This is a genomic window from Oscillatoria salina IIICB1, assembly GCF_020144665.1.
Lineage (GTDB): Bacteria > Cyanobacteriota > Cyanobacteriia > Cyanobacteriales > SIO1D9 > IIICB1.
Map to the genome: position 1 here is coordinate 1 of NZ_JAAHBQ010000025.1, position 57,671 is coordinate 57,671.

Here is a 57,671-nt window from a genome sequence, read left to right on the forward strand (position 1 = left end):
TTGTTCTGAGTTTTTAATCAGATTTTGTTGACAGCCAAACAATTAAAATCACCTCCTTCTGTTTGGAGAAATTTTACCACAAATATTTCCTTGGTACTACACTTCTAAAAAGTCGCCCTCCGCTCCGCTAAAGGGCGAGGCTTTAAACCCAGTTTTTCTGGTAATCAGCAAATAATTGTCCTCAAAAAGCGATTTTTTAGGTATTGTCAAATTGCGGCGATGCTGCTCTGATTAAAATGAGATTCTTCATAATGGTAGCATAAGCAAATTTTTATACAAAAGGTTATACTCTCCCTTAAAACATTATATCTTTAATTAAAGAAAAAGTAAACAAAAAATAATATCTTTAATTTTCGCCATTTCCAGACAGAAGGAAAAAGAGAAGCGATGAGGTAAAACCCAGCAACGCCAAACAGAGACAATGTTAAGTAGGCAAACAAGTAAAAATCATGCCAAACTACTGATAGAGGTAGACTGGCATTTTTTAGTGATAATGATAATATCGAGCAGACGAGAACTGCTAGCAGCAACCACAGGAGAAAACCACAGTGCTGTCCAAAGGCTTTGAAATAGAAATTTACACAGGAACACCATCTGGCGAAATAATTGGACTTAGCGATCGCATCGTCAGAGACTTAAACGGCTTCGTGCGAGAACCAGACACCCGTAACGTAGAATATACCACCGCACCCTGCCACTGCTACGATCGCCTACTGTGCGCCTTGCTGCGACCAAGACAAGAACTGAGAAAATACTTAAGTAAAATCGGAAATTATACCCTCATCCCAGGAAGTACCTTATCCCTAGGAGACAGCAAAAACTTTTATCGTTCCGACCCCAACAACCCTTATCATGACTACATCGAACAAACCTACCACACCAAAGTAGTCACCGCCAGCGTTCACATCAACATCGGCATTTCCGACCCCGAAACCCTGATCAAAGCTTGTCGTCTAATTAGAGTAGAAGCACCATTATACTTAGCCTTAAGCGCCTCATCTCCCTTCTTAGACAGCAAACCAACCGGATATCATTCTACCCGTTGGGCAGTCTTCCCGAAAACCCCCACCCACGTACCCCTCTTTGAAAATCACACCCACTTCATCCGTTGGACAAACGAACAGCTAGCATTAGGAACAATGAAAAACGTGCGCCATTTGTGGTCATCAGTTCGACCAAATGGATCGCGCCGCCCTTATAATCTCAACAGACTCGAACTAAGAATTTGCGACTTAGTAGTAGATCCGATCGCCTTATTAGCCATAACCGCTTTCCTCGAAGCGCGACTGCTGCAACTAATGAACGATCCTACACTCGATCCCTTAGAACAAAGTAGCATTTCTCCAGAAGACTTAGTAACCCTCACCGATGCCAACGAAGAAGCAGCCGCTAAATCTAGTCTCGATGCGTCGCTGCGACATTGGCAAGATGGTCGAGAAATTTTAGCAAGAGACTGGATAGAACAACTTTATCCTGAAGTCTGGCAAATAGCAAAAACAGGTGGTTTTAGCTGTTTTCTTTCCCCCGTGAAGAAAATTTTGCGTCAGGGAAATACAGCCCAGCAATGGTTAAAGCAGCAGGAAATGGGGTTAGACGTTGAGGAAGTTATTATCCAAGCAATTCAAGCTATCCACCAGCAGGAAATAGATTTAGAAGACAAGTTGTGTCAGATGTTGGTAGCTTAGACAGTGAGCACGTAGCCGCATGAAATAGTTACCAGTTATCAGTGAACAGTGAGCAGTTTGTCTTCTAATTTCCCCTTGTCTCCCAATCCCCAGTCCCCAGTCCCCAGTCCCCTTGAAACTGATTACAAAATTTAATCAATGGGAAAATTTCGAGTATGATTAGAAAAATCTATAGATAAACTGAAACTAAAAATTAGTAATTGACAATATATAACTATTGAATTATGGTTCGGGTTGTGTTGGTTGAGCCGCAAATACCGCCAAATACAGGAAATATTGCGCGGACTTGCGCGGCGACAGGAACAGAGTTACATTTAGTGGGACCGTTAGGATTTGAGATTAGCGATCGCTACCTGAAACGAGCAGGTTTAGATTATTGGCCTTATGTTAATTTACACTGTCACGAGAATTGGTTAGACTTCAAAGCTTTTCATCAGCGTCACGGTGGTAGGTTAATTGGTTTCAGCGTTAGGGGTAAAAACTGTTATGCGCAGTTTAAATTCCAAGCTGACGACTGGTTGTTATTTGGTAGTGAAACTACAGGTTTAGCTTCAGTCGTCTTGGAATTTTGTGACGAAACGCTGTATATTCCCATGACTCAACCAAAAGTACGCAGTTTAAATCTTTCTGTGAGTGCTGCTGTGGGTTTATTTGAAGCAAGACGACAGTTAGGTTATCTCAAATCAGTTGCTAATTCTTCACTAGATTGAATTTGCCTTGACGATCTTGTCTGTCTTTTACGGCGTCGAGCGCTATCTCAATTCCCGATTATTCAGTTGGTGAGTTGTTTGGCTATCAGCGCTCTATTTATATATAGATATATAAAAAAAAAGAGGATCGGAAAGTTAGAGCGGGAGAAAAAATCGGTTAATTAAGCTACAAATAAGCGGAAAATTGATAAGAAATTTCTATTAACAAACGAAAAAAAAATGCTCTCTCACTTCTAGAGAGAGATTTATTAAGTGAAAACCTTGACATCAAAAGGATTCTGACATCAAATGAGATAAAAGTTAGTTACCTAACAATCAGCAGGTATGACTGAAAACCTCAATCTAAACTAAAATCAGTAATAATACGGTTGCTACTAAGATAAGAACGGACTTAGAGTGCAATCTAGCGTATGCTGCTAGTAAAAAAAAATCGGTGCATCTCCTCAGCTTTCCACGCTTAGAGTGATGATTAGCAGAAGCGAGCGCGTACTAATAAGATTTAGTTATCTTCCGGAGGAAAGTAGAACCCGTTAGTATCTAAATTTCAGCGAGCGCGTAAATTACCGCAAACCTTGCTAGAACAGGGATTTAATCGATGCTTTCCGCTCAAAACTGAAAGTGGAAAAATTTCTAACTACCGATTGGGAGAATAAATTATTCAGACCAAAAGACTTGTCTAAATTGAAAAACCAAGGTAATCTTGCCTAGGTTACTTGATATATATTTACAGTCAACGATCCAAATCACTATGATAAAGTGAGTTGAGTCACTGACTAGCCAAAAGAGCATCGTCACTAACGGACAGTCAATTGCTCGTCACACACTAGGAGGTCGTTTTTGAAACGCGAAAATATTCAGAAGGCCAAACCTGTTACTTCCTGTCCAGTAAATTACTGTGAGGCACTAGCAAAACCAAGTGCAAAAGAGCATCTGGTCGCCCAAATAGCAGTCAACGAAGGACAGCGTCGCGCTAGGACTTCGGCAGCGATGATTGGGCTAGCTATCTCAATGGGCGCAACCGGGATATTGCTGCCGAAAGTCGGCGATGAAGCGATCGCTGCCGATGGAAGCCTCACAAACTTAAATCTCAGACAGGAAACTGCTGATACCAGCCCATCTCAGTCAGCTAGAGTAGCTATATCGCCATCTCCAAGCACGCAACTAGGCTCAGAAGCGATTCAGCCAACCGTACCAGTGGTAAAACACCAGGTGCAAAAAGGAGAAACCCTTTGGCAGGTGTCGCAGAACTACAAAGTGGAACCAGCAGCGATCGCGACTTCTAATCAAATTTCGTCAAACTCGAATTTGTCCACAAGTCAAAAGCTGGAAATCCCTGTGGAAAGCTTGTCTGGTTCTTCTGCTGGAGAGCCAACTCAAGTACAGCCAACTAAGGAAGTCTCAGCGTCGGAATCTTTACCAACAGGTGGAACGGTCGCGATTCCCGGACAAGAAAATGAGTTGTCGGAAAATAGACAACAAGTCGCTGTCAATAATTTAACTAGGCAGCAAGAGCGCTTAGATGACAGACTCAACCAACTGCAATTTGAAAAGCCGGAAAAAGGTGCGAAAGCGGAGGAAGAGTCACAAGGGACGGAAACTGCTAAGCCAATACAAGCAAGCAATTTAGCTCAAAGTATCGCGGCGACAGAATCTTCGGAACCAGTGCTGATTCCCGTTCCGACGCCAGGAAATAACGAAGCAAGCGTCTCGATACCAATCCAAGTTGAGTTACCAGAATCGACAGCTAGCGAAACACCAACAGCAGAAGAAAAAGTAGCTAAGCAAGAGCTCGATTCAGTATCTATTCCCGTAGAATCACCGGAAACTACAGCCAGAGAAAGTTCTCAACCACCAGAAACAGCTAATTCAAATAACTCCCAGAGTCCGGTTGTTAGTACAATCCCATCGCCGGAAAAACCGACAACTAAACCACAACAAAACGAAACTGAAAGTGTCACCATTCCAGAATTAGTTGTCGAACCACAACAAACGGCGGCAGTACAGTCATTTCGCCAGAACGAAGTAACTCCACCAGTAGTATTGGCAGGAGAACCAACAGTTTATCAAGTTCGACCAGGAGATACTCTCAACGCGATCGCTCGCCGTCATGGATTATCCGCCGCAGAACTAATTCAAGAAAACAATCTTACTAATCCTCACCTGATTAAGGTCGATCAGCAATTAAGAATTCCACGAGCTACCACTGCTCGCAATCAAGATCGAGAAAACGTTGCGATAATTCCGGGTCTGACTCCGATTCCAGACGAACCAAAAGCGAGATCGTCCCAATCGGCAAATAATTTCAGCACTATAGTACCCACTGAACCTCTATCTGATTCCTCTTCAACAGTAAGTAACCGACAACAAGGAAATAATCCTGCGGGAAATACAAATAATAGTTCTCCTTCTTTGGCTGCTCATCTGCCTTCTGTTGAGGTTCAAACATATTCAGAGTCTCATGCCTCGGTAGAAAAATTAAAGGCTGATATCCTGAGAATGCGTCAGGAATATCAAGCGCAACAACAAGTAGAGCCAGGAACCACAGCGGTTAATATATCTGTGGAGCCACCAGCTACTAATAACAATGTGGCTAGTTCGACTCAGGTTAATCCAGAGTGGCAAAGCGATCGCACTAACTCATCACAAGCTGAGTTAACTGCGAATGAAGGTTCTCGTACTACCTCACCAACTCAACCTGAATTAGTCTTTAACCAGGAACAACCTGAGCTAGTGGTTGACCAAAATGAACCTGAGCTAGTGACTGAGGTTGAACCAGAGGTAGCATCAGAAGAAAATATTCCCGAACAAACCGTTGCTAGTCGCGATCGAGAACTGGTAGCAGTTGCTCCCGCACCAGTAGAAGAATATAACCCCATGCTGCAAATCCCGGTGGGAGAAATGGTATCTCCAGATTTACCTCCTCTCTCTCCACCAGAAGAATATCTCCCAGATAGTCCCGCTCGCTTTAACGGTCATATTTGGCCCGCTAAAGGGGTACTGACTTCTGGCTACGGTATGCGTTGGGGACGAATGCACAAGGGTATCGATATTGCCGGACCTGTAGGTACTCCAATTGTCGCTTCTGCACCTGGTGAAGTGGTAACTGCTGGTTGGAATTCGGGCGGTTATGGCAACTTGGTAGAAGTTAAACACCCTGATGGCAGTTTGACTCGCTATGCTCATAACAGCAAAATTATTGTTCGTCGCGGTCAAAATGTAACTCAAGGTCAGCTAATTGCGGAAATGGGTAGCACTGGCTACAGCACTGGACCTCACTTACACTTTGAAGTCCATCCAAGCGGACGTGGGGCAGTTAACCCCATGGCTTTCTTGCCGAAACGAAATTAAGTTTCTACTGACTGAATTTTTGGGGAGCCATCCGGCTCCCTCGGTTTGAAAATTATTTTTTCTGCCTTGCCAAAAACCGGTTCAATTGTGTTAAGATAAAAAACGTGCAAAAAATATTGGCTCAGTAGCTCAGGGGTTAGAGCACGGGACTCATAAGCCTGGTGTCGTTGGTTCAAATCCGACCTGAGCCATTTTCGCTCTAAGCTAAATAATGGCGGAGGATCTCGGCGACAGACCAAGCTTGCGCGATCGCGCCTTGGGGTGCATGGGGCGGATCTCCATCAAAGATTTCGGAAACTGAACCCAGACAAGCTTGCTCCTCGAAGTGAGTCAGTAAAGGTTGCCAATCGAAGGGAAGGGGTTGTTCGGGATAAAATCGCTCCCAACTGCGGATAAAAGGTCCGATGAGCCAACTCCAGACAGTACCTTGATGGTAAGCGCGATCGCGCCATTCTGAAGAATTAAGGTAGGAACCCACATATTCCGGATCGCCTGGATCGAGGCTGCGTAAACCGTAAGGAGTTAATAAGCGCTCTCGTGCTAGATTTATCGCTTTTCGCCCTTGTTCCGGGTAAAAGCCACAGTGATGCAAGGATAAGGCAATAATTCCATTCGGACGAATCTGAGTATTCAAGCGATCGTCGGGCTCGATCGCGTCAGACAAATAACCGATCTGGGGATACCAAAACTTTTGCAACGAAGCCTTGACTTTTTTTGCTTGTTGTGTATAAGTAGAGATTTCTTTCTCCAAGCGTTCCGAATCAGTATCGCGTTCTCGAAGTAAGCGAGTCGCCCACTGATTTGCCCAGCATAAAGCCGAATACCACAAAGCATTAATTTCGACAGTTTTTCCTCGACGTGGCGTAATCGGTTCCCCATTCACGATCGCATCCATCCAAGTGAGAGCAACATTAGGCGCATCCCAAGTTAATAATCCGTCAGAGGCATCAACGTGAATATTGTAGCGAGTACCACTGCGAAAAGCTTTATAAATTTTCCGTACTACCGGATATTGTTCTTTAAGGAAAGCCCAATCTGCTGTAGCTTCCAAGTAGAGTCCGAGAATTTCGATCCACCACAGAGAAGCGTCAATGCTATTGTAAATGGGTTCGCCCTCGGCATCGGGAAAAGTATTGGGAATAATGCCATCTCGACAATAGCAACCAAAAGTTTTCAACAAACCTTTAGCAAGGCGATAGCGTTTGGTAGCTAAAGCTAATCCAGGAAGGGCGATTAAAGTATCTCTACCCCAATCATCAAACCAGGGATAACCAGCTATAATCGTCGGACTATCTAGTGAGGTGCGGTAAGCTACAAATCGATCGCTAGATTGTAGTAATCGTTGGGAAATTGAGTTATGTGAGTAATTACTGGGGAAAATTTGGCTGAGGCGTTTCTCTTCTGCTCGGAGAGTTTGAGAAAATATTTCTGGGGATAAAGGTGGTAGATTTTGCAGCCATCCGGTTCTCGCTTCGAGGATTAAGCTTTCTTGGGGTTGTAAGCCGATCTGTAAATAGCCTGGGCTGTAAAGGTCTTCTTTTGCGCCCTCACCGCGTCGATGTTCTTCTGGGTAGTAGTAATTCCAGTACCAGATGGGATCGGAATAATATTGACCTTTACTCCAGCGTAGCTGCCAGGGGGTTCCCGGATGGTTTTGGTGTAAGCTTTGGAGGACAATTTGTTGGGGAGCAATTAACTGGGAAAACTGGATTTCGCAAGAGGCTAATTGCTGGTGATGAAAATTGCGATCGCCAATTAAGGGACGCAACCACAAAATAGCTGGTTGGCTTCCTTGATAACGGTATTGAATGAGAATTCGGTTGCTAAATTCTGTTTCGCTGTCTGTCTCGCTTGTTGATAATCCATGAGGCATAACTAAACGTCGAGTTAGTTGCCAATTATCTTGACCCCAAATCCAAGTTGGGACGGGGTCAATCCCAAACGATCGCAGTAGTTGGTAACCTTCGGGATTAATCGCATAATCTTCTTGATTTTCGCCGGAAAGCCAGAAATTTGTCCCTAAAGCGATTACTTTACCTGCTACTTCTAAACTGGCATCCAGATGAGACAGTAACAGAGTACGCTTTCCGGGTGGGTCGAGCGCCGCAATTAACCAACCGTGGTACTTACGAGTCTTTGCCTCACATACAGTCCCGCTCGCGAAACTTCCCAATCCATTTGTCAGCAACCATTCTCTAGTATCTAAGCTATCCATAGCTGGTAAAAAGTTATCAAGTGGCTAAAGCTACTCAAAATCGTTATGAGTATGATATAGTTGTAACAGTTCGTAAAGTAATGGTTAAACCTGGTTCTAAGAGCCATTAGCATCCTAGTGCAAGAAACTGCTTGGGATGCAAAGGCAACTGGAAACAGTAAAACCAAACTATGTAGTTGAGCAAAAAGTATAAGGAGAACAAATGACTAACGAAGGATGCTTAAGAGTAGGTCAACAAGCTCCCGACTTTACAGCTACCGCCGTAGTCGATCAGGAGTTTAAAACAATTAAATTATCTGACTATCGCGGTAAGTATGTAGTGTTATTTTTCTATCCCCTCGACTTTACCTTCGTTTGCCCCACAGAAATCACAGCTTTTAGCGATCGCGCCAAAGAATTTGAAGAGGTCAACACTCAAATTCTTGGTGTTTCCGTAGACAGTGAATTTTCTCACCTAGCTTGGATTCAAACCGATCGCAAAAATGGTGGAGTCGGCGACTTAAACTATCCCTTAGTTTCTGACATCAAGAAAGAAATCAGCACCGCTTATAACGTTCTCGACCCAGAAGCAGGTGTTGCCCTGCGAGGACTTTTCCTCGTTGACAAAGATGGTATCCTCCAGCACTCTACCATCAATAATTTGTCCTTCGGTCGGAACGTTGACGAAACCTTGCGCACCCTCAAAGCAATTCAGTACGTGCAAGCGCACCCAGACGAAGTTTGTCCCCAAGGTTGGCAACCAGGTGACAAAACAATGGTTCCCGATCCTGTCAAGTCCAAAGTTTACTTTGCATCTGTCTAAAGATGGATTTCAGCAGTTGCCGTGGGCAACTGCTAAATTTATCAGCAATTTCTGGCAGATCTTGCCTTCAAGCCCCAACTTCCAAGCATAAGATTAATCAATCATTAATCAAAAATTAAATTGTGGATGCTGGGGCTAATCTGATAATTATATTTTCTAAGTAAATTAATCTGTAGTAGTTAACAAATAAAAATACTCATGCTAACTTCCACCGATTTGCGAGGCTTAATCAACGGTCGTTTTCTCCGCAATTTCATCCCAATTCCGGCAACCAGTCGTTTACAATTAGGAAGCAAAACTCCAGAAATTGTTTTACCAGATATTACTAACAATCGGGTTGTGAGATTATCAGAATATCAAGGTCAACAGCCTGTATTACTAGCGTTTACGCGCATTTTTACCGAAAAACAGTATTGCCCTCTTTGTTATCCTCACATTAAAGAATTAAGCGAGAATTACGAGCGGTTTACAGAACAAGGGGCAGAAGTTTTAATGATTACCAGCACCGACAAACAACAAACCCAGCAAGTAATTAAAGATTTAGGGATGAAAATGCCTTTATTAAGTAATCCTAGCTGTGATGTTTTCAGTACTTACGAGACAGGACAAGCATTAGGCGCCCCCTTACCAGCACAGTTTATCCTCGATCGCGAAGGCAGACTGCGTTTTAAACATTTATTTTCGTTTCTAGATGCTAATGCGGGCGTAGAAAAACTGTTAAAAGTGCTGGCAGATATCTAGATTGTCCTGTAGCTTTAAAATTAACTCCAAACAAGAAAATGCAATTAAAATAACCTTAGAAATTACCTCTTTGTTTGAGTAAAAAACAGCAATGGAAGAAACGATTAGGATTCGTGCAATTAACCGTCAGGATTGGGATAGAGTTCTCAAAGGTTTTGAAGCCCAAAATATGCAACAGGTTTTAGAAGTAGTGCGTTCAGACGGACAAAAAGCAGGCACAATTTGCGAATCTCAGGATGGTAAATGCTATGTGAATGGACATCCAGAAACAGACTATGCCTCTCTTCAAGCAGCCGCAACTGCATTGATGAAAGGCGAAGCAGAAAGTTAAGTTTAATTGATGAAGAATTTGGTACTCTACCAACCAAATTTTTCTTTAGATCCTAACTCTGTAGAGACGTTGCCGACAACGTCTCTACAGTAAATTAGGAGAATTTTTTTCGGGCTGGATGCTAGAGACTAACATGAGATAAGTGGCTGCGGGGGTTGTAACTGCGGGCTGCGCGGATTTTCTCATAGTATTCTCTTTCCGTAGGAGTGATATCTTTAGGAGTAGCGATCGCTATTTTTACCAATTGATCGCCTCTTCCTCCTTTAGGTTTAGACCAACCTTTACCACGCAATCGTAGCGATTGACCAGAACGAACCCCAGCCGGAACTCTAACAGTTACTTTACCATCCGGTGTCGGCACTTCAATCGCTGCCCCTAAGACTGCTTCGTCAGGAGAAATTGGCACTTCACAAACCAAATTATCTCCTTCAAACTGGAAGAAAGAGTGAGGGATAAGTTCCACATTCAAGTATAAATCGCGGCGAATACCCGTGTAGGGGTCAACTGCACCTTTACCCCGAACGCGAATGCGGCTACCTTGTTTAGCACCAGGAGGAATGCGAACCTCAATCGTTTCACTACCCAGACTAAGGCGTTTTTGTACCCCACGAAAAGCTTCGGAAAATGTCAAGCGAATTGTCGCTTCCGTATCCGTTACAGGTGCTTGTTGACTATAGCCACCAAAGCCTGTGGCAAAATCATTAAATCCAGAAGCACCATTTGAGGTGTTGTAGGAGGTATAAGTTCGGCTACGAGTACCACCACCCGGAGTAGAAAAGCGACCGAGTAACTCATTAATAAATTCGTCAAAACTGCCATATTGACTAAAATCAAAGCCGCCAAAGTCAGTATTAACCCCAGTTCCCGGCGACCAAGTTTGCTGTCCCGCTTGTTTCCAATATTGACCAAACTGGTCGTATTTTCGACGCTTTTCTGGGTCAGAAAGGACTTCGTAGGCTTCGCTGATTTCTTTAAAACGAGCTTCTGCTTTTTTGTCTCCAGGGTTACGGTCTGGGTGATATTTTAAAGCTAGTTTACGAAATTTCTTTTTAATTTCCTCACCACTGGCGGTTTTGTTAACCCCCAAAATGGTGTAATAGTCTTTGAAGTCAGTAGAAGCCATCTCGCGCCTTGCCTCCTCAATAGTAGTTGAATATTAGTTAATAAATTTAGTAGTTTGAAGCTTTTACCTCAAATTTAAGATATCAGAGTGGCTAAGTAGGTTGAGTTCGGTTCTTACGAGAGGCTCTCAGCGCAATATCCGTACCTAGAGGATTAAGTCTTAGTATCGAGCTACAAGAGTGAGTGAGGTATTCCGTATTTGACGCAGAAACCGCAAAAGGCTGATATTGCTGTAACTGTTTAGTTTTTTTTAATAATCATAGCTTAATTTAATTGTCAAGAAAAATTTTCCTCTTGAATTTAAGCCAAGAAAGGGAAGACTGTAGACAGTATCTTCCCCAAGAATTATTTTCTATTTTTAACTGGCGTAGAGTATCCAGTCACTAAATCACCGTGTCATCTGGAATCATCGCATTCTTGAGAACGACAACAATGCCATTTTTAATATAGAAACCCTCACTTTCGCGATCGGCTTCTTCCACGCGGTCTTTATTTAAAATCAAAACTTTGCGACCGATGCGAGCATTTTTATCGATAATCGCACGGCGAATTGTGCTACCTGCACCAATTCCTACTGGTACGTTGCCATTTTGTAAGCCGGACTGCCGTTCGGCAAAAGGCTCATAAAAATCAGCACCCATAAGTAAACTATCTTCGATTTTGCAATTAGCTTCAACCCGACTGCGTATGCCCAAAACTGAGTGACTAATTTGACATTCTTTGAGAATACATCCTTCACCAATAATTGATTCAGTGACGTTACAGTTTAACAGTTTGGTTGGAGGTAAATAACGGGGACGAGTATAGATCGGAGCAGTTTCATCATAGAAGCTAAACGGTGGCTGCGGTTGCATTGTTAATGCCAAGTTAGCATCATAGAAAGCTTCAATTGTCCCGATATCTTCCCAGTAATCCTTAAATAAGTATGCTTGAACGTTATATTTGTCAGCATAAGCAGGAATTACTTCTTTACCAAAATCTGTTTGTTCGGAATTTTCTTCCAGCAGTTTTTCCAAGACTTCTTTCTTGAAGACGTAGATACCCATTGAGGCGATGTAAGGTGTTTTTTTGGCTTGTTCGGGAGAGAGTCCCAAAACAGTAGTATCTACAGCCATTTCTTTGAGAGCGTCGCCTTTGGGTTTTTCGCTAAAGTCAATTACCCTGCCGTTATTGTCAATTTTGACCAAACCAAAGCTAGAAGCTCGTTTTTCATCAATTGGCACTAAAGAGAGAGTAATATCTGCTCCGGTATCGCGGTGATGTTGCACGAAGTGGCGGTAGTCCATGCGGTAAAGATGGTCGCCGGAGAGAATCAAATATTCGTCAATATCCCATTCTTTCATCAACCAAAGATATTGGCGTACCGCATCAGCAGTACCTTGAAACCATTCTGTATTGGCACTGGTTTTTTGGGCGGCTAAGACTTCAACGAAACCATCGATTAAGCCGGAAAAGTTGTAGGTGCGGGCAATATGGCGATTGAGAGATGCAGAGTTAAATTGGGTTAGGACATAGATTTTGTAAATTTCGGAGTTGATGCAATTACTTACGGGAATATCAATGAGACGATATTTTCCGGCAAGGGATACTGCTGGTTTTGCCCGTACTTTGGTTAAGGGATAAAGACGGGTTCCAGCGCCGCCTCCGAGAATAATGCTTAATACTTTTTTCACGAGAAAACCTCTCGACTGCCAGTGAACTCACAAGTTAAGTTTATGACTCTATGGGTACATCTGGGCAAGAAACTCTGGAGGTATTTTAGTTAAGGAGGGGAGGAGTGGTGGTTATTTGTGGGGTTGTTAGAGGTTGAAAATAAAGCTCAGATCGAGGTTTAATCCGGGTAAGACAGTTTCTCCGTCAAGGGTGGGTGGAGTTGCTGCTGTGGAAAAGGTTAGGGTTTCGACGGGCTGAGAAGGGCGATATATTTCAATTTGGGGTGTGAGAGGATCGATTAACCAACCGAGACGGCAACCGTTGGTGAGGTATTCTTGCATTTTGGTTTGTAGTTGGGGTAGCCGATCGCTCTCGGATCGCAGTTCGATGAGAAAATCAGGACATAGGGGTGGAAAGCGTTTTTTGTCTTGGGGAGATAAGGCTTCCCAGCGATCGCGTTTTACCCAGGATACATCAGGGGATCTTTTTGCGCCGTTGGGTAAGCGAAATATAGTTGAGGAGTCAAAAACGTAGCCGAGATTAGTTTGACGATTCCAGATAATGATATCGCCAATTAAGCTAGCATTTCTAATCCCACTTTCTCCACCTGTTGGGGACATGATAATTAATTCTCCTTCAGCCGATAGTTCCATCCGCCACTCTTCGTTAGCGACGCAAAGGTAATAAAATTGCTCGTCGGTAAGCGCGACGGTATCGGGTACGTTGAGGGTAACAGTTTCCATTGTTCAAATTTGGCTTTTGCGGTGATGAGATTATTGTAGGATTTTAGTCTTGTCGCTGGCGACTGGCATACTGGAAATTAGACGGTTAAGCGATCGCTACGCTCAATAATTTTGTTAAATAATTTTTCTTAAACTTAACAAGATAACCTTCGGTGAGTTTATTGATGCTTCCTCATCTATCCTAATTGCAATCGCTAATTTACATCATCCCTGCTGATTGTAATGCCATCTCCAACAAATTTTCTTGGGCGCTATCAGCTTTATCATCTGCGGGTGGCTTTCTTTGGATATAACTACCATCAGCTTGTAATTCCCAAGCTTGACGATTATCGGAAAGCATAACCCCTAAAATTTCTTGCAAATCTTTAGTAATTTCGGAATCTTCTATAGGAGTAACTGCTTCTACTCGACGATCTAAATTACGCGGCATCCAGTCGGCGCTACCGATATAAACTTCTTCATTACCACCGTTTTGAAAGTAATAAATCCGGGAATGTTCTAATAAACGACCAATAATACTAACTACCCGAATATTTTCACTAACTTTTTCAACTCCGGGACGCAAACAGCAAATTCCTCGAACAATTAAATCAATTTTTACACCTACTTGAGAGGCTTCATAAAGAGTAGCAATAATTTTCTGGTCTACTAAAGAATTCATTTTAGCAACAATGCGACCTTTACTGCCGTATTCCATCTCGCGGCGAATCATGGCGGTCATGCGATCGCGTAAACTTACAGGTGAGACTAACAGTTTGCGATAGGATCTTTGTCGTGAATAACCTGTTAAATAATTAAACAAGTCGGTTAAATCTGCACCTAAATCCTCGCGACAGCTTAAAATTCCTAAATCTGTATAAATTTTCGCTGTTTTGGGATTATAATTTCCGGTTCCGATATGAACATAGCGGCGAATTTCACTTCCTTCTTGACGCACAACTAAAGTTACTTTCGTATGGGTTTTTAAGCCAACTAAACCATAAACTACGTGAACGCCAGCTTGTTCTAAAGTTCGCGCCCAAACAATATTATTTTCTTCGTCAAAACGGGCTTTTAATTCAACTAAAACTGCTACTTGTTTACCATTTTCAGCAGCAGAAATTAAAGCTTTGACAATTGGTGAATCTCCCGATGTTCGATACAAGGTCATTTTGATAGCTAAAACATGGGGATCGTGGGCTGCTTGGGTGATAAAATGTTGTACTGTTCGCGAAAAAGAATGATAGGGATGATGAACGAGTAAATCTTTATGTCTGATGACTTCAAAAAAGTCTTCTCCCTGTTCTAATTCGGGTTTATTATTACTCAAACTAGCATCATTAAACCGTTGCAATCTTAAGGGAACAGCTTGAATTAAAGACGGGTATTTGAGTTGGGGAAGAGGTAAATCCATAAAGGACATTAAATCTCCTAAACCCAACAAACCATCAATGTCATAAACATCAATTTCTTCTAAACCCATTTCCCGCATTAACATCGAACGCACGTTTTCTGGTGTCGAACTTTGAATTTCCATGCGTACTGCGGAACCGCCGATTCTCCGTTTGCGTAATTCTTGTTCGATCGCTAACATTAAATCGTCAGCTTCATCTTCTTCTACAGCTAAATCAGCATTGCGAACGATCCGGAAAGCATAATATTCTTGAACATTCATTCCGGGAAATAAAGATTCTAAATTATGTGCAATTACTTGTTCTAAAGGAACTGCTGTCCAAATGGAAAAATTGCCTTTTGGTTGCTTGCGTAATTCTGGCGGGAGAGCTACAAAGCGAGGTAAAACTTTCGGGACTTTGATCCGAGCAAATAAGTCTTCTTCTCGGTTTGGTTCTTTGACAACTACTGCTAAATTAAGACTTAAATTAGAAATATAAGGAAACGGGTGCGAAGGGTCAACTGCTAAAGGTGTGAGAACCGGAAAAATCTGTTTTTCAAAAATGTCTTGTAAGTAACTACGTTGTTCGGAATTGAGGTCTACATAATTAATTAAATGTACTCCTGCTTCAGCTAATTTAGGTCTTAAAGCTTGCTCAAAATGTTCGTCTTGTTGTTGTACCATTGGACGCAAGCGAGAGGCGATCGCTTCGAGTTGTTCGGTGGGTGTGCGACCATCGGGAGTTAGTTTACTTACACCTGCGGCTACTTGCTGCTTTAAACCTGCAACTCTCACCATAAAAAATTCGTCCAAGTTAGAGCTAAAAATTGCCATAAATTTGAGTCGCTCTAACAGGGGGGTGCGATCGTCGAGAGCTTCATGCAAAACGCGATCGTTAAATTCCAGCCAACTAACTTCGCGGTTAAAGTAATATTCTGGATCGTTGAGATTTATCTCTGTCGCTGTAGTTGTTTTCGACTTTGCCATGATTTTCTGAAAGCTCTCGTCATCTAACCCTTTACCAGAAAGAATTTTACCATTTTCTTTACCGGGTAGGATTAATTATAATCAGAAAATCCGAGCAGGCAGCGATCGCTACAGATACTCTCTTCCAAATATGGATTTTTGGGGAGAATATGCTGGACTACTCAAGACACTAACTAGTAAGATTGAGTTCTTCAAAGATCAACTCATCTTAACTATCTTTTAATCAAGATAAATATTGCTACGGCTAAAACAAAATAACCAAAACCTTTTTCTAAATCTTTAGCCTGGATAAATTTAGTTAAATAGGCTCCCAATAAAATCCCTACACTAGCAACAGCACTAAAAGATATTAGTAAATTCCAATATATTTCTACATGACCAAAATATCCAGCAAATCCGGTAACTGCTTTCAGAGCTAAAATAATCAAAGATGTACCGATCGCTTCTTTCATGGGAGTATTTCCTAGTAATACTAGCGCTGGGATTACTAAAAAACCACCACCAATACCGACAAATCCGGTGAGCATTCCTACTCCTAAGCCTTCCACGGCGATAAATAGCCATTGATAGCGATCGCTGTGTTTTTTATCTTCATATTTTACTTCGCCCAACTTGTCAAATTTGTCGAGTTTCTTAGAGCTTTTGCGAATCATAGAAATAGATGCTATCAGCATCATTATTCCAAAGCAAATTAACTGAATATTTGGTGTAACAATCGGCAAAGATGCCACGCGAGCGCCTAAGTAAGCACCTAACATTGCCGTAGGAGAAAATAAGGCAGCAGTTCTCAAATTAACATTTTTTTGTCGCCAATGAGGAATGACTCCAACAAGGCTAACAGCACCAACAATAACTAACGTCATCGCAAAAGCTGATTTAGCTGGTATTTGCATCACATAAATTAATACTGGCGCTGCTAAAATCGAACCTCCACCACCTATTAAGCCTAGGCTAATGCCAATACAAGCTGCTAAAATGTGTCCGATAATCCAAGTCATTGTTTTGCTATTAACTCCGAAAATTTAGTTCGATTGCTTAAGCTGAAAATTAACTAAAAAATGCTCTTTAGAAATCAATATTTAATCGATACAACCCTAATTGATTAAGCTAATTTTTCAACATAATCCTCAATCAGTCATCAAAACCATTTTTGCGTTTTGTGGCTGAGATTTTTAGACAAAAAAATCCTCCTGAGAACGCCAATTTGTCCTCATGACTGAGATAGGATTGTCCGAACGGAAGAGGAAATAGGGAAAGTTGCTAAATGCTATCAAATGAGAGAAGTGATAATTTTTGACTTTATTTGCCAAAATTATCTAGCTTAAAATTGTTGGTTCCAAGGCATTTTTGCTAGCAATCTTGCCATTGCACAAATGTTGCTAATGCCTGCAAAAAGTAAACCAGAACCAACAAAGCCAGTTAAGAGGAGAAACCAGGGCGAAATTAATGACAGTAATGTGCCAGTTAAGATTAAACTTCCAGCAATAATTTGTACCTGGCGCATAATACTAATTGGGGCTTTTTTATTTATTTTTGTAAAATAACCCTGTTGCTTCCAAGCATTTAATCCTCCCTCTAAATGAGTTACTTCTTCAACGCCAGCCGCGAATAATTTTTGTGCTGCTTGTGAGGAACGATTTCCACTTTGGCAGTGCAAAACTAATTTTTTATTGTTAACTGGAATTGCTTGAGGCTCGAAAGTGGATAAGGGGATAAGAATTGAACCGGGGATGTGTTCGCGAGCGTGTTCGGAAGGTTCTCGAACATCAATTAAATTGACTCGATCGTTGTCTAGCAAAGTTTTGAGAGTAGCGGGATCGATGATTTTTAATCGGTCTTGGAGAATTTTTGCCATATCAATGTCGGGGAATGTTTACTCTGGAAAATCAATCAATAAATTGACAATCAAACCTAACAATTTTTGTTTCAATTTCAGTTACTGTCAGGAATTTAGGCAGCTACATTTCCACATTGTTGATTAGCTGGTACGGCTTCGGCTATTTTTTTAGGATCGGGAAGGTTAAGGTTATTCATTTGTTCGATAAAGCTAGCCCGATCTTTACCAACAAAGCGGGGATTTAATTGCTTTTCTTCGCCAATTGTAGAAACAGTATGTCCTCGGTAATCATGACCTGGATAGACTAAGGTTTCGTCTGGTAAGGTAAATAATTTTTGGGTAACATGGTCGTACATTAATCCGGAATTACCGCTTTGGAAATCGGTACGTCCACAACCACGAATAAATAAAGAGTCTCCAGTTAATACTCGGTCATTATTAATTAGGTAAGACATATGGCTGTCGGTATGTCCTAAAGTGGCGATCGCTTTAATCTCAATCTCTCCTAGTTGGTAAATTTCCTTGTCTTGAATAAAGCGGTTAGCGCAAGCTGCTTGGGCGTTTTCTGGGACGATTCCTTCGCAATCTGTGAGTGAGCGTAGTTTACCTGTTCCGGTAATATGATCGGCGTGAATGTGGGTTTCTAAGCAAGCTTTTAACTTTAACCCTAATTCTTGAATTAGTTTTAAGTCTCGCTCTACTTGCTCGATGACGGGATCGACTAAAATTGCTTCTTTGGTCTTTTCGTCGGCAATTAAATAAGTATAAGTGCTGGTTTCGTTGTCATATAATTGGCGGAAAAGCATATCTGTGGCTCCTTGTGGAAGATTGTTAATGGCTTTAGGGTATCTGCGATCGCCGGCTGGTTTTTAACTGTATGGTTATATAATAATATGAAACTTACAGATTTGACAAGACCAAGCAAAATTTTCTCAGAGAAAAAACTAGAGAGGATAACTTAAACGGGATAAAAGTCCTATAATGTAGCTTTTTCCCAGCTTTTTTTGATTAGACTGCTTTGTATTGAAATCTGATTGTCGTTGAATATACACCTAGTTTCAATTGCTTAACCTCTTAAGAGTTAATCCCCCCAGATTTATGAAATTTAGGGGGGAGAAAAAACTTAAGAAAAATGAGCCTAAATTTCATAAATGCTATTGTCAACTGACTGATTTATTAGTCTCTAGGTTCAATTTTTGCCATTCCCTCATGCCACCAGTAATATTAAAAACTTCTTCAAATCCTTCTTGAATGAGAAGCTTTGCCGCCACCGGACTCCGATGTGCTGTCAAACAAATAACCGCCAGGGGTTGTTCTTTAGATAAATCTCGAAACCATTGTGGTAAAAACCAGTTACGAAGCCCAGGAATTTTCCCGAACAAAATTCGCGGCAAACTAAGATTAACAGCATTAGGAGCGTGACTTGTGGCATACTCTAACTTACTGCGAACATCAATCAGCAAAGGTGGATTAGATAACTGCATAAATTCCAGGGGCGATAAATCGATCGCCTGAGATTTTAGTTCAGAAAAAGTAGATGTCATCAAAACCTCGTTTAATTGTTGCTTCACTAAATTCTAGCTACTTTGAGCCTGGAAATACTCTTGAACAAAGCTTGCTAAAGGACTGTTAGGTTTATTTTCTAATCCTAAAGCCTCCCATTGTTCGAGATATTGCTGTTCTGTCCAAGCTTGTTTTTCCGCGATAGTTAATAATGCCATCATTCCCGCTCGCAAACCAGATGCACATCGAATATAAATTGGTTGGGATGCAGAATCAACAGCTTGGATAAAGGTTTGCAATGTTTCTGGTTTTAAGTTTTTGGGGAAAACCGGGATACTGAGATAATCAAACCCAAGTTGAGTAACTTCTTCTGGATTAAGTTGGTTTCCTTCGGGAGGAGTACATAAATCAACAATTGTCCGGTAGCCTTGTTGGGCAATTTCGCTGAGTTTTTCGCGGGAATTAAGATTACCGATTGCTAGGGATTCGCTGACGCTTTGAAACATTTATTATCTCCTGTGAATTATCGAGCGATGTTTGGTTGTAAGGGTAATTGAAGATTAAGGATTGGCAGGGATTTAGTAACGTTTAGGTTGAGGTGGAACTTAGGCTTTAAACCCACCAAGGAGTTTTTCCGGTTCTGGGGTCAATTTCTGTCCAGGGAGAAATCCAAATCGCGTTTTCTCCCTGGACAGCAATCTGAACTAATTTGAGTGGTAAAGGTGCAGGTCCGCGTAAGACGGAACCATTAGCGTCATAAAGGGAACCATGACAGGGACATTGAAATTGTTGGTCGATTTCGTTCCAAGGAAAGGTGCAGCCTAAATGGGTGCAGTTGTTGACAATTCCTTTGCTGTCGAGGGTGCTATCTTGGGTTACGGTTAAGTAAGTGGGTTCGCCTGCTAATCCGGCGATTAAGGCACGGGTTCCTGGGGGTTCGGCTAAAATTTGAGAAGCGGGAATGGGATTTCCTAAGATATCTTTGGCGATCGTTGCTCCCCCTTCGCCAGTTTCTTTGGGGGGAATAAAGTATTTTGCTAGGGGATAAAGGATGCCTCCGGCAGTGGTGGCGACGACTGCTCCGGTGAGAAAGTTCAATAACTGCCGACGGGATAGAGAGGGACTTTCTAGGGGAAGGTTGTTTTCCATTTTTTTTCCTTGATTTTGAGTTAAACTTAGGTATTATTGGGGATTTTGCGATTTGTTGGTTCTGATACCTAGGAGGCGATAAATGCCACAAAATCCGATCGCGGCGCTGAAAATAAATAAAGCTGAAGCGATATCTAATCCGATTCCTAGGGCGGTGTCTCGATAAATATTTAAACCTGCGTAAAGCAGTGCTGCGGCTAAAATTAAACGCATGATTCGATCTAGGCTGCCAACATTCCTAAACATGATGATTCCTCTTGTTGATAGTTAAGAAAATTTTTCTGCCTCCGAAACTTCGCCGGATTGCACAATTGAGAGATGAAGGCTTGGCAATCTCGGAAACTGTTTCTCGGTGGAGGGTTTTTCGTGAACTTTTCTTAAGTATATTACTAAATAGTTAAATAGTCAAGCCAATATTTAACGGAATGAGTTGGAGAAAGCAGAGGAATTATCGAAGTCTTAGTCGAAACTTGCTCAAATCTGGCAGATTGCGCTGGATTGAGGTGGGTTTATGTGTTTTAGCGATCGCCCTCGAAGAGGAAGAAACCGTAACCCGATGCGATCGTGAAACGAGAAAAAATCTTCTTCGGTGAAAATACGCGAAAAGTTTTTTATGGAGGTAAGCGGATTTGAACCGCTGACTTCCTCAATGCCATTGAGGCGCTCTACCAACTGAGCTATACCCCCGCGTGCGCTTTTTTATCGCGCATTTGTCATTATCGCTTAAAATATATCCTTTTGTCAAGGTTTTAAAGTAAATTTTTAGTAAGGCAGTTGTGAAGTTTGGGTAAGATAACTCATACAGTTGCCCATGAGGAAGTAAACAACGAGCATTGCGGCGGCGGAGAGGGCGACTAAAGTGCCAGCCAGCATCAGAGAGAATTCTTGTTGATCGAAAGCCTCCTGCATCAGATGTAGGGACCAGGCGACTAAAGCTACGTCAAAAATTAGAATACCAATCAACATATTTTAAGAATCGTAACATTTGTTTCTATTCTAATACACATTACTATTCAGGTAGATGCCACATTTTTCGACTCGTGCATCTACCAGTTTTGTCTGTAGAAGGGAAATTACAGCGATCGCACTGGCACTTCTTTTTGACTCAGATAAGACTTAATTTCGGCAATGCTCAATTGCCCGTAATGTAGGAGGGAAGCCAAAAGTGCTGCCTCGGCTTTACCTGTAGTCAGTGCTTGATAAATGTGTTGAGTAGTTCCCGCACCTCCAGAAGCAATGACCGGAATTTCAACTTGTGAGGAGATCGCGCTAGTTAATTCTAGATCGTAACCTGCTTGAGTCCCGTCAGCATCCATACTGGTAACGAGAAGTTCCCCCGCGCCACGTTGCTCGACCTCTTTCGCCCATTTCAGAGCATCTAAACCAGTATTTTCTCTTCCACCGCGAACATAAACATCCCAGCCAGGATTACTTGGATTAGCTCGCCTTTTCGCGTCGATAGCCACCACAATACATTGTTGCCCAAAGCGATCGCTAGCACTATTGACAAAATCAGGATTTCGTACTGCTGCCGAATTGATACTAACTTTGTCTGCACCCGCTCTTAACAAATTTTTAATATTTTCTAAGTTTTGAATTCCTCCCCCCACAGTTAGAGGAATAAATACTTGTTCAGCAGTACGGTAAACTACATCAAGAATAATATCTCGGTCTTCGTGAGTGGCGGTGATATCGAGAAAGACCAACTCATCAGCACCCGCTTCATTATAAGCTCGTGCTAATTCCACTGGATCGCCAGCATCTTGAAGATTAACAAAATTGACTCCCTTGACAACTCGTCCAGCATTAACATCCAGACAAGGTAAAATTCGTTTGGCTAACATAACAGGTTAAAGATAAGAGGTTGATTTATGAAGATTGAAAGACTAAAAGATAACTAACAAGTCAATCTTGAATTTTTGATCGCTAAATTTGCATCTAACGCCAAACTATAATTTACCCCAAAGTTGGCGGTTGTGATGCCTAGAGTAGTAAAAAATCCCTCAAACTGCCAAGATGTTATTTTGGGCAAGAGTATACAGACTTCCTAGTCTAAGATATAAAATTGACCCTAGAGCTAAGATCGAAAAAGCTGATGGCAATTAAAAGAACCTCTGAACAACAGGGTAAACTAATCTCGCGACGCACAGTTAAACCAGAAGAAAAAAAACAGTCTCCCCCAAAGAAAAAACCGCCAGAAAGAGATCGTATCCTGGAAGCGACAGCCGGAGTAGAGGAAACTGATAGTAACGAAGAAAAAATTCGACCTCAGCGTCTCGCCGATTATATCGGACAAAAGGATTTAAAAGAAGTTTTGCAGATTGCGATTCAAGCCGCTAAAGGAAGAAATGAGGCAATGGATCACTTGTTGCTGTATGGTCCCCCTGGATTAGGAAAAACCACAATGGCGACGATTTTAGCTACAGAAATGGGCGTTAATTGTAAAATTACTGCCGCCCCCGCGTTAGAACGTCCGAGGGATATTGTGGGGATTTTAGTTAGTCTTAATCCTGGAGATATACTATTTATCGATGAAATTCATCGCTTAACAAGGATGAGCGAAGAATTACTTTATCCAGCGATGGAAGATTGCCGTTTAGATATTACCATCGGCAAAGGACAAACAGCCAAAACTCGTAGTTTACCCTTACCCAAGTTTACCTTAGTCGGTGCAACTACTCGCGTCGGCTCGTTAACTGCACCATTACGCGATCGCTTCGGGATGATTCAAAGATTGCGTTTCTATGAAATTGACGAATTAACCCAAATAGTCTTGCGTAGCGCCGAAATTCTCCAAACCGCCGTAACTGAGTCAGGAGGACAAGAAATCGCCCGTCGCGCTAGGGGAACACCGAGAATCGCTAATCGCTTGCTGAGGCGTGTCAGAGACTATGCTCAAGTGAAAAAACAGGATACAATTACCCAAGAAGTAGCAGCCGAAGCCTTAGAATTGTATAACGTCGATCGTAACGGCTTAGATTGGACAGATCGACTGGTTTTAAGCGTAATGATCGAACAATTTAAAGGAAGACCAGTTGGGTTAGAAGCGATCGCCGCAGCTACGGGAGAAGATGCAAAAACTATTGAAGAAGTTTACGAACCATACTTACTGCAAATCGGCTATTTAAACCGTACAGCAAGAGGTCGCATTCCCACGGAAGCAGCGAAAAAGCATCTCGGCTACAATTAATTGGGAATAATTAACTTTCTTCTTCAATCGAGTCTAACCAATTAGTTAAATCAGTCAAAGCAGTAAAATCTAATAACGCTTCAGCTAATTCTTCCAACTGAGAAAGAGACAATTGCTCAATTTGCGCTTCTAACTCAGATTCAATCGTACCAAAACGTCGTAAGATTAGGCGCATAACTAAGGAACGAGCTTCTTGTTGAAGACTTTCACTTCGTCCTTGTTGAAGACCCTGTTGAAGACCTTCTCGCAGTATCCTTTGATAAATAACTGACTCGCGCATAATGTCATCGGTGAATAATTGAGCAATCAAACTTTCTTCAAAACGCAAACCAGCCAGAAATTAGCCGAAGACAAAGAAAATTAACTTTGTTGTTCAATCGAGTCTAACCAATTAGTTAAATCAGTCAAAGCAGTAAAATCTAATAACGCTTCAGCCAATTCTTCCAACTGAGAAAGAGACAATTGCTCAATTTGCGCTTCTAACTCAGATTCAATCGTACCAAAACGTCGTAAGATTAGGCGCATAACTAAGGAACGAGCTTCTTGTTGAAGACCTTCAGTTCGACCTTGTTGAAGACCTTCATTTCGTCCTTCTCGGAGTATCCTTTGATAAATAACTGACTCGCGCATAATGTCATCTGTGAATAATTGAGCAATCAAACTTTCTTCAAAAGACAAACCAACCAGAAATTAGCCGAAAACAAAGAAAATTAACTTTGTTGTTCAATCGAGTCTAACCAATTAGTTAAATCAGTCAAAGCAGTAAAATCTAATAACGCTTCAGCTAATTCTTCCAACTGAGAAAGAGACAATTGCTCAATTTGCGCTTCTAACTCAGATTCAATCGTACCAAAACGTCGTAAGATTAGGCGCATAACTAAGGAACGAGCTTCTTGTTGAAGACCTTCAGTTCGACCTTGTTGAAGACCTTCATTTCGTCCTTCTCGGAGTATCCTTTGATAAATAACTGACTCGCGCATAATGTCATCTGTGAATAATTGAGCGATCGCACTTTCTTCAAAACGCAAACCAGCCAGAAATTAGCCGAAAACAAAGAAAATTAACTTTGTTGTTCAATCGAGTCTAACCAATTAGTTAAATCAGTCAAAGCAGTAAAATCTAATAACGCTTCAGCTAATTCTTCCAACTGAGAAAGAGACAATTGCTCAATTTGCGCTTCTAACTCAGGTTCAATCTTACCAAAACGTCTTCTCAACTGGCGCATAACTAAGGAACGAGCTTCTTGTTGAAGACCTTGTTGAAGACCTTCAGTTCGTCCTTCTCGGAGTATCCTTTGATAAATAACTGACTCGCGCATAATGTCATCTGTGAATAATTGAGCAATCAAAGTTTCTTCAAAACGCAAACCAGCCAGAATTTCGACACAAGCGGAAATATTCTGCTGTCGTGTTGATTCTTCAATAGTAGCGACTCGTTGAGCGATTTGGGCTAACAAATTTTCTGGAGAGTCGCTGCGAGTTAAAGTTGCTAGGGGTAACAAACCAGGGTTAGCAAGAAATAAGGCTGGATCTTGCTGCCAAAGACGGATGACGCGATAACGATGATAAGTGTTAGTATCCTCGTAGCGGTCAATGTATGCTAGTTCCGAAGTTGTTTCCTGTAAAAAGATTACCACTTGCGCGATCGCACAACCATATTGTCGCTTCAGCCGGACATAATAGTCCAGCATTCTTAACGGTATGGGTGGACTTGAGTAAGGTAGAGTTTGAAACTCCACTTGGAGAATTAAATTACCCGCTTGCAAGAAAGTTAGGGAGTCAGCCAGAATTGGTTCGATGCTTAACTCAGTTTTGAGAACTTCTACATTCTCAACTTCTCTTCCCAGTAACCAACGCACAAAGTCTTCTGGGTAATTTTCAGCGAGATATTTACAAGCGTTGTCGTAAGTCAAATTATCCTCAACAAGAGATTATGGAGGATAGTATAACTAGATTCGGGAAAAAAGGCGATCGCTACGGCTACCATGTTAATCACGTATTTCTCTCAATACTCTAACTACTCGATTCACCTTACTAAAGGGATAACCAAAACCAGTTAGTTAAAGTAAAATTTTAACTACAGAATAGTTAAATCTAAATGCCAGCAAAAGACATTTATCACGATATAGTCAAGAATGCTCTAATCAAAGATGGATGGACAGTTACCGACGATCCATTAAGGTTAAAATGGGGATTAAGAGAACTTTTTGTAGATTTAGGGTTAACAAAGTTAATCTCTGCTCAAAAAGCTAATCAAACAATTGCTGTAGAAATTAAAAGTTTTACTAATCCCTCTCCTATTGCCGATTTAGAACAGGCATTAGGGCAATATCTGATTTATCAGGCTATTCTAGAAGAAACCAAACCAGAATATTTTCTGTACTTGGCAATTCGTCAAGTAACTTACGGAGCCATATTTTCTGAACCAATTGGTAATTTACTTATTCAGAAGTACCAAATAAATTTACTTATTTTTGATGCAAAAAAAGCGGAGATAGTGCGATGGATAACTTAGACAATTACCGAAATATAATTCAAAACAAGCTCAAAGAATATACAGAAATACCTTATGCTTATGGCGATTTACGCTGTCGTTTAATTGTCAGTGATGACCAAAACAATTTTTTATTGATTACCCAAGGCTGGGAAGATGATTTGCACGTTCATGGTTGTTTAGTGCATCTGGAAATCATTCAAGATAAAATTTGGATTCATCGAGATGGAATAGAAGATGGTATCGCTAACGAGTTGGTAGCAGCAGGAATTCCTAAAAGCCAAATTGTTTTAGGCTTTCATCCTCCCGATGTTCGTCCGTTTACTGAATTTGCAGTGAGTTAAAATTTTTTCAAATGAAAACACTATATCTGAGTTTGCCAATTGCATTGCGCTGATTCTCTAGCACAGGGGCAATAATAGGTATTGATAACTAGGTAACGAAAATAAACGATGATACGTTGGATTTTAAGTCTGCTGTGTGTGCTGTTAATATTTTCCTCCACTGTGCCTGCTTGGGCGCAGGATATCCAAGCGCCAGAATTTACGGAGGAGTTGTTACAACAGGGGGATGAAATTGCGAGAAAGGCTTTTGAGGCTACGGATAGAGGCGATTTTGCTGAGGCTGAGGAATATTGGACGCAAATAATTGAGATGTTTCCGACAAATCCTGCTGCTTGGAGTAATCGGGCGATTTTACGTCTGAGTCAGAATAAAATAGATTCGGCGCTAACTGATTTGAATGAGGCGATCGCGCTTGCTCCTAATGCTGCCGATCCTTATCTTAACCGTGGTATTGTCTATGAGGCAAAAAAAGAGTGGCAAAAGGCGATCGCGGATTACAATCGAGTCTTAGCGATCGATCCTGATGATGCTTTGGCTTACAATAATCGTGGTAATGCTAAGGCAGGACAGCAAGATTGGGAAGAGGCGATCGCAGATTACCAAAAAGCGGCGGATCTTGACCCTAATTTTGCTTTCGCCCGCGCTAATTATGCTCTCGCTCTCTATCAAACTGGTAAAGTAAAAGAAGCGGAGCGAACTATCCGCAATCTTGTTCGCAAATATCCCATGTTTCCTGATATGCGTGCTGCTCTTACTGCTATTCTTTGGGAACAAGGTCAACAAGGAGAAGCGGAAAGTAATTGGGTTGCGGCTGTTGGAATTGATAACCGCTATCAAGACTTAAATTGGGTGAAAAATACTCGCCGTTGGCCCCCCCTGATGGTAACTGCTTTAGAGAAGTTTCTCAAGATAGATTGAATTATATCACTCGTTGTTTAAATACTTACAATTTAGCCCGCGTAGGCGGGCTTTGTTCGTGTAGCCTATCCTTTAGTCGTCGGGTACTAAAAATTAATTTCCTCATCAAACAAAATGAGATTATACCGTTTTGCTAAATGAATGCTACAGATACATACTCTGTAGAGACGTTGCATGCAACGTCTCTACACAATTTCATGTAGCGTAAATAAAGCAAATTGGTATTATTTGGTCATCGCAAATGGTATTATTACTCGCCAAAAATGCTATTATTGGTTATGTAAAATGTAATTATTTTTCGTCGAAAATAGGATTATTTTTCATCAAAAATGGTATTATTGGTCATCCTGAGCGAAGCGAAGAATCTCCATAGATCCTTCGCTTCGCTCAGGATGACATTGGAAATGAATTTTCGCTCAGGATGACATGAGGAAATGAATTTTCGTTCAGGATGACATGGGGAAATGAATTTTCGCTCACGATGACATTGAGCAATAGATAGATTGATTACTCACGATGACATCGAGAAATAGATAGATTGATTACTCAGAATGATATTGGAAATCAATTTTCGCTCAAGATGACATTGAAAAAAGTATTGATTTTTCAGAATGACATTGATAAAAGAATCTAGATTTATCGATCCTTAATCAACTGCTGAATTAACTCTGGTGTTAATTGTTCGACATTATTTATAACCGTAACTGCACCAGCTTGCTTTAATTTTGTTCGATAAGCTTCTTGACGCTCATTGTTTTCTTGAACGTGAGGAGGTAAAACACCAACTCCAAGCCAATTTCTCTCTGGTACAAGATTTTTTGCCTTGACAACTGTGTACATATCTGCAACAGTATCACCAACATAAATTACTGGATTATTGTTGTCTGAATCTAACTGAGCGACTGTAGCTAATAATCCTGTAGGATCGGGTTTTCCTGGTGCATCTTCCATTGCAATTAAAACAGGTTTTTCTAGTCTGAGACGCTTGACTAAAACGTATTCAGCGCTTCCTCTGGTTGCACCGCTAAAAAAGCCCCAGCTAATCTGATTTGCGGTCAAATTTTCTAGATATTTTCCTTGCAATAATAGCGGTTCTGTGGTAATGTAACCGTTCCAATTTTCCGGGTCTGTACCGCGATAACGAGATTGGAAAAAAGCTACTAAGGTATCGTAATCTAATTGTAGGCGATCGCGCCCTTGACCAATAGACTCAAAATAACGAAAGACCAATTCTTGAGAGCCTTCCCAATCATTATTCCAGATTCCTTCCGATTTTAGCGAATCGATGTCTGCTTGACTTGGACGATAAGCACCATTAGTAAAATGCTCCACCGTATCAGCTAAAGCTCGTCGATAAGAGCCAGCGACATCGCGAATTACCCCATCAATATCAAAAATAACTATAGCACTCATCACAAAACCAAGAATAAGAATAAAGACTCAACTAAATTAGTTGAGTGAGGTAGAATAAAGTGTTGTCAAGTTTTCTTTTTTCCATTTTCTATGAACGTAACAAAGCCAATGGAGGTGTCATTGGAATCAAGGTTTGTATTAAAGATTCTTTGGTTAGACAAAGATGTAGCGATCGCAGTAGACCAAATCGTCGGTAAAGGTACTAGCCCTTTAACTCCTTATTATTTTTGGCCCCGGAATGATGCTTGGGAACAGCTAAAATCTGAACTCGAAGCAAAAAGCTGGATTTCTGAAACTGAGCGCATTGAACTACTCAACAAAGCTACAGAAATCATCAACTACTGGCAAGAGGAAGGTAGAAGAGTTCCTTGGAATCAAGCTCAAGATAAGTTCCCAGAAGTAATCTTTACTGGCAGTAATTAAACATAATGAGCAATTTTTGCTCACAAAAGGCTAGTTTAATTTGTTTGCCGATGAACGCAGAGCGGGGCAGATTAGCAATTCTGCCCCAATTTGTTTTTTTTTGCCTGCTGGCATTAAACCATACCGCCCGCAGCTTGAAAGCGAGCGCGAGCGCGTTTGAGGGCTTGAGTTGCCTGAATTTTTTCTTGACGATTATTACTATTTTCTGCTTGATTCAGCCGTTCTTGAGCTTGATTGTAAGCGCTACCAGCAGTGTCTTTGTCAATTTGGTCGCCTCTTTCAGCACCATTGACCAAAATAGTTACTTCATCATTTTCTACTTCAGCGAAACCGCCCATTAGCGCGATCGCTACCCAATCTTTCCCGGGACGAACTCGCATCACGCCAATATCTAAGGCGCTTAACAAAGGAGCGTGACCAGTAAGAATACCTAATTGTCCGGTGGTGGAAGGCAAAATTACTTCGTCAGCATCGGAGTCCCAGACTGTACGGTCCGGAGAAAGTACGCGCACGTTTAAAGCCATTGTTGTTGCTTAGTTCTCAGTTGTTAATTTTTACGCTTGCAGGGGCGCAAGTTACTGCACCCCAAGGAATTAGCTATTAGCTAGACTTCATTTTTTCAGCTTTGGCGATCGCCTGGTCAATGTTACCAACCAGATAGAACGCTTGTTCGGGCAGATCGTCTAATTCTCCCTTGAGAATCATTTGGAAGCCTTTAATTGTTTCTTCCAAGCTGACATACTCACCAGGAGAACCTGTAAATACTTCCGCTACGAAGAAAGGTTGAGATAAGAAACGCTCAATTTTCCGGGCGCGATCTACAGTTCGGCGATCGTCTTCAGACAATTCATCTAAACCTAAGATGGCGATGATGTCTTGCAATTCTTTATAACGCTGTAAAGTTGCTTGTACCGCGCGGGCTGTTTCGTAGTGTTCGTCACTAACGATTCCCGGCTGTAACATCGTAGACTTAGAATCTAGAGGGTCTACCGCCGGATAAATACCTTTCGATGCCAATCCACGAGATAATACCGTGGTTCCATCCAAGTGAGCAAAGGTAGTTGCTGGTGCGGGGTCAGTTAAGTCATCCGCAGGTACATAAACCGCTTGAATAGAAGTGATCGAACCTTCTTTAGTCGAAGTGATGCGCTCTTGTAAGTCACCCACGTCAGTACCGAGAGTAGGCTGATATCCTACCGCAGAAGGCATCCTTCCGAGTAGCGCTGATACCTCAGAACCAGCTTGAACGAAACGGAAGATATTATCAATAAACAACAATACGTCTTGCTTGTTGACATCACGGAAATATTCCGCCATTGTCAAAGCAGACAAACCTACCCGCATTCTCGCACCAGGTGGTTCGTTCATCTGACCGTAGACCAAGGCAATCTTCGACTCGTTTAAGTTGTCTTTGTTGATTACATTGGATTCGATCATTTCATTGTAGAGGTCGTTACCCTCGCGGGTACGTTCGCCCACACCGCCAAACACAGATACACCACCGTGTTTCGTAGCGATGTTGTTGATCAATTCCATCATGATTACGGTTTTGCCAACACCCGCACCACCAAACAAACCGATTTTGCCGCCGCGTCGATAAGGTGTCAACAAGTCGATTACTTTGATACCTGTTTCAAAAACTTGTGGTTTGGTTTCCAGGTCAGTTAGTTTGGGTGCAGGGCGGTGAATGGGGAAACTTTCTTCGGCTTCTACTGGACCTTTGTTGTCTACAGGTTCGCCTAAAACGTTAAAAATGCGACCTAAAGTAGCTTTACCTACGGGAACGCTAATCGGTCTGCCCAGGTCAGCAACTTCCATCCCGCGTACTAACCCGTCTGTACCACTCATGGCGACGGAACGTACTTGGTTATCGCCGAGTAGCTGCTGCACTTCACAAGTTACAGCTACGTCTTGTCCGGCTTCGTTTTTACCTTCGATTCTTAAGGCGTTGTAAATTTGCGGCATTTTGCCAGTGGGAAATTCGACATCGACCACAGGACCGATGACTTGGGTGATTCTGCCAGCGTTTGTTTTTTCTGTTGTCGCTACCATATTGGGTGTTTATTTGGTGGTTAGCTTGCGATAGTGGCGCTTTGATCCCGATCGCCCTAAAGGAGATCGAGGACAAAAGCGCAATCTTTTAATTTAATTTAAAGATTGCCATCTTACAGATTAACATTGAAGGCGATCGCTGAAAATCCTTTATTTGCTTGACTCACTCGCTCAGGTGGTTTTACCTGACAAGCTCCTGGCGATCGCTTTATTCTTTATCATAAGTTGCGTTTCTTGTCAATTTGTTACGCGATGGCTACGCCGACCTCGCCGTACGCTCATTTTGCCTTACCGATCGAGCTTAAATATCCGCGAATCAAGAACAAATCACGATTGTTTACAATCTATTTACAGAGGTTTACCAAGATTTTTAATAAAGATTTAATTTTTTTGACAACTCCACCCAAATAGGGCTTATCCTCCTATTGTAGGAAGAGGCAGAAGTATTTTATTTTTGCTCCGATAACTTTGAAGTAGTTTTTTACGAATATGGTTCCTAACTTAATTCGCTCTCTGTTAGTATCTAGCTTAATCAGCTTTGCCGCTCCTATTTTTTCCATTGGAACTATCTTAGCTGTATTATCTCTGATTGGTTACGTTCCAGGTTTAGAGCTAGTCGGGAAGACTGCGGCTGAGGGAGTCGTCGATTTTCTCACTGTCTTCGGTAGCGGCTGCGCTTGGAATGGGATTGTGACGATCGCTTTTTGTTGTGCTTTAGTTGGAGGTTTATTCGATCTCTCTACTTTCTATCGCTATCAACACTTAGGTAGTGAATAGCATAAAAAAGTTATTTTGTCAAGAAGGTTAAAGTTAGATTTAGGTAAAATCAAGGGCTAGGGGCAGCAAATACAGGAAATTTTGCCACCCCCAATCGAGGCTAACTAGCCAGCGAAACCTAAGAAGACAATGGCGATCGCGCCCACTAAGGCAAAAATAGTCAGCACCTTACCAGCATTAGGGCTTCCCTTCCAAGAATAATTTTTGTTATCCATAATTAGTTTACTGTTCTTAACACTTCCACACTTATTGTTACATTTTCTGACGTAGATGCAAAGCTATCAGAAGATAGATAATCAATTGTGTTTCCCAGTTTTCTACCCAAATCAGTCAAACAGCTAAAAGAGTCAAGTGCGATCGATTTAGCGAAAAAAATCAAGCAAAGTCTAAATCTTGACTCCTCTGCATCCCCAACCAATAGCCACAGCTTATATTCAAGAGAGAATTAAACACTTGGTTTCTCAAATTGGTAACTAAATACTTTATATTTTTCCCCATAAAGCTAATCCACCTCCGCGTCCTCTCGCCGCAATTAGGCGATCGCTAGTGATAAAATAGGCAAAAAATGCTTGCTTGGCAATCTTGTCTTGCAAAAATCTGGCTTCAGCTTCTTTACCACCACGAATATAGCCATCATAGAAAGTTATACCAAATAATTTTACTTTCATTTGGGTAAAATCGAAAGCAAGAATATTTTTCGGAGATAAAAATTTAACGGGACCTTGGAGAGAAAGTTCTAAACCGCTAAACTGAACCGTATTTTCGACTTTTCCTGCTGTAAATTTGTCTTGCGTTTGCGATTCATTTAGTTGGGAATAGGATAATTTAATGGTAAGCCAACTAGGAAGATAACGTCCCGAACCTAAAACAATTCCTGCACGTTGGCGTGTTTTTTTTGTACCTGTAATAAAGCATAATTTCCATGTCCCAATAAGTTGTTCGTAATTAGAGGAATGTCTTTCTTTTTTAGCAACTTTTTCTGCTTGTAAAAGGGCTTTAACTACATTGTTAGGATCGGGTTTATTGCGTTGACGTTTAGTTACTGAGTTAGCAGCTTCAATTAAAAGTTGATTATGATTCATTTTGAGTTTGTAATTAATACTTAGTGTTATTTGAGATCTTGTTGGTAGTCAGCGCTAAAGTGCTGTGATAATGAGGACTAAAGTCCTCACTACTAACTAACATTGTTGGTAGTCAGCGCTAAAGCGCTGTGATAATGAGGACTAAAGTCCTCACTACTAACTAACATTGTTGGTAGTCAGCGCTAAAGTGCTGTGATAATGAGGACTAAAGTCCTCACTACTAACTAACATTGTTTGTAGTCAGCGCTTTAGCACTGTGATAATGAGGACTAAAGTCCTCACTACTAACTAACATTGTTTGTAGTCAGCGCTTTAGCACTGTGATAATGAGGACTAAAGTCCTCACTACTAACTAACATTGTTGGTAGTCAGCGCTAAAGTGCTGTGATAATGAGGACTAAAGTCCTCACTACTAACTAACATTGTTGGTAGTCAGCGCTTTAGCGCTGTAATAATGAGGACTAAAGTCCTCACTACTAACTTGGGATTGAGAATTAAAGTCCTTACTATGATATGAATTAATTAGCTACTACTGACGGTGACAAACTAGCTATTACTTCCACTTCATACTCTTGCTCAAAAAATTCTTTTTTGTAAGCCAAATTCCATAATTCCAAAGCACAGTCATCATTAGGATCGTGGGGAACTAAACTAAGATGTAATTCTTTATTTTCGGGCTTATATTGACATTTTACTTGTTTGATTGCGCCAATTTGTCGGCGATCTAAAGCGACAGCTAAGCGTAAAATCGCACCAACTTGATTTACTAGGTGACGATATTGTTTGTTAGGTAAGTTTTTGTAGTTATCGTGCTTTTTCTTAGGTTTACTTTTGCGGTGGTAGCGGGCTAAATTAGCGATTACTTCAACTTCTGTTTCAGTAAAACCTAATAACTCGCCATTACGAATAAGATAATAGGAATGTTTGTGGTGTGCTGAGTGGGAAATATACAAACCACTATTGTGCAAAATTGCCGCTGACCAAAGTAATTCTCGTTCTTCGTTACCCCAGCAGTGTAAATCTCCTTGAATTTGGTCGAAAATACTTAAAGCAAAGTTAGCAACTTGGTTACTGTAATCGAAATTCACTTGATATTTATGAGCAAGTTTGTAGACGCTGCGCTGACGAACTTCGCTTTGATACATTAAGCGATTTTCGATTAAACCGTGAGTGAGCATCCAATCAACAATTATGCCTTCGCGCAAGGCTCGTTCGCAAATTGTTATTGATTCAAGCTCGAGCATTTTCATAGCTTCGAGCAAAATGATTGCACCCGGGACAATAATTTCGGCTCGTTTTTCTGACATACCTGGAACTTTGGCGCGATCGCTATAATTGAGAGCAGCTAGTTTCTTAACTATTGCTTCTAAGTCTTGACGGCTGAATTGATATGCGTGTAGGGGACTGGGTACCGTTCCGAGATATTCTTTCGCGTGAATTTCTGCTAAAGTTTCAATAGTTCCCGACGTTCCGACTAAGTGCAGTTTTTCACCACTGACAAGACGCGATCGCATTTCTTCCACAGGACGTTCTAACATTCCCCGCACGTATGCTTCTAAGTATTGCCTTTCTTTGTCGCTAATCGGATCGGTACTAATAAATTCTTGAGTTAAACGTACTGCACCAACTTTGGTACTGCTAAGAAAACGCGGTTCGTGACTATCTGCAAGGATTAATTCGGTTGAACCACCACCAATGTCAATAATAACGTGAGGATGGTTGTTAAATTCCATCCCCGATAAGACACCGAGATAAATTCGTCGGGCTTCTTCTTGACCAGAAATTAAGTTGACAAAAATCCCTAATTGTGAATAAACTGCTTCTAAAAATTCGCGACCATTGGGGGCTTCGCGAACTGCGGAAGTAGCTACAGCGACAATTTGTTCTGCATTGAAACTGATAGCTAAATCCTTACAGCGTTGCAAAGCAGCAAAAGCCCTTTTCTTCGCCTCTGGAGTCAGATTACCAGTTTTCGGCTCGCGATCGCCAAGTCGGACTGTATCTTTTTCTTTCGCAATAATCGTAAAAGCAGGTAAATTAGATTCGAGACGCACGACGACCATGTGAATTGAGTTCGTACCAATATCAATAGCCGCAAGAATACGTTCGCGATCGTTATCTAAATTAGCTAAATTTGCTGGATCTGTTTTAACTTGAGAGAGAGAATTAACCATATTGCCTGTTACACTCGAAATTGCTACCTCAGCCTGCTTTATCAAAGATATAACTTAAACGGATTATTATTAAATTCACTGACAAAAAAAAGATGGTCAACGCGGTTCAACCAGAACAAATACCTACTTGGCTCAAAATTATTAAGCTACTGCGGTGGGATAAACCAGCAGGAAGACTAATTCTCATGATTCCTGCATTATGGGCGGTATTTTTAGCTGCTGAGGGCAAACCGCCATTACCATTAGTAGGAGTAATCATTTTAGGAACTTTAGCCACCTCAGCCGCAGGTTGTGTAATTAATGACTTGTGGGATCGTAACATCGATCCGCAAGTAGAAAGAACCCGATCGCGTCCTCTGGCTGCTCGCGCTCTTTCGCTTAAAGTAGGAATAATTGTCGCGATCGCTGCGCTAATCTGTGCCGCGATTTTAGCTTTTTATCTCAACTGGTTTAGTTTCTTCCTCTGCTGTCTTGCAGTACCAGTAATTGTTTGTTATCCTCTCGCCAAGCGGATTTTTCCCATTCCCCAACTCGTTTTAGCGATCGCCTGGGGTTTCGCCGTTTTAATTAGTTGGAGTGCCGTTACAGGCAATCTTACCACCTCAACTTGGCTACTTTGGGCAGCAACCGTCAGTTGGACATTAGGCTTTGATACCGTTTATGCAATGAGCGATCGTGAAGACGACCGCAAAATTGGCGTTCGCTCCAGCGCCCTATTTTTCGGCGATTACGCGGCTGATGCCGTCGGAGTCTTTTTTGCTGCCACAGTTGCTTTTCTTGCCTATCTCGGCGTTATTAGTAGCTTGGGAATTGGTTTTTGGCTAGCTTGGGGTATCGCAGTTGTAGGTTGGATTTGGCAATACACTCGCTTACGCTTACCCGAAGTCCCCAAACCAGTTTACGCCGCAATCTTTCGCGAAAATGTCTGGCTTGGCTTTATTGTACTCGCCGGAATCGTTACTGGTTCGCTTATTAGGTAGTTGGTGATTGGGGATTGGGGATTAGGGATTGGGGATTAGGGATTAGGGATTAGGGATTAGGGATTAGGGATTAGGGATTAGGGATTGGGGATTAGGGATTAGGGATTAGGGATTAGGGATTAGGGATTGGGGATTAGGGATTAGGGATTAGGGATTAGGGAGACAAGGAGTATAAACTGATAACTGATAACTGATAACTGTTCACTGAACCCAGTCACCAGTCACCAGTCCCCAGTCACCAGTCCCCAGTCACCAGTCCCCAGTCACCAGTCCCCAGTCACCAGTCCCCAGTCACCAGTCCCCAGTCCCCAGTCCCCAGTCCCTAGTCACCAGTCCCTAATAAGTAAATTTGCTTAAGTCTCAACGTAGATGACAAAAAAGGAAAATTCTAACTAAGATTTCCTCGAAAGACAGTCAGACAGGGAAGGAGAACAATCAACGAGCGACCGGATAAAATAAAGAAAGCCTCTAAATTTTGCCAGTGGGGATGCGTGGGTATCAAATCATCACAAACAAATGTACAAATGCCAAAAATGTTGAAAGCATTGCAAAAACGCTATCAACAACGTTGGCGACCCCGACATCTTCTGGTAATGTTAGCGATCGGAGGAACGACGATCGCTGTAAGTACGATCGCTATGATTAGCTACGGTGTTGTCCGCAGTTTGATTCTGGAAATATTACGAGATGATGCCTTATCCCAAGTAAAACAAGAAGTAACAGAAATTGATGGTTGGTTGGCAACTCGGAAGGCGGAAATCAAAACCCTTGCTAATTCTCCGATTATTCGCACTGCAAACTGGACAACAGTTGAACCTTATTTACAATCAGAGCAAGAAAGATTACAAAATGATTTTCGTTCGCTTTCCTTAGTAAAACCGAATGGCAATTTTTTTAGCACTAATGGCGGACGAGGTAATATAAAAGACCGCAAACATTTTCAAGTTGGGATGACAGGAAAAACTCACATTTCCGATCCCATCCACACTCGTGTAGGTAACGATCCTGTAGTAGTAGTAACAGCCCCATTAAGATCTCTATCTTCCCCAGAAGAGGAAATCGTCGGCACTTTGAGCGGTACAATTAGCATCGATCGTCTCGCTAAAGAAATTAAGGAATTAAAATACGGTCAGGGGAGTTATGCTTTTGCAATTAATTCTCAGGGCGTACCGATCTTACACCCCGATCCCAATAAGGTAGGAACAGAAGATCGCACCGCAGCCAGCTTGCTCGATTCAGAAGAGCCAGATTTAGCCGCGATCGCGCGGAAAATGCAAGCACGGGAAAAACAAATTGAACAAATAACTCTCAATGGCGACTCAGTTTATATAGCTTATTTTCCCTTAGACGAGACAAATTGGTCAGTAGCTTTAGTGATTCCTAGCGAAAATATTGAAGCAGAATTGTTAGAATTAAACATCTTAGCAGGTGTGTTAGGAGTATTGCTAGCACTGGGAACAGTAGTCGCACTTCGACAAGTACAATTATTCGAGCAAACCCGCGCCCGCGCTGCAAAAGAAGCTTTACTTAATCGCTTAACAAATCGCATTCATGCTTCTTTGGATTTAGAGGAAAGTTTACCCGCTACCTTAGCGGAATTTGCCAATTTACTAGGTTTAGAGCGAGTTGTTTTTGGTTGGGACGACCGCCAAAATCAAACATTAGAAATTGTTTGCGAATACCGTCAACCAGAGTTACCCAATTGGAAAGAAAATTTTAGTTGTTTCTCTTTACGAGATCTAGAAGCCCGTTTGTTATCTGAAAGTAAAACAGTTCAACTAAAACGAGAAAATCAAACCCATATTGAACTGAAAAGCGGTCAATATCAAGCCTTAGCAATTTCTACTCAAATCGGCCATCAAGGTTACTTAATCTGTATTCACGGTACTCCCTGGTTATTAAGTAAAAGCGAAAAAGAATTATTAGACGCGATCGCCAATCAACTCGCGATCGCTTGCACTCAATCTCTACTCTACAAACAAACTCAACAACAAGTTAAACTCCTTGATAGCGCTCTTTCTTCTCTCGAACGCGAACAACAGCAACTACGAGAAGTAATTACCAGCGCTCCTGTAGCAATGGCAATGTTCGATTTATCAATGCGCTATTTGGCTCACAGTCAGCGATGGTTACAAGATTATGACTTAGGAAAAGAATCTTTAATTGGTAAATCCAATTACGAAGTATTTCCCGACTTACCTAAACGTTGGACAAACGAACTAAATCGTGCTTTTGCAGGAGAAATAGTTCATTGTCCTGAAGACATTTGGGAAAGAGCAAACGGCGAGAAAATTTACCTGCGCTGGGCAGTTCAACCTTGGTATACTCCAGAAAAAGAAATTGGTGGCTTAGTCTTAGCTACACATCGGATTGACGAATTAGTTCAAGCGAGAGAAGCCGCAATCAACGCAGCCCGTTACAAATCTCAATTCCTCGCTAATATGAGCCATGAAATTCGTACTCCGATGAATGGCGTTTTAGGTATGGCTGGCTTACTCAGACGAACTCAACTCGATCGCCAACAACGCGAATATACCCAAACAATTGAAAATAGCGCCCAACATTTATTAACTTTAATTAATGATATTCTTGATTTCTCTAAGCTCGAAGCGGGAGAAATGCAACTAGAAAAACTTGATTTCGATCTCTTGAATTGCTTCGATGAAGTAATTGAAGTTCTCGCTCCTCAAGCTGAAGAAAAAGGGATCGAACTAGCTACTTTAGTTAATTCTCAAGTCGTTCGCAAGTTACGCGGAGATCCAGCCCGCTTGCGTCAAGTGCTACTTAATCTTATCGGTAATGCAATTAAATTTACCGACTCTGGAGAAGTGGTTTTACAGGCAAAAATGGTTAGTCAAACCACCAAAACAGCAACAATTCGTTTTGCTGTCAAAGATACAGGAATCGGGATTCCTTCAGAAGCTCTAAATAAGCTCTTTCAATCATTTTCTCAAGTTGATGCTTCAACTACACGTCAATATGGAGGCACCGGTTTAGGACTAGCGATTTGCCAACAATTAGTAACTTTAATGCAAGGAGAAATTGGTGTAAAAAGCGAGCTTGGCGTTGGTTCAACTTTCTGGTTTACTGCTCGCTTTGCTAAACAAAATGTTACTAAGGTTCCCGAAGTTCCGGCAATTTTAAGTAAACTCAAATGCTTAATTGTTTCCGCAAGCGCCACAACTTGCCAGTCAGTACGTTATTTACTTAAAACTTGGGGAATAGAACATCTTGATGAAGCCGTAGATCGTACTGAAACTTTGCAAGCGTTGCATCAAGCAGCTACTTCTGGAAATCCTTATAAAATCGCTATTATTGATACTCAATCAGCTTCAATCGACCTTGAAGATTTAGTTAGAACAATTCAATCAGATCCCCAACTAGAAACAACTGAAGCGATCGTCATGACTTCGATAAAACATCAAGATCGAATTCAAAAGTTAATAGATTTAGGAGTTTCTAATTACTTAAGCAAACCAATTAGAGCTTCTCAACTTTTTGACGCGCTGATGAATGCTCTCGCAAATCTATCGTCAGAAATTGCTTCCCAAATTAGATCGGACGAATTTTCAAATAATACTTATCCAGAAAATTCTGACACTTTTACTAGATCAGAAAAATTGTCTGGTTTGGAAGTCTTGCTGGTAGAAGATCATCCAACTAATCAACAAGTGATTTTAGGTCAACTGGAGATGTTAGGCTGTGTGGCTGATTGTGCGAGTAACGGTGAAGAAGCACTTTTATTTCTCAGTAAAAAAAGTTATGATTTAGTTTTGATGGACTGTCAAATGCCAGTGTTAGATGGCTACGAAACTACTAGACAAATACGCCAAAAAGAAGGTCAAAATAATCATACAGTAGTTATAGCTTTGACGGCTCACGCGATGCCAGAAGACCGCAATAAATGTTTAGCTGCGGGAATGGATGATTATCTTAGCAAACCAGTGGTTTTGGAAGGTTTAGCTGAGATTTTAGAACGTTGGGCAAAAGTTACAGATCGTAATTCTTTTGAGAAAAAAGATACTCAAGAAAATACTATCGAACCTGTTGCTAAAACAGCAGATAGTAATGGTAGCATTAAATCAGAAAATTGGGAATCGCGCTTACAAAAAATTGTTGATTGGCAGCGTTTAGAAAGAGTTTCTCGTGGTAAAGCAGCATTTCAGAAACGCTTATTAGAAATTTTTGTTAAGACTACCGAACAGGATTTAGTTGCCTTGAAAGCGGCAATTGAGGCTGAGGATACTAAAAAGATACAAGCAAAAGCGCACCGGATTAAAGGTTCGGCGGCGAATGTAGGAATGCTTAATTTGCCAAAACTGGCGGCAGAGTTAGAGAAGTTAGCTAAGTCTAAAAGTTTGCAATCAGCAAAGGAAGTTTTCGAGGATATTGAACGAGAGTTTCTTGAACTTGCATCGGTAGTAAATTCTTAAGTTAAAAATGAGAAAAATTGTCATTGGTGTGATGGGTCCGGGAGACAATGCTACTAAAGGCGATCGCGAGAATGCTTATCAATTAGGTAGGTTAATTGCTCAAGCCGATTGGGTACTACTCACTGGTGGGAGAAATGTGGGGGTGATGGATGCAGCAAATAAGGGTGCCAAAGCTGCTGGTGGCTTAACTGTAGGTATTTTACCAGGTAATAATACTTATGGTATTTCCGAAGCAGTAGATATCGCGATCGCCACCGATCTCGGTAATGCTCGCAATAATCTTAACGTACTTTCTAGCGATGTCGTAATTGCCTGCGGAATCGGTGCGGGTACAGCATCGGAAATTGCTTTAGCATTGAAAGCAGGTAAACCAGCGATCTTATTAACCGAAGATCGCATCGTCCAAGATTTTTTTACCAGTATCGCACGATCTCAGCTTTTGTTTGCAACTAACCCTCCAGACGCGATCGCCCTTGTTAGGGGATTGATAACTGATAACTGAATCCCCAATCCCCCTAGGGATGGATGCTCAAATTTCACTAAAATTACTATAATTCTTTAAGTTTTATTGCGATAGCTTGGTAAAATTTAAGCTGATGACTCCTAATGCCCTCAATTGACTAAATTCAATTTGGAGCAAAAAAGAAAACAGAGAGGAAAGAACACAATGGCATACGAACTTCCACCATTACCTTACGATTACAAAGCACTCGAACCTCATATTTCCGCTAGTACCCTTGAATTTCACCACGACAAGCACCATGCTGCTTACGTGAAAAAATACAACGCGGCGATTGAAGGTACAGAATACGCAGATATGCCGCTCGAGGAAGTCATCAAAAAAATTTATGGTGATGCTTCTAAACAAGGTTTATTTAACAACGCTGCTCAAGCTTGGAACCACACTTTTTACTGGAACAGCATGAAACCCAGTGGTGGTGGTGCGCCTTCTGGAGCAGTTGCTGACAAAATCAAAGCTGACTTTGGTAGCTACGACAAATTTAAAGAAGAATTCAAGCAAGCTGGTGCTACTCAATTTGGTAGCGGTTGGGCTTGGTTAGTCCTAGATAATGGCAAACTGGAAGTTATCAAAACTCCTAATGCAGAAAATCCCCTCCATTTAGGAAAAACCCCCTTGCTGACAATGGATGTTTGGGAACACGCTTATTATCTCGACTACCAAAATCAGCGTCCTTCTTACATCGATACCTTCCTCGATAGCCTCGTAAACTGGGACTTTGTTGCCTCAAATATGTAGCGCTTAATCGAGAGGACAAACAAAAAGAAAAAAATTAGTTAATAATTAAAAAGTTTAGCTGTTAGAGCTTGATTTTCAGGCAGTTAACAGCTAAACTTTTTTACTTAATTAACGCTCTCAATACTTATGAATCTACGCATCGGTAACGGCTACGATATCCACAAATTAGTCCCAGGACGACCTTTAATTCTCGGTGGTGTAGAAATTCCCCACGAATTGGGATTACTAGGACACAGCGACGCTGATGTCCTCACCCACGCGATTATGGACGCAATGTTAGGTGCATTAAGCTTAGGAGATATCGGACATTATTTTCCTCCCACCGACCCCCAATGGAAAGGAGCAAATAGTTTAACCTTATTAGAGCAAGTTAACGAACTTTTGTTAGCACAAAATTGGCAAATTAGCAATATAGATTCGGTAATTGTTGCCGAACGTCCGAAACTAAAACCGCATCTCAAAACAATGCGTGAAGTCCTTGCTAAAACCTTAAACATTAACCCCAACCAAATCGGAATTAAAGCTACTACCAACGAAAAATTAGGTCCCGTAGGACGCGAAGAAGGAATTTGTGCTTACGCTGTCATTTTATTAAATAATTAACCACAGATAAACACAGATTAACGCGGATAAGTAATACAATTTATCTGTGTTTATCTGCGTGCATCTGCGGTTTCTATTTTAACCAGTTTTCCATAGCTTCTGTAGACTTGACTAAGTGCATTCCCGCTTCAGCAAATCTTTTAAAAGCTTCGTCAGCTTGAGGTGTATAATCTACAACTCCAGGAACTACAACTGGCGAAGTACAATCTGCAAGTAAATAGATGTTTTGGGTTAAATTAGCATCTCTAGTTTGGATTTCATTTAATAAGTCGCTAATTGTCCAAGCAACACAATGACTTTTAGCTTGTCCTGCGATAATTACTGCATCAAATTCGAGTAAATATTCAATCAAAGCTGTGTTTTTTTCCGCGATTTTCTTACCTCGATCATCTTCTAAAACTTCTGGTTGTAAGACTGAGTAATTTTCAGTTAAAGGATTACTTCCTTTCATTTCATAACGAGTCTGACTATCTCTGGCAATTGAATGGAAAAACAAGGCTTCTTCAACCGCAGAAACTAACGCATGACCAATTCCACCTAACATTCCATGATAGGGCCAAATTGTTAAAGGAAATTTGCCACTATTACTTAATTGTTTTGTGTAATGGAGGGCGTATTTTTCTAAGTCTTGGTAATTCCAACTGGAAAGATTATCGGCGACAGCAGGATTAACTTTCCAAACTCCTTTTTCGACATCTTCTAGAGAAATATTAGTTGCATTTGGTTGAGGATGTTCGCCTTCTTGGTTAAGCCAAAAACGCGGATGAAAAATTTGCATTGAAGTATGAGTATCCATTGTTGCTGTTATCTGAGTAATAGTTCCCAAATTACGATAAATAAATTCGCACAAACGGATATTATCTTCAATTGCACCTCGACCAGATTTACCAGCAACAAATAATTCAAAATCTGGATGACAAAAAGTATTTTGTACGTCGATAAGTAACAAGCAAATTCGAGTTTTGTCTGTTGCTGCGGCTGGGATATTGTGAGATTTTGCCCAATTTTGAGCTTCGACGAATCTTTCTTGATAAGGTACTCGCCAAACTTCGCTGACTTTAGTAGTATTGAAGAAAGAGGGAAGGGGAAGTTGCTGGGTAGTTGGGGATGACATAATCTTACTCCTAGCTGCCTTTGATTTTATCCTACAAGACTTTATGTAGTTATTGCGTAACTACAACAATTATAGTCTTCCCTTAATAATCAGCTAGTTTTTTAGAAAATATTTAGCTAAAATTTAATTTATTCGGAGTAAAATAAGAGTTATCATGATCAAATCAAAAGACAAGATTGAATTACCATCTAGCGCCGAATTACCTGAGTCGGATGGCTTACCTGTGGATAACGAATTACATATTTTAGTCCCTAATTTTCTCGGCTTTATTCTTGGTTTCATTTGGGCGGAACGCTTTGATTGGTTCTGGGGAACTAATATGGGTATATATTACTCTAGAAGTGTCCATCCACGAGTACCAATTGTTCCCGATGGTTTTTTGAGTTTAGGAGTAGAACGAATTCGGGAAAATAGACTAAGAAGAAGTTATGTTGTTTGGGAAGAAAACGATATAGCTCCCATTTTTGCTTTGGAAATTGTCTCACTAACTCCTGGCGGTGAATATGACGAAAAAATGAGGAGATATAGTCAATTGGGTAGTCTTTATTATCTCATTTACAATCCTGATTTTTGGCAGCGAGATAGACGGGAACCTTTTGAAATGTATCGCTTAGTAAATGGAACCTATCAACGTCAAATTGGAGAACCTTTTTGGATGCCGGAAATAGGTTTAGGAATTGGACGTAGTATCGGTTTTCATAAGGGTTTTCAGCGCGAGTGGTTGTACTGGTTTGATGAGAGGGGAAATCGTTATAATTCTCCAGAAGATACGGCAATTCTTGAACGACAACAACGTGAATTAGCAGAACAAGAAGCTAATCAGTTAAAGAGTTTACTTGCTCGCTATCAAAACAGATTTGGTGAGTTAGCTGAAAATGAGTAGGTGAAAATAGTTTAATGAGTTATGTGTTAGGAATTGATGGAGGTGGAAGCAAAACTATTTGCCTGCTTGTAGATGCCAAAGGTAATATTTTGGGGCGAGGTGAAGCGGGAAGTTCTAATTATCATACGGTGGGTAAATTAGCGGCTTTTCAATCAATTCTTGAAGCTATAAGTAAGGCAATTGGTGAGAAAAATAATCTGGAAATTGAAGGAATTTGTTTTGGTTTAGCTGGTGTAGGTCGTCCGCAAGATAGGGAAGTTGTAGGAGGTTTTATTCAACAACTTCAAGAAAGCAATTTGGGTGCAAATTTTTTGTCTCTTTCACCAGCAAAAATAATTGTTACTCACGATGCAGAAATTGCTTTGGTTGGTGGAATTGGTGGTGCGGTTGGGGTTGGGGTTATTGCGGGAACTGGTTCAATTGTTTTTGGATGTAATTGTCAGGGAGAAACTTGGAGAGTGGGTGGTTGGGGTCATGTTTTAGGAGATGATGGTAGCGGGTATAAAATTGCTATTTCTGGTTTACAAGCAGCACTGAAAGCTTATGAAGGACGCTCTCAAAAAAGTTTAATTCAAGAGCTTTTGCAAGGGAATTATGGTATTATGAATTCAGCAGATATAATTGCGGCTGTGTATCGAGAAGGTTGGGGAGTAAAAGAAATAGCAGCTTTGGCTCCTTTGGTTGGTGAGGCTGCAAATAAGGGCGATAAAATAGCTAGACAAATTGTTGAACAAGCGGCGATTGATTTGGTAGAAGCTACGCGGGTAACGATAGATAAACTTTTTCAGCAAACGGAAGTTGTTGAAGTAGTTATTGTGGGAAGTTTATGGCGAGGTTTTGATTTAATGCGAGGAAAATTTACTGCTGAATTAAAGTTGCTATTTCCGCAAGTAAAAGTTATTTTACCTCGCCACGAACCAGCTTATGGAGCGAGTTTATTAGCTTTAAAAAATTTGACGGAATGTGGCGATCGCTACGGACTCGTTTGATAATTTAAGGTAAGTTAGGGCAAGTGGGACGATAGGGTTCGTTACCTAGATACTGCTGCCATTCTTCCTCATAGAGATTACGAGTCAAACTGCGACAAGCTTCAGCAATTAAATCCGGCGATCGCCACAGCCACACTCTTGCTGTACCATCAGAGCTATTAGTAGCAATATACTTGCCGTTAAGACTAAATTCTACCGCCCAAACACAATCTTCGTGGGTCATCCGTCCAATTTCGCGTCCTGTGGCAATTTCCCACACTCTCGCGGTACAATCAGCACAAGCTGTAGCCAAATATTTGCCATCGGGACTAAAAGCAATACTTTTGATATCTCTACCTGTTTCTCTGACATCCCAGTCGTGACGCATCGAAGTAACTTTTGACCAATCTTTTACTCGCCAAACTTCAATGATTCCATCGTAGTTTCCCACCGCTAAATATTCCTCATCAAAACTAAAACTAACGGCGGTAGAAAGACATTCTAAGTGTTCGAGAGCAATAATTTCTTCAAGGAGAAAAACATCCCAAATATAAGTAAGATTTTCGACAACTACTGCTAAATATTTACCTTGATAACTAAGTGCTAAATCTTGCACTTCGCCTTCCTGGGGAAAACTTTTGACCTCGCTATTTTCGTTTAATTGCCAAACTTTTACCAAACGATCGCTAGTAGCGATCGCTAAATTCCTTCCATTTCCACTCCAAACTGTATTGAGGATATTACTATTATAAGTCAAATAATATTTATTTGTTTCAATTTCCATAGATTGTAAGCAAACTTCGCCTTCATCAGCAACTACTAAATAACGCCAGTCGGGAGAAATAGCTAACACTTTTCGAGCGGCTAAACTAACAATATTCTGACCAGTTTTTATTGACCATAATTGCACTTCTCCTTGACAAATTGTTGCTAATGTTTCTAAATTTGGGTTAAAGGAAACTCTGCCTTGACTACCACCAGCGCAAGGTAAACAAACAACTTCTTCACCAGTATTAATTTCCCAAACTCGTCTTGCAGGAGAATATCTGCCAACTGTTGCAATTTTTGTTTCATCAAAGCTAAAAGCAACCGCAATAGTCGGATGAGTAATCCGAGCAACTTCTGTACCTCTATTTAAGTTCCAAACATAAACAACCTCAAAACAATTGACGCAACACAAACTATTACAGTAATAACGTCCGTCATCAGCACTCGCTAAATACTTACCTTGAGGACTAAAATTTAAAGCTACTGCGTTACCTTTATGAGTTAAACAAGTAACTTGCTCGCCGCTAAAAACATTCCAAATGTAGAGATTAGAATCGCGACTTTCTACAGCCAAACATTTACCATCTTCGGTAAAAACTACATGACTAACAAAACCTTGATATGTCTTCGCCGTGACTTCTTTTTGATGAGCTAAATCCCATATTTTAGCAGTATTGTCCATACCTACAGTAGCTAAAAATTGACGATCGGAGCTAAACGCGATCGCGCGAACTCCTTCCTCATGGCTCAAACAAATTTCCTCACCGTTAGTTAAATTCCAAATTCTCACTAAATCATCTTCGCTAGCAGCCGCTAAAAACCGACCATCTTCACTAAAAGCAAGATATTTGATCTCAGCTTTGCTAGCAAAAGTAAAATATTTTTGGGTTGTCAAATTCCATAATCTCACCGTATTATCCAAGCTAGCCGTTGCCAAAAATTGACCATCAAAACTCAAAGCCATTGGGTTAATAATCGCGCGATCGCGAATCATTAATTTTGGTCGTGCTACGATCGCTGAAGCAGGTTGAATTGAGTGGATTTCCTCTTCTGCTTGCACATTCCAAACTTGGAGACAATCACTCTCATTTAAGGTTGCTAAATAATTACCATCACCACTAAAAGCAGCAGCTAATACCCATTCAAATTGATTCTCCTGCATCGACGCAACGGGACGAGGTAATAAAGCCAAACCGCGACGTAAAGTTTGAGCGCCTTCTAAGGTGGGATAACGTCGTAAAGATTCTACTGCTAAAAGCACACTTCTGACTAACAAATCACTCGATGTGCGCCGTAACATTTCCGCTTGTACCGCTAATTGATGAGCGAGAGCAATTTGCTTTTGTTGTTGGGCTTCCTCACAAACACGCCGCCAACGTTCTGCCTCTTTTTCATGATAAATTTTACTTGCTTCAATAAAATTTATTTCGCTTGCAGCTAGATCCTCAAAACGCTTTTCTTGCCAAACTTCTGCTTTCGCTAACAAAGCTTTTGGTAATAAAAGATCCTCCTTGCGCTCGCCAACTTCCCACTGATTAATAGCAAAGCGTAATTGTTCTTGCCAAATGCGAAATTCGCGGTCTATTTCCATCCACTGACGCAAACGTTCCCAACCAGAAATTAAAGCTTCGTGAACAATTTCTACAGTTTCTTCTCCCGTAGCTTTATCTCTCCCAGTAACTACCAAACGAGCATCAGCCAAACGCATTACTAAATCGGTACTATTTTCTCCTAATTGAGTGCGCGTTGCTAATCGACGAGTATCGGCAGTTCCTTCACCAGGACGTACTAATTGAATAAAAATTTGTTGTGCTTGTTGCTTTGCTTCTGAATGCAGAGAATCATAAACTTTTTCGGCGTGTTGAGCTAAAGCTAATTCTACGCCACCAATTTCTTCATAAGCTTTGTGAGTTAAAACAAATTTAACTTCTGAGTCGGAAGTTGGTAAATTTAATTGCCAATCTGCTAACGATTTTTCCCATAATAAAGTTAACGCAAATTCGAGCAAAGGAAGATTACCTGGTTCCTTACTGACAGCTTCCAAAATACGCTCAGTTAAACCAGTTTCAATCTCCACACCAATCATTTGAGCAGGTTTGGCGATCGCTTCGCGCAACTCTTGATTATTCATCGAACTCAAATTAACGATCGCACCTTGTAAACAATCGCTAAAAGCCCGATGCGCGATCGCATAACCATAAAAATCTGCTCTCAAGGCGATCGCCAACTTAAAATTCGACTTAGGTTGAGCCATCGCTGCTTGTAGCGCGATCGTTAATTCATCTAGAAAACGCCGTACCTCCTCAGCCGAGGGACAAAGCGTAAATAACTCTTCAAACTGATCGATGACTAATAATAACTGCTTCGCTTGGCGGTTTTGCTGCAAAACTTGCTCAACCACATCCCGCAAACCATATTCCCCCAAACGCAACATCGTCGCCAGTTTTTTGATTTCCTTTAACTTATCAACTTCGCTAATTTCCAGTTGTAGCGCCGGAATCAAAGCCGCAGCTAAAGCATAAAAAGGACTATTTCCTAACCTTACCGAGACAATAATCCAATCTGAATCTTGCGAAAGAGAATAAATCAAACCAGCCGCGATTACCGAAGACTTACCACTTCCCGAAGCACCAACCACAGCCACCAGCGATCGCGATCGTACCGCTTCTAACAACTTTTCGGTAAACTGCTCTCGTCCGAAAAAGTAAGCTGCATCCTCTGTCTTAAAAGCAGACAAACCGCGATAAGGACATGAGAGCGAAGATAACTGCTCCGAAGATAGAGGATCTTGTACTGCTAACGAGTCAGAGCGAAACTCCTTTTTGTACCCCGCGCGATCGAGCAAATAATAGATATTATCCCAACGAATCTTGATTTGTTCCTCAAGTTTCGTTTCTAGTAAAGCTTCAACGTAGCGATACAGCCCATTCGAGAGAGCCACTTTTACCGTACCCAGTGAATCACCTAACTCCAAAGCAATTTTTTCCGGACTGTGAAGGCAAAGCAATCCTCTCAAATAGCACTTTTCGACAGGCGTGAGAATTTTCTTCCGGTTATTTAGCCCATTATAGATTTGCTTGGCTGCCGTCAGATCTCGATAAAGCTTTTTTAACTCCCAAGTCTCTTCAGCCTCAACAAACTTATCATCGTGTTTTCTCGATTGCCTGGATCTCGATGCCACCACGCCATCAGTCTCCGCTAAACCCACATCTTAGATCCTAACCATTTTCATAACCAAAATTATGATTTTTATCAGGAGACTAGCAAGCAGGAAAATTTATATCTTATAGGAGAACAGATTTCGAGGGAAATAAATCTCGCCTTTACTACATTTGGTAACTGATTTACTCTGTTACCACTCGTAGCAGAGATTTTCCAAAAGAATCATAAGAGATCTTCGGGGTGTAGTTATCGATCCTCCCATCATCTAAGTGCGTCGAGCGAACGATAATAATTTCTTTTGGAATCAGAATTTGACTGTCAGGACACAATCTTAGTCCGCAGATACACGAATTTACCCTCAAACCAATTCTTAGCTCGATTTCATTGAATCGTACTGGGAAAAGGTTATAGTCTGTTGTCGAACACATAAGGAGTGGTAATTTTGTAGGTGCGTGTTTTGATGTAGTCTGTCTGCACAATGCGGGCATTCTGGCTAGAGAGTTTAGGGGTAAGCACTTTTATTGCCTGTCGGGGTGAATAAAGGTAATAAAGTTTGGCTACCCTTTATTGACGGAGACTTTGAGAAGGAAAATTTTAATCGTAGGTGTTGGCGCATCTACGGTTTTTTGTTTTGGGGGATTGGGGATTGGGGACTGGGGATTGGGGATTGGGGATTGGGGGGAGACAAGGGGGACAAGGGGGACAAGGAGGAGGGTGAGGAATTAGGGGATAAACTGATAACTTTTAACTGTTCGCTGATAACTGGTAACTGCTAACTGATAACTGATAACTGTTCACTGGTAACTGATAACTGATAACTGATAACCCCAATCCCTTAAAATTCTGCACTCAAAGGAGTACGGGGGAAAGGAATCACATCACGAATATTACCCATTCCAGTCATAAATTGTACCAGGCGCTCGAATCCTAAACCGAAACCAGCGTGAGGTACTGTCCCATAACGACGTAAATCGAGATACCACCATAAATCTTCGGGGGACATTTCGGTTTCTTGGATGCGTTTTTCTAAGATATCTAAACGTTCTTCCCGTTGGGAACCGCCGATGATTTCACCAATTTTGGGTGCGAGTACGTCCATTGCAGCGACTGTCTTGTCGTCATCGTTTAAACGCATATAGAAAGCTTTGATCCCTTTTGGATAATCTCTGACAATGACTGGTTTTTTGAAGAGTTCTTCGGCTAAATAGCGTTCGTGTTCTGATTGTAAATCGGCTCCCCACTCGACGGGAAACTCAAATTTACGGTCAGCTTTTTCGAGTAACGCGATCGCTTCTGTATATGTTATCCGCTCGAAGTCGTTATTGATGATATTATCTGCCGTTGCGAGGACAGTATTATCAATACGCTGGTTGAAAAATTCCATGTCTTCGGCGCAATTTTCCAGAACGTATTGGAAAATGTACTTGAGGAATTCTTCAGCTAAGTCCATATCTCCTTGTAAGTCGCAGAAAGCTATTTCCGGTTCTACCATCCAAAATTCTGCCAGGTGACGGGAGGTGTTAGAATTTTCGGCGCGGAATGTCGGACCAAAGGTATAAACATTTTTAAACGACATTGCCATTACTTCGGCTTCGAGTTGTCCGCTAACGGTAAGATAAGCTTGTCGTCCAAAGAAGTCTTGTTCAAAGTCAATTTCTTCGCTGTCGAGACGCGGAATTTGCTTTAAATCTAAACTGGTGACAGTAAATAACTCTCCTGCACCTTCGCAGTCGCTAGCGGTGATTAAAGGCGTGTGTATCCACAAGAAACCTTTTTTTTGGAAAAATTGATGAATGGCGTTAGAAGCGGCGTTACGGACGCGAAAAACAGCCCCGAGAGTATTTGTGCGCGATCGCAAATGTCCGATCGTACGCAAAAATTCAAATGAGTGGCGTTTCTTTTGTAAGGGATAGGTTTCGGGATCGGATTCGCCGTAAACTTTTAAGTGATTGGCTTGTACTTCGATACGCTGTCCTTTTCCTTGGGAAGCAACTAATACCCCAGTTACTTCTACTGAAGCGCCTGTATTAATTTTTTTCAGCAAATCGTTGTAATTTGGCAACTGGGGATTGAGTACCACTTGCAGACTCGCCATTGATGAGCCATCATTAACTTCCATAAAGGCAAAATTCTTTAACTCGCGTTTGGTACGCACCCATCCTTGAATGGTTACTGACTCGTCCGGCTGACCGTTTTTGAGAATATCTGCAATGCGTTGCGTTGCCATGTTGTCTCTTACCTAAAATTACCAGATTTCACTTTATTTAATTATTTTAGTGGGGCGCACGGTTGTACGCCCTTCGTCCCTAACCATTAACTAGAAGTTAACCTGCACAAGATTTGAGTAGCCAACCGATAACTACTCCCAATCCACCAAAGCGTACTGCTTGCCAAAATGGTTCTTTTAAGCTATCCCAGCTAAAGAGACTACTTTCTAAGTTTAGTTCGATTGTGTCTAACTCTTGCTGAATTTGGGCTAATTCGGCTTTAATTTCCGGAGAATTACGGACTGGGCGCGGTTGTTGTTGAAGTTCCTGCTGACGCTGAAGAAGTTGGGTTTGGATTTCGCTGTCTCGCTTAACTTGTTGATAGCGTTCGTTGAGAGCGTGCAGCGATCGCTCTACTTCTGCTAAAGTTTGTGCTAATTCGGCTTCGTTGCCCTCCGGCTGACGAGAATTTTTTCGAGGCATTTTACACTATATTTGAGATATTACTTGCTCGAATTTTTTGTATGTCTCAATCCACTCAGTCTCAGTTATCGAAAACCGATACCCTCAACCAATTTACCACTATTGAACTCGCTCAGACACTAGCCGAACGAAACGCGATCGCTCCTCTAGACTGGCATCGTCTCAAGCGTAATCGCCAAGCACAAGCTTTACAGCACGTTAGTGCTGCTTTAGTCTTTTTGCTCAAACAACAACCCTCAGAGGCGCTGCTACACCTCCGTCAAGCGACAGGATGGCTCGATCGTTCAATTTCCGCACCTCCCTGCCCTACTCACGGCACGAAGGAAACTTCTAACTAACTCAATAGCGGTTGTCGTCTTTTGCTACTTTTAACTTGTTTAGAAAGCCTTAATTTCGTTCCTTGATTGTTCCAGTGAACTTGATCGAAAATTTGGTGCAGAATGCAGAAGCCGCGACCGCTTTCTGATTCTTCTTCCGGCAAAAGTTCTTCTGGAGAATCAGAACACTTGCAGTGTGGTTGAAAGCCCGCACCTTGGTCAGAAATTACCCAGGAGTATAAATCATTGGTGACAGAAAATTCTACTACTACGGTCTTACTGGGGTCGAGTTGATTCCCATGTTTGGCAGCGTTTACCAAGGCTTCTTGTAAACCCAGTCGCACTTCTGGCTGCCATTCTGGAGGAACCTTTGCCAATAATAAATCTAGAACTGGACAAAGATAAAGAGTGGATGCGAAGCTCATTTTGCCCCAGTTGCCTTGAGTCCGATGCAGTGAGATTGCGATCACGTGCTTGACCTCTAGCTTTGTTTGCAATAAAAATTAGATTCTGAGGAGGTAGAGCGCCCATTCGCCTGAAAGTTTAAGCGCTTTGAAAACAAAGTTCTGCTTGGGTTTTGCCACTGCAAATAGCTGTAATTACTATTTCTTAGCTGTTCTTCCCTAGGAAGAGATAAGTTTTGATTGAGAAGCAAGTTTTTCTTTAAGTTTTTCAAATGCCCTCCTGTTCGAGTAAAATTACAACTCTTCACTTTGTTCTGATTAGCTGAGGTTGGTAATTTAGTTGCTCTAACTAATCTCAAGCTTTTTGCGCCGTAGGCTTTGGCTTTGCTCATAGTGAAATTGAAGTATAATCGGCGCTTTCTTTAGCACCTAAGAGAAAATGATTTCCCCCGTTTTGGGTGTAGAAAACCGTACATTTCTTATTATACCGAAACTACTCCTAATACTCTAGAGGGGAAATGAGAATTGGTGATTAGTGATTGGGGAGAGGGGGAAGATGGGGAAGATGGGGGAGACTTGGAGGAATTAGAGGATAAACTGATAACTTTTAACTGTTCACTGCTAACTGAACCCAGTCCCCAGTCCCCAGTCCCCAGTCCCCAGTCCCCAGTCCCCAGTCCCCAGTCCCCAGTCCCTAGTCCCCAGTCCCCAGTCCCTAGTCTCTAATCGCTTAACTCGAGAAAAGCCGCAGCTTCGATGTGGGAGGTTTGAGGAAAGAAGTCAGCAGGTTGGACGTAAGTTAACTGGTAGTCGCCTTTTTGACAGAGTAATTGCAGGTCCCGGGCGAGAGTGGCTGGTTTGCAGCTAATGTAGACAATACGCTTGGGTTTGATTTGTAAGAGGGTTTCGAGAACGGCGCGATCGCATCCTTGTCTTGGTGGATCTAGTAAAATTATGTCGGGGATCGCTGATATTTGCGATAATAAGTCTTCTACTTTTCCTACCTTAAATTTAACGTTGTTAATGCCATTATTCTCAGCGTTACGCTGGGCTTGTTCGACGGCTGCGGCTTGGACTTCGATCGCGATCGCTTCTTTGACTCGTTTTGCTAAGGGTAAGGTAAATGTGCCGATCCCGCAATAAGCATCGACTAATAACTCTTTTCCCTGTAAATTGAGCATCTCGATTATTTTTGCTAATAAGGCTTCGGCGGCTTCGGTATTGATTTGGAAAAATGTTTCGGGACGCAGTTGCAAGTTAAGATTGGCAAATTTTTCTGCTAAAGAAGGTTGACCTGCGATACAAATTGTGTCTTGACCAAAAATAACATTGGTGCGCGATCGCTGGAGATTGAGACAAACTCCGACTAATTCCGGATAGCGTTGCATCCAGTCTTCAGCTTGCCGAGCGATCCCCGGTAAATTTTTCTCAGTAGATACCAGCGTTAATAAAATTTCCCCTGTATGCCTGCCAATACGCAGCGAGAGGTGTCGTAACTGCCCTTGATGACTTTTTTCGTCATAAATCGACCAACCGCGCTCCTGGATGTCTTTTTTGACTTCTGCCAAAAGCGGATTTAAGCGGGGATCTTGGACTGGACATTGATTTAAGTTAACCAATAAATGAGTATTGCGACGATAATAACCCGCTTGAACTTTGCCGCTACTAGATTTAGCGAGAGGATAGGTAGCTTTGTTGCGGTAGCCTAAACTCGCCTCACCCGTTAAAATTGGGGCAACAAAAGGCTCAGAGAAACCGCCAATTCTTGCTAAAGCTTGGACAACCTGGTTACGCTTGGCTTGTTGTTGAAATTCATCGCTAACGTGCTGCCATTGACAACCACCGCATTTGTCAGCCACGATACAGCGAGGACGTATTCGGTGAGGAGAAGCCGTCAATAGTTTGTCTAGTTTACCAAAAGCGTATTTAGGTTTAACGCGAACTAAACGAACCAAAGCGCGATCGCCTCGAACAGTATCCGGGACAAATACGACGATCTCGCCATAACGTCCCACACCATCACCGCGATCGCTTAAGTCCGCGATCTCCACTTCAACTAAACCACCTTGTTGCCAATCAGAAGCCAAGATTTCCTCACGAGGATAGTTTTTCAGTTTTTTCTTAACAAACTTCATAATAATTTATATTTTCCTGCAAAAATTTTATCTTCCGTCTACTCACCTCTCACCTCCGCAGCAATTGAGTAAAGCCGATTGTCCTCGAAGGATCTCGCGAAAACGATCGCTTAAATAGATTCTTCTCTCTTTCTATGTGACCCTGAGAATAGATAAACTACTAATGTTAAGAGTTTTCGCAATAATATGAGCGTAGTTAGTCAAGTTATTCTTCAAGCCGACGACGAACTCCGATACCCCAGTAGCGGAGAACTAAAAAGCATCAAAGAGTTCCTCAATACAGGTTCTCAACGGATGCGAATCGCCGAGACATTGGCGGAAAATGAGAAAAAGATTGTCGAACAGGCGAGTAAAGAACTCTGGAAACGCCGTCCAGATTTCATTGCACCCGGTGGAAATGCCTACGGTTCCCGTCAGCGATCGCTGTGTATCAGGGATTATGGCTGGTATTTACGCCTAATTACCTACGGGATTCTCGCTGGCGATAAAGGACCAATCGAAAAAATTGGTTTAATTGGCGTACGCGAGATGTATAACGCCCTCAATGTACCTGTTCCAGGTATGGTGGAAGCGATTCGTTGTTTAAAAGAAGCTTCTCTGGGTTTACTCAGTACCGATGATGCGAAAGAAGCAGAACCCTACTTCGATTACATCATCCAATCCATGTCTTAATTGATTGCACTGCTGTAATGTCGTCAGTTTGGAATTTTAGGGCTTTCGGGGTTGTCAGGCGATCGCCACTAAATAGCCTCTAGTCTTTTAATTCTAGCTGACGGCTGAGTGAGTCATTTTGCCAATAAAAAACCGACAGTTTTGTGAACCTGTCGGCTGCTGATGTGTTCCCTATTGATGACTCGGCTAGAGTTCAGTTGTTTATAGTATGAAGATTTTGCCGAATCAAAGTAGCGACAGCGATCGTTGCTACACTGTGAATTTAATCACTGCTTGCAACCCCAGAATCGGCGTGGAGTAAGCGATTAATCATTCACAAAATTAAAGTGAAGCGAGATCCAGGCTAGACGAACCACCAATCTCCAAGTCAAATTGCTTTATCAGTTAAATATTTATCAAGATGAGGAAGTTTGAAGGTTTCGATACCCCGATAATTGGCAAATCTATTAATCCTTTTCATTATTGTGGTGAGTGTGGATATACCACGACAAGAGATGTAGCAGCTAGTCAGGAAATTAGGAATCGTGGGATATCTGCGCTAGGGCATAGCGTAGCGGAAAATGTCTGTGGACTGGAAGCGACGGGGAGTATCACACGCGATGCTCTAGTTGGCACAGGACGAAGCAGAAAACCTAATTCGCGAGAGTTAGGAATCTCCCACTTCAAAACCACCTCGCTAAATGAGGTGGCTTAAGTGGGGGAGGATGTCAAGTCTTGGCTGAAAAAATTGCCTAAGCTATCACTAGGGTTACTTTTAGTCACCTATATCGTTTTCGGCTATATTATTTCGAGCGAAACTGACTCTTGGCAAATTTGGCTATTGTCAGCAGGTTTGGTTTTCCTGATTGCGTTAGGGTTTGCTGCGCCGATTAAATTAATCAGAACTTGTTTTGGCAGTTTAATCCAAACTGACACTAGAGCTTTTATCTCAGTGATTTTTTTGGCGTTTGCGGTGGTGGTAATGTTTACTTGGATGAAGTTGTTTATCCGGTTATTAGTTCTGATCTGTGCAGGTGCTTTAGCCCGCCTGGATTTGCAAATGGCTGAATACGAGGAATGGGCAGCTTTTGGGGTTATGGCAGTTATTTGTCTGGGCGGTTTCGCTTTAGGTTTAGTTACTCATCAGTTAATTACTGGTTTTGAGTTACCAACTTAGTCTTCTTCTGGTGGGATTACTTGTAATCTTCCTTCCGGGGTAACAACGATTTTACCACCGAGTTCTTGAATGCGACGAATTGCCGTTTCGCGAGTGCGATCGTCTACTGCATTTTGGAAAACAGTCATCCAACCAAAAATTTGAGCCGATTTACTGTCAGGATTTTTGGCTAAAGATGCGGCGGTTTTACGGGAAAGTTCGGCGACATAATCGCTATCTTCTTCGGAAGAGATATCCGCCCATTCTGCTGCGGTTTCGTAAGATTTTCTGGCTGCTTCGCTATCTCCTAAGAAGAGTAATTCGTCGGTTCCTTTGATTCGCCAGAGAAAGTAAGATCCAGAGGGAACTTCTGGAGTCATTGACTTTAATCCTTTTTCCATGATCGCAATAGAACGTTCTGGTTGGGCAGTATAAATCGCTCCGCTTACGGAAGCGTAGTAATAAGCAAATCGGAACAGAGGATCGCGATCGATAATAATGTCAAAGTAATCTAAACTTAGTCCATAACCGGTCGCTCTACGAGCTTCTACATCGCCAAAATACTGAAGAAATTGCAGGAACACCCAATCAGCAAATAAGTTGTCAAAGCCGAAAGTTGGTGCTTTTTTCAGTAAGTTAAGACGAACTTGTTCTAATTGTTCTTCTTTCTGGAAATCTTCGACAGATTTTTGGTTACTTTCCTGAGTAATACTTTCTAGTTGCGGGGCTTGCAGCCAGCCTATTGTCACGATTCCCGCGACGATTACTACGGCTAACCATAAGTATTGAGTGAGGTGGGAATACTTTTTCATGGCTATTGACATAATCAATAATTTGTGGTAAGAAACATTGGAGTGGAACTGGAAGAAAAGTTGTCATCCAGCGATCGCCGAATGGAAAAAATTGGGTAAGTTAAAGATAGGGAGAGTCGCTTGCGGCGATCGCGTTACTACTATTATCAGCCTAACAATCAGCCATGTCTGACAAAAAAAAGTTTAAGATGATTATCACGCTGCTTTCAGCTACAGCCTTCCTGGGCTCGACAATTGTCGGCATTTACAGTATGTTAGCTGGTAGCACTCGGC

At 41.6% G+C, this 57,671-nt stretch carries 56 protein-coding genes and 2 tRNA genes (1 of these 58 running past the window's edge); 27 read left to right on the plus strand and 31 right to left on the minus strand.

Annotation, left to right across the window (positions count from 1 at the left end; translation table 11 throughout):
- Positions 1 to 548: 548 nt before the first annotated feature.
- The 4 genes from gshA to G3T18_RS09225 all read left to right on the plus strand — a co-directional run bounded on the left by gshA (position 549) and on the right by G3T18_RS09225 (position 5,934).
- On the plus strand, positions 549 to 1,685 hold the full coding sequence (gene gshA / locus G3T18_RS09210; RefSeq protein ID WP_224410255.1) for a glutamate--cysteine ligase: 1,137 nt from the start codon (positions 549 to 551) through the stop codon (positions 1,683 to 1,685).
- A gap of 224 nt (positions 1,686 to 1,909) precedes the next feature.
- Positions 1,910 to 2,395 (plus strand): tRNA (cytidine(34)-2'-O)-methyltransferase, encoded by a 486-nt coding sequence (locus tag G3T18_RS09215; RefSeq protein WP_224410256.1) that lies wholly within the window; start codon positions 1,910 to 1,912, stop codon positions 2,393 to 2,395.
- An 837-nt stretch (positions 2,396 to 3,232) separates the two neighbouring features.
- A complete protein-coding gene (locus G3T18_RS09220) occupies positions 3,233 to 5,743 on the plus strand; it encodes a peptidoglycan DD-metalloendopeptidase family protein (RefSeq protein ID WP_224410257.1) in 2,511 nt (836 codons plus the stop codon).
- 118 nt (positions 5,744 to 5,861) lie between these two features.
- Positions 5,862 to 5,934: transfer RNA gene (locus G3T18_RS09225), tRNA-Met, on the plus strand.
- Between the two features lie 8 nt (positions 5,935 to 5,942).
- Here G3T18_RS09225 and G3T18_RS09230 read toward each other — a convergent pair.
- Positions 5,943 to 7,958, minus strand: a complete 2,016-nt coding sequence (locus tag G3T18_RS09230; RefSeq protein ID WP_224410258.1) for an amylo-alpha-1,6-glucosidase — start codon at positions 7,956 to 7,958, stop codon at positions 5,943 to 5,945.
- Positions 7,959 to 8,160: 202 nt separating this feature from the next.
- On the opposite strand from G3T18_RS09230, the gene G3T18_RS09235 reads away from it, so the two are divergent.
- From G3T18_RS09235 to G3T18_RS09245, 3 genes are all read left to right on the plus strand, one after another.
- A complete protein-coding gene (locus G3T18_RS09235; RefSeq protein WP_224410259.1) occupies positions 8,161 to 8,760 on the plus strand; it encodes a peroxiredoxin in 600 nt (199 codons plus the stop codon).
- Between the two features lie 198 nt (positions 8,761 to 8,958).
- Positions 8,959 to 9,501: a peroxiredoxin family protein gene (locus tag G3T18_RS09240; protein WP_224410260.1), complete on the plus strand. Its 543-nt coding sequence runs from the start codon at positions 8,959 to 8,961 to the stop codon at positions 9,499 to 9,501.
- A gap of 91 nt (positions 9,502 to 9,592) precedes the next feature.
- Positions 9,593 to 9,832, plus strand: coding sequence for a hypothetical protein (locus G3T18_RS09245; protein WP_224410261.1), 240 nt, complete (start codon positions 9,593 to 9,595; stop codon positions 9,830 to 9,832).
- A 121-nt stretch (positions 9,833 to 9,953) separates the two neighbouring features.
- On the opposite strand, the gene G3T18_RS09250 is transcribed toward G3T18_RS09245, so the two are convergent.
- From G3T18_RS09250 to G3T18_RS09300, 11 genes are all read right to left on the minus strand, one after another.
- Positions 9,954 to 10,955 carry a DnaJ C-terminal domain-containing protein gene (locus tag G3T18_RS09250; RefSeq protein ID WP_224410262.1) on the minus strand — a complete coding sequence of 334 codons (1,002 nt, stop codon included), beginning with the start codon at positions 10,953 to 10,955 and terminating at the stop codon, positions 9,954 to 9,956.
- Between the two features lie 382 nt (positions 10,956 to 11,337).
- On the minus strand, positions 11,338 to 12,627 hold the full coding sequence (locus G3T18_RS09255) for a glucose-1-phosphate adenylyltransferase (RefSeq protein WP_224410263.1): 1,290 nt from the start codon (positions 12,625 to 12,627) through the stop codon (positions 11,338 to 11,340).
- Positions 12,628 to 12,753: 126 nt separating this feature from the next.
- Positions 12,754 to 13,350 carry a Uma2 family endonuclease gene (locus tag G3T18_RS09260; RefSeq protein WP_224410264.1) on the minus strand — a complete coding sequence of 199 codons (597 nt, stop codon included), beginning with the start codon at positions 13,348 to 13,350 and terminating at the stop codon, positions 12,754 to 12,756.
- A gap of 199 nt (positions 13,351 to 13,549) precedes the next feature.
- The gene (ppk1, locus tag G3T18_RS09265; RefSeq protein WP_224410265.1) at positions 13,550 to 15,709 is read right to left on the minus strand and encodes a polyphosphate kinase 1; all 2,160 of its coding nucleotides are present in this window, start codon (positions 15,707 to 15,709) and stop codon (positions 13,550 to 13,552) included.
- Positions 15,710 to 15,921: 212 nt separating this feature from the next.
- Complete coding sequence (locus tag G3T18_RS09270; protein WP_224410266.1) at positions 15,922 to 16,707, minus strand: sulfite exporter TauE/SafE family protein; 786 nt, start codon at positions 16,705 to 16,707, stop codon at positions 15,922 to 15,924.
- A 323-nt stretch (positions 16,708 to 17,030) separates the two neighbouring features.
- A complete protein-coding gene (locus G3T18_RS09275) occupies positions 17,031 to 17,564 on the minus strand; it encodes a rhodanese-like domain-containing protein (RefSeq protein ID WP_224410267.1) in 534 nt (177 codons plus the stop codon).
- A 95-nt stretch (positions 17,565 to 17,659) separates the two neighbouring features.
- On the minus strand, positions 17,660 to 18,352 hold the full coding sequence (locus G3T18_RS09280) for an MBL fold metallo-hydrolase (RefSeq protein WP_224410268.1): 693 nt from the start codon (positions 18,350 to 18,352) through the stop codon (positions 17,660 to 17,662).
- A gap of 354 nt (positions 18,353 to 18,706) precedes the next feature.
- Positions 18,707 to 19,090: a rhodanese-like domain-containing protein gene (locus G3T18_RS09285; RefSeq protein ID WP_224410269.1), complete on the minus strand. Its 384-nt coding sequence runs from the start codon at positions 19,088 to 19,090 to the stop codon at positions 18,707 to 18,709.
- A 33-nt stretch (positions 19,091 to 19,123) separates the two neighbouring features.
- On the minus strand, positions 19,124 to 19,555 hold the full coding sequence (locus G3T18_RS09290) for a beta-lactamase hydrolase domain-containing protein (protein ID WP_224410270.1): 432 nt from the start codon (positions 19,553 to 19,555) through the stop codon (positions 19,124 to 19,126).
- Between the two features lie 106 nt (positions 19,556 to 19,661).
- Entirely contained in the window at positions 19,662 to 20,198 is a 537-nt protein-coding gene (gene petC / locus G3T18_RS09295; protein WP_224410271.1) for a cytochrome b6-f complex iron-sulfur subunit, read from the minus strand.
- 33 nt (positions 20,199 to 20,231) lie between these two features.
- Entirely contained in the window at positions 20,232 to 20,444 is a 213-nt protein-coding gene (locus tag G3T18_RS09300; RefSeq protein WP_224410272.1) for a YgaP family membrane protein, read from the minus strand.
- Between the two features lie 224 nt (positions 20,445 to 20,668).
- Here G3T18_RS09300 and G3T18_RS25495 point away from each other — a divergent pair, with 224 nt between their 5' ends.
- Entirely contained in the window at positions 20,669 to 20,791 is a 123-nt protein-coding gene (locus tag G3T18_RS25495; RefSeq protein WP_263480329.1) for a hypothetical protein, read from the plus strand.
- A gap of 21 nt (positions 20,792 to 20,812) precedes the next feature.
- On the opposite strand, the gene G3T18_RS09305 is transcribed toward G3T18_RS25495, so the two are convergent.
- The 3 genes from G3T18_RS09305 to hisF all read right to left on the minus strand — a co-directional run bounded on the left by G3T18_RS09305 (position 20,813) and on the right by hisF (position 22,042).
- Positions 20,813 to 20,885: transfer RNA gene (locus G3T18_RS09305), tRNA-Ala, on the minus strand.
- A 75-nt stretch (positions 20,886 to 20,960) separates the two neighbouring features.
- Complete coding sequence (locus tag G3T18_RS09310; protein WP_224410273.1) at positions 20,961 to 21,164, minus strand: hypothetical protein; 204 nt, start codon at positions 21,162 to 21,164, stop codon at positions 20,961 to 20,963.
- 107 nt (positions 21,165 to 21,271) lie between these two features.
- Positions 21,272 to 22,042: an imidazole glycerol phosphate synthase subunit HisF gene (gene hisF, locus G3T18_RS09315; RefSeq protein WP_224410274.1), complete on the minus strand. Its 771-nt coding sequence runs from the start codon at positions 22,040 to 22,042 to the stop codon at positions 21,272 to 21,274.
- A gap of 251 nt (positions 22,043 to 22,293) precedes the next feature.
- Between hisF and ruvB the strand changes: the two genes are divergently transcribed.
- Complete coding sequence (gene ruvB, locus G3T18_RS09320; RefSeq protein WP_224410275.1) at positions 22,294 to 23,388, plus strand: Holliday junction branch migration DNA helicase RuvB; 1,095 nt, start codon at positions 22,294 to 22,296, stop codon at positions 23,386 to 23,388.
- Positions 23,389 to 23,398: 10 nt separating this feature from the next.
- Here ruvB and G3T18_RS09325 read toward each other — a convergent pair whose 3' ends face one another.
- From G3T18_RS09325 to G3T18_RS09340, 4 genes are read right to left on the minus strand one after another with little or no spacing between them, the layout of a single operon-like run.
- Positions 23,399 to 23,716, minus strand: a complete 318-nt coding sequence (locus G3T18_RS09325; RefSeq protein ID WP_224410276.1) for a DUF4351 domain-containing protein — start codon at positions 23,714 to 23,716, stop codon at positions 23,399 to 23,401.
- A 32-nt stretch (positions 23,717 to 23,748) separates the two neighbouring features.
- The gene (locus G3T18_RS09330) at positions 23,749 to 24,066 is read right to left on the minus strand and encodes a DUF4351 domain-containing protein (protein WP_224410277.1); all 318 of its coding nucleotides are present in this window, start codon (positions 24,064 to 24,066) and stop codon (positions 23,749 to 23,751) included.
- A 32-nt stretch (positions 24,067 to 24,098) separates the two neighbouring features.
- On the minus strand, positions 24,099 to 24,416 hold the full coding sequence (locus G3T18_RS09335) for a DUF4351 domain-containing protein (protein ID WP_224410278.1): 318 nt from the start codon (positions 24,414 to 24,416) through the stop codon (positions 24,099 to 24,101).
- Between the two features lie 32 nt (positions 24,417 to 24,448).
- Entirely contained in the window at positions 24,449 to 25,300 is an 852-nt protein-coding gene (locus G3T18_RS09340; protein WP_224410279.1) for an Rpn family recombination-promoting nuclease/putative transposase, read from the minus strand.
- Between the two features lie 185 nt (positions 25,301 to 25,485).
- Between G3T18_RS09340 and G3T18_RS09345 the strand changes: the two genes are divergently transcribed.
- The 3 genes from G3T18_RS09345 to G3T18_RS09355 all read left to right on the plus strand — a co-directional run bounded on the left by G3T18_RS09345 (position 25,486) and on the right by G3T18_RS09355 (position 27,143).
- The gene (locus G3T18_RS09345; RefSeq protein ID WP_224410280.1) at positions 25,486 to 25,902 is read left to right on the plus strand and encodes a XisH family protein; all 417 of its coding nucleotides are present in this window, start codon (positions 25,486 to 25,488) and stop codon (positions 25,900 to 25,902) included.
- Entirely contained in the window at positions 25,890 to 26,225 is a 336-nt protein-coding gene (locus tag G3T18_RS09350; RefSeq protein ID WP_224410281.1) for a XisI protein, read from the plus strand. The genes G3T18_RS09345 and G3T18_RS09350 overlap by 13 nt, the downstream gene beginning before the upstream one ends.
- 108 nt (positions 26,226 to 26,333) lie before the next feature.
- Positions 26,334 to 27,143: a tetratricopeptide repeat protein gene (locus tag G3T18_RS09355; protein ID WP_224410282.1), complete on the plus strand. Its 810-nt coding sequence runs from the start codon at positions 26,334 to 26,336 to the stop codon at positions 27,141 to 27,143.
- Between the two features lie 636 nt (positions 27,144 to 27,779).
- Here G3T18_RS09355 and G3T18_RS09360 read toward each other — a convergent pair.
- Positions 27,780 to 28,556 (minus strand): TIGR01548 family HAD-type hydrolase, encoded by a 777-nt coding sequence (locus tag G3T18_RS09360; RefSeq protein WP_224410283.1) that lies wholly within the window; start codon positions 28,554 to 28,556, stop codon positions 27,780 to 27,782.
- Between the two features lie 108 nt (positions 28,557 to 28,664).
- Here G3T18_RS09360 and G3T18_RS09365 point away from each other — a divergent pair, with 108 nt between their 5' ends.
- The gene (locus tag G3T18_RS09365; protein ID WP_224410284.1) at positions 28,665 to 28,979 is read left to right on the plus strand and encodes a 30S ribosomal protein PSRP-3; all 315 of its coding nucleotides are present in this window, start codon (positions 28,665 to 28,667) and stop codon (positions 28,977 to 28,979) included.
- Positions 28,980 to 29,092: 113 nt separating this feature from the next.
- Here the strand turns inward: G3T18_RS09365 and atpC are convergent, their stop codons facing one another.
- Positions 29,093 to 29,503: an ATP synthase F1 subunit epsilon gene (atpC, locus tag G3T18_RS09370; RefSeq protein ID WP_224410285.1), complete on the minus strand. Its 411-nt coding sequence runs from the start codon at positions 29,501 to 29,503 to the stop codon at positions 29,093 to 29,095.
- A 76-nt stretch (positions 29,504 to 29,579) separates the two neighbouring features.
- Positions 29,580 to 31,031 carry a F0F1 ATP synthase subunit beta gene (atpD, locus tag G3T18_RS09375; RefSeq protein WP_224410286.1) on the minus strand — a complete coding sequence of 484 codons (1,452 nt, stop codon included), beginning with the start codon at positions 31,029 to 31,031 and terminating at the stop codon, positions 29,580 to 29,582.
- A 489-nt stretch (positions 31,032 to 31,520) separates the two neighbouring features.
- Here atpD and G3T18_RS09380 point away from each other — a divergent pair, with 489 nt between their 5' ends.
- Entirely contained in the window at positions 31,521 to 31,808 is a 288-nt protein-coding gene (locus G3T18_RS09380; protein ID WP_224410287.1) for a hypothetical protein, read from the plus strand.
- 482 nt (positions 31,809 to 32,290) lie between these two features.
- Here the strand turns inward: G3T18_RS09380 and G3T18_RS09385 are convergent, their stop codons facing one another.
- Positions 32,291 to 32,890 carry a hypothetical protein gene (locus G3T18_RS09385; RefSeq protein ID WP_224410288.1) on the minus strand — a complete coding sequence of 200 codons (600 nt, stop codon included), beginning with the start codon at positions 32,888 to 32,890 and terminating at the stop codon, positions 32,291 to 32,293.
- Between the two features lie 518 nt (positions 32,891 to 33,408).
- Positions 33,409 to 35,064, minus strand: coding sequence for a Ppx/GppA phosphatase family protein (locus G3T18_RS09390; RefSeq protein WP_224410289.1), 1,656 nt, complete (start codon positions 35,062 to 35,064; stop codon positions 33,409 to 33,411).
- Between the two features lie 92 nt (positions 35,065 to 35,156).
- Here G3T18_RS09390 and G3T18_RS09395 point away from each other — a divergent pair, with 92 nt between their 5' ends.
- From G3T18_RS09395 to ispF, 5 genes are all read left to right on the plus strand, one after another.
- Positions 35,157 to 36,044, plus strand: a complete 888-nt coding sequence (locus G3T18_RS09395; RefSeq protein WP_224410290.1) for a 4-hydroxybenzoate solanesyltransferase — start codon at positions 35,157 to 35,159, stop codon at positions 36,042 to 36,044.
- Between the two features lie 524 nt (positions 36,045 to 36,568).
- Complete coding sequence (locus tag G3T18_RS09400) at positions 36,569 to 40,477, plus strand: response regulator (protein ID WP_224410291.1); 3,909 nt, start codon at positions 36,569 to 36,571, stop codon at positions 40,475 to 40,477.
- A 7-nt stretch (positions 40,478 to 40,484) separates the two neighbouring features.
- The gene (locus tag G3T18_RS09405) at positions 40,485 to 40,979 is read left to right on the plus strand and encodes a TIGR00725 family protein (protein WP_224410292.1); all 495 of its coding nucleotides are present in this window, start codon (positions 40,485 to 40,487) and stop codon (positions 40,977 to 40,979) included.
- A 165-nt stretch (positions 40,980 to 41,144) separates the two neighbouring features.
- On the plus strand, positions 41,145 to 41,735 hold the full coding sequence (locus G3T18_RS09410; protein WP_224410293.1) for a superoxide dismutase: 591 nt from the start codon (positions 41,145 to 41,147) through the stop codon (positions 41,733 to 41,735).
- A gap of 126 nt (positions 41,736 to 41,861) precedes the next feature.
- Positions 41,862 to 42,338 carry a 2-C-methyl-D-erythritol 2,4-cyclodiphosphate synthase gene (ispF, locus tag G3T18_RS09415; protein WP_224410294.1) on the plus strand — a complete coding sequence of 159 codons (477 nt, stop codon included), beginning with the start codon at positions 41,862 to 41,864 and terminating at the stop codon, positions 42,336 to 42,338.
- A 73-nt stretch (positions 42,339 to 42,411) separates the two neighbouring features.
- Here the strand turns inward: ispF and G3T18_RS09420 are convergent, their stop codons facing one another.
- Complete coding sequence (locus G3T18_RS09420; RefSeq protein ID WP_224410295.1) at positions 42,412 to 43,452, minus strand: cysteine hydrolase family protein; 1,041 nt, start codon at positions 43,450 to 43,452, stop codon at positions 42,412 to 42,414.
- 154 nt (positions 43,453 to 43,606) lie between these two features.
- Between G3T18_RS09420 and G3T18_RS09425 the strand changes: the two genes are divergently transcribed.
- Together G3T18_RS09425 and G3T18_RS09430 are read left to right on the plus strand one after the other, a co-directional pair.
- Entirely contained in the window at positions 43,607 to 44,335 is a 729-nt protein-coding gene (locus G3T18_RS09425; RefSeq protein ID WP_224410296.1) for a Uma2 family endonuclease, read from the plus strand.
- A 14-nt stretch (positions 44,336 to 44,349) separates the two neighbouring features.
- Complete coding sequence (locus G3T18_RS09430; RefSeq protein ID WP_224410297.1) at positions 44,350 to 45,324, plus strand: N-acetylglucosamine kinase; 975 nt, start codon at positions 44,350 to 44,352, stop codon at positions 45,322 to 45,324.
- Positions 45,325 to 45,328: 4 nt separating this feature from the next.
- On the opposite strand, the gene G3T18_RS25745 is transcribed toward G3T18_RS09430, so the two are convergent.
- The 3 genes from G3T18_RS25745 to G3T18_RS09445 all read right to left on the minus strand — a co-directional run bounded on the left by G3T18_RS25745 (position 45,329) and on the right by G3T18_RS09445 (position 51,923).
- Complete coding sequence (locus G3T18_RS25745) at positions 45,329 to 49,279, minus strand: nSTAND1 domain-containing NTPase (protein ID WP_224410298.1); 3,951 nt, start codon at positions 49,277 to 49,279, stop codon at positions 45,329 to 45,331.
- 789 nt (positions 49,280 to 50,068) lie between these two features.
- Complete coding sequence (gene asnS / locus G3T18_RS09440) at positions 50,069 to 51,460, minus strand: asparagine--tRNA ligase (protein WP_224410299.1); 1,392 nt, start codon at positions 51,458 to 51,460, stop codon at positions 50,069 to 50,071.
- A 97-nt stretch (positions 51,461 to 51,557) separates the two neighbouring features.
- Entirely contained in the window at positions 51,558 to 51,923 is a 366-nt protein-coding gene (locus G3T18_RS09445) for a DUF2203 domain-containing protein (protein WP_224410300.1), read from the minus strand.
- 41 nt (positions 51,924 to 51,964) lie between these two features.
- Between G3T18_RS09445 and G3T18_RS09450 the strand changes: the two genes are divergently transcribed.
- Positions 51,965 to 52,261: a DUF6439 family protein gene (locus G3T18_RS09450; protein WP_224410301.1), complete on the plus strand. Its 297-nt coding sequence runs from the start codon at positions 51,965 to 51,967 to the stop codon at positions 52,259 to 52,261.
- On the opposite strand, the gene G3T18_RS09455 is transcribed toward G3T18_RS09450, so the two are convergent.
- On the minus strand, positions 52,258 to 52,710 hold the full coding sequence (locus G3T18_RS09455; protein WP_397333925.1) for an ATP-binding protein: 453 nt from the start codon (positions 52,708 to 52,710) through the stop codon (positions 52,258 to 52,260). The two genes, G3T18_RS09450 and G3T18_RS09455, sit on opposite strands and share 4 nt — an antisense overlap.
- 656 nt (positions 52,711 to 53,366) lie before the next feature.
- A complete protein-coding gene (rlmD, locus tag G3T18_RS09460) occupies positions 53,367 to 54,779 on the minus strand; it encodes a 23S rRNA (uracil(1939)-C(5))-methyltransferase RlmD (protein ID WP_224410303.1) in 1,413 nt (470 codons plus the stop codon).
- A gap of 186 nt (positions 54,780 to 54,965) precedes the next feature.
- Here rlmD and G3T18_RS09465 point away from each other — a divergent pair, with 186 nt between their 5' ends.
- The 3 genes from G3T18_RS09465 (at position 54,966) to G3T18_RS09475 (ending at position 56,607) form a co-directional block, all read left to right on the plus strand.
- Positions 54,966 to 55,451 carry an allophycocyanin subunit alpha-B gene (locus G3T18_RS09465; RefSeq protein WP_224410304.1) on the plus strand — a complete coding sequence of 162 codons (486 nt, stop codon included), beginning with the start codon at positions 54,966 to 54,968 and terminating at the stop codon, positions 55,449 to 55,451.
- Between the two features lie 400 nt (positions 55,452 to 55,851).
- Positions 55,852 to 56,145 (plus strand): hypothetical protein, encoded by a 294-nt coding sequence (locus G3T18_RS09470; RefSeq protein ID WP_224410305.1) that lies wholly within the window; start codon positions 55,852 to 55,854, stop codon positions 56,143 to 56,145.
- Positions 56,146 to 56,178: 33 nt separating this feature from the next.
- The gene (locus G3T18_RS09475) at positions 56,179 to 56,607 is read left to right on the plus strand and encodes a hypothetical protein (protein ID WP_224410306.1); all 429 of its coding nucleotides are present in this window, start codon (positions 56,179 to 56,181) and stop codon (positions 56,605 to 56,607) included.
- Here the strand turns inward: G3T18_RS09475 and G3T18_RS09480 are convergent.
- Positions 56,604 to 57,410, minus strand: coding sequence for a VOC family protein (locus tag G3T18_RS09480; RefSeq protein ID WP_224410307.1), 807 nt, complete (start codon positions 57,408 to 57,410; stop codon positions 56,604 to 56,606). The two genes, G3T18_RS09475 and G3T18_RS09480, sit on opposite strands and share 4 nt — an antisense overlap.
- A gap of 25 nt (positions 57,411 to 57,435) precedes the next feature.
- Here G3T18_RS09480 and G3T18_RS25505 point away from each other — a divergent pair, with 25 nt between their 5' ends.
- Positions 57,436 to 57,570 carry a hypothetical protein gene (locus G3T18_RS25505; RefSeq protein WP_263480330.1) on the plus strand — a complete coding sequence of 45 codons (135 nt, stop codon included), beginning with the start codon at positions 57,436 to 57,438 and terminating at the stop codon, positions 57,568 to 57,570.
- Positions 57,563 to 57,671: the start of a tetratricopeptide repeat protein gene (locus G3T18_RS09485; protein WP_224410308.1), read on the plus strand. 290 nt of this gene lie beyond the right edge of the window; only the first 109 of its 399 coding nucleotides appear in the window; the start codon lies at positions 57,563 to 57,565; its stop codon lies off the right edge, out of view. Before G3T18_RS25505 ends, G3T18_RS09485 begins: the two co-directional genes overlap by 8 nt.

Bases quoted from the DNA above. Each gene is read 5' to 3' on its own strand.
- G3T18_RS09215 (WP_224410256.1), top strand. From the start codon at position 1,910: ATGGTTCGGGTTGTGTTGGTTGAGCCGCAAATACCGCCAAATACAGGA.
- G3T18_RS09230 (WP_224410258.1), bottom strand. From the start codon at position 7,958: ATGGATAGCTTAGATACTAGAGAATGGTTGCTGACAAATGGATTGGGA.
- G3T18_RS09235 (WP_224410259.1), top strand. From the start codon at position 8,161: ATGACTAACGAAGGATGCTTAAGAGTAGGTCAACAAGCTCCCGACTTT.
- G3T18_RS09240 (WP_224410260.1), top strand. From the start codon at position 8,959: ATGCTAACTTCCACCGATTTGCGAGGCTTAATCAACGGTCGTTTTCTC.
- G3T18_RS09245 (WP_224410261.1), top strand. From the start codon at position 9,593: ATGGAAGAAACGATTAGGATTCGTGCAATTAACCGTCAGGATTGGGAT.
- G3T18_RS09250 (WP_224410262.1), bottom strand. From the start codon at position 10,955: ATGGCTTCTACTGACTTCAAAGACTATTACACCATTTTGGGGGTTAAC.
- G3T18_RS09260 (WP_224410264.1), bottom strand. From the start codon at position 13,350: ATGGAAACTGTTACCCTCAACGTACCCGATACCGTCGCGCTTACCGAC.
- ppk1 (WP_224410265.1), bottom strand. From the start codon at position 15,709: ATGGCAAAGTCGAAAACAACTACAGCGACAGAGATAAATCTCAACGAT.
- G3T18_RS09270 (WP_224410266.1), bottom strand. From the start codon at position 16,707: ATGACTTGGATTATCGGACACATTTTAGCAGCTTGTATTGGCATTAGC.
- G3T18_RS09275 (WP_224410267.1), bottom strand. From the start codon at position 17,564: ATGGCAAAAATTCTCCAAGACCGATTAAAAATCATCGATCCCGCTACT.
- G3T18_RS09280 (WP_224410268.1), bottom strand. From the start codon at position 18,352: ATGCTTTTCCGCCAATTATATGACAACGAAACCAGCACTTATACTTAT.
- G3T18_RS09285 (WP_224410269.1), bottom strand. From the start codon at position 19,090: ATGACATCTACTTTTTCTGAACTAAAATCTCAGGCGATCGATTTATCG.
- G3T18_RS09290 (WP_224410270.1), bottom strand. From the start codon at position 19,555: ATGTTTCAAAGCGTCAGCGAATCCCTAGCAATCGGTAATCTTAATTCC.
- petC (WP_224410271.1), bottom strand. From the start codon at position 20,198: ATGGAAAACAACCTTCCCCTAGAAAGTCCCTCTCTATCCCGTCGGCAG.
- G3T18_RS09300 (WP_224410272.1), bottom strand. From the start codon at position 20,444: ATGTTTAGGAATGTTGGCAGCCTAGATCGAATCATGCGTTTAATTTTA.
- G3T18_RS09310 (WP_224410273.1), bottom strand. From the start codon at position 21,164: ATGTTGATTGGTATTCTAATTTTTGACGTAGCTTTAGTCGCCTGGTCC.
- hisF (WP_224410274.1), bottom strand. From the start codon at position 22,042: ATGTTAGCCAAACGAATTTTACCTTGTCTGGATGTTAATGCTGGACGA.
- ruvB (WP_224410275.1), top strand. From the start codon at position 22,294: ATGGCAATTAAAAGAACCTCTGAACAACAGGGTAAACTAATCTCGCGA.
- G3T18_RS09345 (WP_224410280.1), top strand. From the start codon at position 25,486: ATGCCAGCAAAAGACATTTATCACGATATAGTCAAGAATGCTCTAATC.
- G3T18_RS09350 (WP_224410281.1), top strand. From the start codon at position 25,890: ATGGATAACTTAGACAATTACCGAAATATAATTCAAAACAAGCTCAAA.
- G3T18_RS09355 (WP_224410282.1), top strand. From the start codon at position 26,334: ATGATACGTTGGATTTTAAGTCTGCTGTGTGTGCTGTTAATATTTTCC.
- G3T18_RS09360 (WP_224410283.1), bottom strand. From the start codon at position 28,556: ATGAGTGCTATAGTTATTTTTGATATTGATGGGGTAATTCGCGATGTC.
- G3T18_RS09365 (WP_224410284.1), top strand. From the start codon at position 28,665: ATGGAGGTGTCATTGGAATCAAGGTTTGTATTAAAGATTCTTTGGTTA.
- atpC (WP_224410285.1), bottom strand. From the start codon at position 29,503: ATGGCTTTAAACGTGCGCGTACTTTCTCCGGACCGTACAGTCTGGGAC.
- atpD (WP_224410286.1), bottom strand. From the start codon at position 31,031: ATGGTAGCGACAACAGAAAAAACAAACGCTGGCAGAATCACCCAAGTC.
- G3T18_RS09380 (WP_224410287.1), top strand. From the start codon at position 31,521: ATGGTTCCTAACTTAATTCGCTCTCTGTTAGTATCTAGCTTAATCAGC.
- G3T18_RS09385 (WP_224410288.1), bottom strand. From the start codon at position 32,890: ATGAATCATAATCAACTTTTAATTGAAGCTGCTAACTCAGTAACTAAA.
- G3T18_RS09390 (WP_224410289.1), bottom strand. From the start codon at position 35,064: ATGGTTAATTCTCTCTCTCAAGTTAAAACAGATCCAGCAAATTTAGCT.
- G3T18_RS09395 (WP_224410290.1), top strand. From the start codon at position 35,157: ATGGTCAACGCGGTTCAACCAGAACAAATACCTACTTGGCTCAAAATT.
- G3T18_RS09400 (WP_224410291.1), top strand. From the start codon at position 36,569: ATGCCAAAAATGTTGAAAGCATTGCAAAAACGCTATCAACAACGTTGG.
- G3T18_RS09405 (WP_224410292.1), top strand. From the start codon at position 40,485: ATGAGAAAAATTGTCATTGGTGTGATGGGTCCGGGAGACAATGCTACT.
- G3T18_RS09410 (WP_224410293.1), top strand. From the start codon at position 41,145: ATGGCATACGAACTTCCACCATTACCTTACGATTACAAAGCACTCGAA.
- ispF (WP_224410294.1), top strand. From the start codon at position 41,862: ATGAATCTACGCATCGGTAACGGCTACGATATCCACAAATTAGTCCCA.
- G3T18_RS09420 (WP_224410295.1), bottom strand. From the start codon at position 43,452: ATGTCATCCCCAACTACCCAGCAACTTCCCCTTCCCTCTTTCTTCAAT.
- G3T18_RS09425 (WP_224410296.1), top strand. From the start codon at position 43,607: ATGATCAAATCAAAAGACAAGATTGAATTACCATCTAGCGCCGAATTA.
- G3T18_RS09430 (WP_224410297.1), top strand. From the start codon at position 44,350: ATGAGTTATGTGTTAGGAATTGATGGAGGTGGAAGCAAAACTATTTGC.
- asnS (WP_224410299.1), bottom strand. From the start codon at position 51,460: ATGGCAACGCAACGCATTGCAGATATTCTCAAAAACGGTCAGCCGGAC.
- G3T18_RS09445 (WP_224410300.1), bottom strand. From the start codon at position 51,923: ATGCCTCGAAAAAATTCTCGTCAGCCGGAGGGCAACGAAGCCGAATTA.
- G3T18_RS09450 (WP_224410301.1), top strand. From the start codon at position 51,965: ATGTCTCAATCCACTCAGTCTCAGTTATCGAAAACCGATACCCTCAAC.
- rlmD (WP_224410303.1), bottom strand. From the start codon at position 54,779: ATGAAGTTTGTTAAGAAAAAACTGAAAAACTATCCTCGTGAGGAAATC.
- G3T18_RS09465 (WP_224410304.1), top strand. From the start codon at position 54,966: ATGAGCGTAGTTAGTCAAGTTATTCTTCAAGCCGACGACGAACTCCGA.
- G3T18_RS09470 (WP_224410305.1), top strand. From the start codon at position 55,852: ATGAGGAAGTTTGAAGGTTTCGATACCCCGATAATTGGCAAATCTATT.
- G3T18_RS09480 (WP_224410307.1), bottom strand. From the start codon at position 57,410: ATGTCAATAGCCATGAAAAAGTATTCCCACCTCACTCAATACTTATGG.